Origin of the sequence: Stenotrophomonas sp. GD03680 (assembly GCF_029844625.1) — a bacterium.
GTDB lineage: Bacteria > Pseudomonadota > Gammaproteobacteria > Xanthomonadales > Xanthomonadaceae > Stenotrophomonas > Stenotrophomonas maltophilia_P.
In genome coordinates this window covers 57672-115188 of the sequence record NZ_JAOCKC010000009.1, presented here as the reverse complement: position 1 = coordinate 115188, position 57517 = coordinate 57672, and the positions used below count along the sequence as shown (strand labels likewise).

Sequence of the window (57517 nt, the reverse complement as noted above, 5' to 3'; positions counted from 1 at the left end):
GCATCAAGACGCGCTCGGCGCGATACAGATAGAGTTTCGCGCCTGCAAACCGGTACTGGTCCGTGTACCACATCGGGCCGCTGCGGCAGCTGCTGGTCAACGTGCGCGTGGCGGCATCAACGGTGAGCCCCATCAGGCCGCCGCAGTTGTCACGCCCATGGGTTTCGGCCTGCAGCGCGCGGAAACCACCGCTGGCCGGATCGTAGCGATACACCGCCACCGCTTCATTGACCATGCCGACCGACGCCCGCGCAACCAGCTCCGGGCGCCCATCGAAATCAACATCCTCGGCTGACAACCGCGAATTGCCGTCGACGTCCGGGGCACCCGGCAGGCTCAGCCGCTTGCCAGAGGGCAGCAGCTGCACGGCAATGCTGCCGTCCTCCGCCACCTCAGCCTGCACGCCAATGCCAGGTGCCGCCTCGAAGCGCAGCGGCGCATCGCTGTCAGCAGCGTGCGCCAGCGGTACCAGCAGGCCCGCCAGCAGGCCAATCACGGTGTCCCTGTGTCTCATCGTCGTTGCCTGCGGCCCCAGGGCGGCGCCTCCCGGTCAGAACGATACGTCAACGGCCTGCCGCGACCACAGCACCGACTGGTGCCCGGTCTGCTGCTTCCACGCCAGGCGGATGGCTTCGATGTCGGCACGACGCTGCGGGCTGTCTTCGTGCAGCACCACCAGTACCTTGGTGCGCAGGCGGTTCGGCGCAGCATCACCCCGGAACAGCCACTGGCCGTAGGCATCGAACACGGTCAGGCCATCGGGGAAGCGCGGGGTCACTTCCTTGTCCAGGAACGTCCGCCACTGCGCCTCGCTGATGGTATCGGCCTGCGGTCGGTTGCCGGCGCCCTGCTCCTCGCCCACCCCGAAGTACAGCTCGCTGCGCACCCAGCCCTGGCCAGCGGACGGGCGTGCGGCATCCCCCTTCAGTTCAGCGGTCGTGGCCGTAGCGTAGGCGCTGGGCGCCTGCGAGGAGAGGCTGGCGCAGCCACTGGCGGCAAGCAGAACAGCGAAGGCAAGGCCAAGGTGTTTCATCGGTACAGCTCCGGGGAAGGGGGACAGTGCGAGCCGGCAGCGTACAGCGCCACCGGCCCGGCGTGCTGATGCCAACAGGGCATCAGCTCATGCCGGACCGGCAGGGGCTTGCATCAGCACCGGTCATCACGCGAAGATAATATATCGCTTCATCCGGATGGATGTAAGTGAAACTATCTCCCCCCTTCCCCGTCGTCGTTGTTGCTGGAGCCCCCATGTCCGCCCGCCTGCCCGCGTCGCCGCTCGGCCTCGCCATTGCCCTTGCGCTCTCCCCCATCGCCCCGGCCCTGGCCCAGGACGCCACCAACCTCGACACCGTGATCGTCACCGGCACCCGTGCCGCCGACCGCACGGTGCTCGAATCCACCTCGCCGGTGGATGTGCTTACCGCCGAGGACATCCGCAAGGCCGGCGTGGTCAACGGCGAACTCGGCAGTGCGCTGCAGGCGCTGTTGCCGTCGTTCAACTTCCCGCGCCAGTCCAATTCCGGTGGCGCCGACCACGTCCGCGCCGCGCAGCTGCGCGGCCTGTCGCCGGATCAGGTACTGGTGCTGATCAACGGCAAGCGCCGCCACCACACCGCCCTGGTCAACACCGACAGCAAGATCGGCAAGGGCACCACGCCGGTCGACTTCAATGCCATCCCTGTCAGCGCGATCAAGCGCATCGAAGTGCTTCGGGACGGTGCCGGCGCGCTGTATGGCTCCGACGCCGTGGCAGGTGTCATCAATGTGATCCTCGACAATGGTGGCGACGGCGGCGAGATCGAAGCCAGCTACGGTGCAAATCACACCGATCTGAAGCCGATCGGCCGCACCCTTACCGATGGGCAAGCCGGCAACATCAGCGCCAAAGTGGGCACCTCGCTGGGTGAGGACGGTGGTTTCCTGCGCGTCGGCCTGGAGTACAAGCACCGCAACGGGACCAACCGCGCCGGCTTCGACCAGATTCCACCGTGGGACCAGACCCCGGACAACCTGGCACTGCAGGGCAAGCGCAACTACGTGCTGGGCGATGGTGAGAGCAAGGACATCAACCTGTGGCTCAACACTGAAATCCCGGTCGGCCAGACCTCCACCTTCTACGCGTTCGGTACCTTCAACCAGCGTGACACCGAAGGCGCGAACTATTTCCGCTACCCGGACGGCGAGGCCAACTGGAAGGAGGTCTATCCGAACGGTTACCGGCCGGTCTCCGAAGGCGAGAACCGCGACGTGCAGGCGGTCGCCGGTGTGCGCGGCCAATGGGGTGAGTGGAGCTACGACGGCAGCCTGGACCATGGCCAGAACGATTTCACCTATCGCCTGCGTGATTCGCTCAACGCCTCATTGGGCCCGGCCAGCCCGACACGCTTCAAGACGGCTGATTATGAGTACGCTCAGACCGTCGGCAACCTGGACCTGAGCCGTGTGTTCACCCAGAGCGACAGCATCAGCCATACGCTGGGCCTGGGCGCGGAAGCGCGCCATGAGCGCTACCAGACCCGTCCCGGCGACCCCGCCAGCTATGCGGCCGGCCCGTTTACCGACCGTCCCACCGGCTCGCAGGCCGGCGGCGGCCTCACGCCGCAGGATGCCGCCACCCTGTCGCGCGATGTGGCCAGCGCCTATGCCAGCCTGTCCAGCCAGTTCGGCGATCACTTCTCCAGCGACCTGGCTGCGCGCTACGAGCACAGCGATGATTTCGGCGGCGAACTGACCGGCAAGCTCGGCCTGCGTTACCAGTTCACCCCGGCCTTCGCCCTGCGTGGCGCGATCTCCAACAACTTCCGCGCCCCGTCCCTGGCACAGATCGGCTACGAGTCGACCTCCACTGGCTACAACGCCGGCGGCCAGCTGGTGCAGGGCCGGCTGCTGTCGGTCAACAATCCGATTGCCCGCGGCCTGGGCGCGCAGGACCTCAAGCCCGAAAAGTCGATCAACACGTCGCTGGGCTTCACCAGCCGCATCGGCGAGCACTTCGACCTGTCGCTGGACTTCTTCCAGATCGACATCGATGACCGCATCGCGCTGTCCGAAAGCATCACCGGCGATGCGCTGACCGATTATGTCGCCGCCAACTACGGCGTCAGTGGCCTGCAGAGCGCTAGCTTCTTCGTCAATGCCGCCGATACACGTACCCGTGGCGCCGAACTGGTCAGCAACTGGCGGCAGGCGCTGGGCAACGGCCAGCTGCTGCTGACCGGCACTTACGCCTATACCAAGACCACGCTGAAGAACGTGCTGGCTACCCCTGCACAACTGCAGGCGCTCGATCCGGACTATGTGCTGTTCGGCATCGAAGAGACCAACACGCTGACCGACGCCACCCCGCGCACGCGCGGCAGCGTCTCTGCAGCATGGAGCAATGACCGCTGGTCACTCAGCAGCCGGGTGAACCGCTATGGCAGCGTCACCCGTGTCTTCAACTTCGGTGACGGTTACATTCCGCGCCAGACCTACCAGGCCGAATGGCAGCTGGATGCAGAAGTGGAGTATCGCATCAGCGCCCGATGGAGCGTGGCCATCGGCGGACAGAATCTGACCGACAACTACCCGGATCGATCCAATGAGGACATCCATTACTTCGGCAATTTGCCCTACGACGTGCTTTCGCCGATCGGCAGCAACGGCGCCTACTACTACGGCCGCGTCCGTTACACGTTCTGACCGCGGCTGACGCGTGTTTGCGGTGGTGCGGACCACGGGTCCGCACTGCCCCGCTCCGGTACCGCTCCCTTGTGCCGGCAACCGGCAGACAGCGCCGACGCACCGTCGTCGCCTGCTCTCGACCCCACGTACACGCCCACGCTGGCAGGCTGGGCGTCATGGCTGAACCGCTCCCCCTGTGTCCGCCACCTCCATTGCTGGACGATGCCTGCGCGTTGTTCCTCGATGTCGATGGCACCCTGATTGAATTCGCTGCACGACCGGACGCCGTGCAGCTGCTGCCCGATGTGCGTGAGGCCATCGGTCGTATCAGCGACCGCCTGGAAGGTGCCGTAGCACTGGTCAGTGGCCGTCCTCTGGCACAGCTTGACCAGTTGTTCGCGCCTCTGCAGCTGCCTGCGGCCGGCCTGCACGGCCATGAACTGCGTGGCCAGGACGGACGCGTGCTGCGCGACGAACATGACGATGACACCGCCGAATGGCTGCATGCCCTGCACCAGCAGGCGATGCGTTTTGCCCATGGCCATCCCGGGGTACTGGTAGAAGACAAGGGTGTGGGCCTGGCCCTGCACTGGCGCGAGGCGCCGCACGCTGGAAGCGAGGTGCGGGCGTTCGCCGACCGCCATGTGCGCGGTCGCTCCAGCTACCGCCTGCAACCCGGCGATCACGTGGTCGAGTTCGTGCCCGTCGGCACCGACAAGGGCCGCGCGATCCGGCGGATGATGCAGTACTTGCCGTTCCGGGGCCGCCTGCCCGTGTTCCTCGGCGATGACCTGACGGATGAATTCGGATTCGACGCCGCCAACGGCCAGCATGGCTGGAGCGTGCTGGTCGGCGAGCGTGAACCCAGCGCCGCCGTGTTCGCGCTGCCCGACATACGCAGCGTGCACGCCTGGCTGCGCGAGAATGCCTATTGACCCGGCCACCCCCACGGCCGCAACCGAGATGTACCGCGTGATGACCCAACCCGATCTTGATCTGGGCGTGGTCGGCAACGGCAGCTTCGGCGCCCTGGTCGACAAACATGCCCGTGTCGTCTGGAGCTGCCTGCCCACCTTTGACGGCGACCCCACCTTCTGTGCGCTGCTGGGCCCGAACCAGCAGACAGGCGGCGACTTCGCCGTCGAGCTGGAGGACTTCGCCGACAGCGAGCAGGAATATCTCACCAACACCGCCATCCTGCGCACGGTGCTGCGCGACACGCATGGAGGTGCGCTGGAGATCCTCGATTTCGCGCCACGCTGGCGGCAGAACGACCGCTTCTACCGGCCGGTCAGCCTGATCCGCCAGGTGCGGCCATTGGCCGGCAGCCCACGTATCGTCATCCGCGCACGGCCGCTGGCCGACTGGGGCGCACGTGTTCCCGAATCCACGTGGGGCAGCAACCATGTGCGCTGGATCCTGCCCGACCACGTGCTGCGGCTGACCACCGATGTGCCGGTCCGAATGGTCCGTGATGGCCTGCCGTTCGTCCTCAACCACCCTGTGCACCTGATCCTGGGCGTGGATGAATCGCTCAACCGCTCGATCAGCGGCTATGTGCAGGAAGCGTTCCAGCGCACGCGTGACTACTGGCGCGAATGGGTGCGCTATCTGTCGATCCCGCTGGAATGGCAGGACGCGGTGATCCGCAGCGCGATCACTCTCAAGCTGTGCCAGTACGAGGACAGTGGGGCGATCATCGCGGCGATGACCACCTCGATTCCCGAAGCTCCCGGCAGCGTGCGCAACTGGGACTACCGCTACTGCTGGCTGCGCGATGCTGCGTTCGTGGTGCGTTCGCTGAACCGGCTTGGCGCCACCCGTACGATGGAGCAGTTCCTCGGCTACATCTTCAACCTCGCCACCACCGACGGCACGCTGCAGCCGCTGTACGGCATCGGATTCGAGGCCAAGCTGGACGAGGATGAAGTTCCCAGCCTGTCCGGCTACCGTGGGATGGGCCCGGTGCGCCGCGGCAACCTGGCCTGGGTGCAGCGCCAGCACGACGTGTATGGCAGCGTGGTGCTGGCCTCCACCCAGCTGTTCTTCGATCGTCGCCTGCAGGACCCCGGGGATGCCCATACCTTTGCCCGGCTGGAACCGCTGGGCGAACAGGCCTTTGCCCTGCACGACGTCCCCGACGCAGGCCTGTGGGAGTTCCGCGGCCGCACCGAGGTGCACACCTATACCAGCGCGATGTGCTGGGCCGCCTGCGATCGCCTGTGCAAGATCGCCGTGAGGCTCAAGCGCGATGACCGTGCACGCTACTGGCGCGAGCGCGCCGACATCATCCACGCGCGCATCATGCAGCGGTCCTGGAGCGAATCGCTGGGCCACTTCACCGACACCTTCGACGGCCATCGCCTGGACGCGTCGCTGCTGCTGCTGGCCGACATCGGCTTCATCGATGCACTCGACGCACGTTTCATCGCCACCGTCGAGGCCATCGGCCGCGACCTCAAGCATGGCAATTCGCTGTACCGCTACATCGCACCGGACGATTTCGGCGAGCCGGAAACCAGCTTCACCATCTGCACCTTCTGGTACATCGATGCGCTGGCGGCGATCGGGCGCATGGATGAGGCACGCGAGATGTTCGAGACGCTGTTGAAGCAGCGCAACCATCTTGGCCTGCTGTCGGAGGACCTGGCCTTCGACAGCGGCGAAGCGTGGGGCAACTTCCCGCAGACGTATTCGCATGTGGGTCTGATCACGGCAGCGATGCGCCTGTCGCGTTCGTGGCAGGAGGCATCATGAGTCGTCTGGTGGTGGTCTCCAACCGCGTTGCCGTGCCCGGCGAGAACCGCGCCGGGGGCCTTGCGGTGGGCCTGCTGGCTGCGCTCAAGGAGCGCGGCGGCATGTGGTTCGGCTGGAGTGGCAAGACCGTGCGTGATGGCAGCGGCGCGCTGCATGAACAGCAGGACGGCGACATCCGCTTCGTCACCATGGACCTGAACAAGCGCGAGGTGGACGGCTACTACAACGGCTTCGCCAACCGCACGCTGTGGCCGCTGCTGCATTTCCGCCTGGACCTTGTCGACTATGACCGCGGCACGCGCGAGACATATCACAAGGTCAATGCGATGTTCGCGGACAAGCTCGCGCCGTTGCTGCGCGAGGACGATATCGTCTGGATCCACGACTACCATCTGATCCCGCTGGGTGCCCTGCTGCGCGAGCGCGGCATCGGCTGCCGCATCGGCTTCTTCCTGCACATCCCGATGCCCTCGGCGGACCTGCTGCAGGCCATGCCCGACCACCTGCGGCTTTTCTCCGCGCTGTATGCCTATGACCTGGTGGGATTCCAGACCCAGCGCGATGCCGACCGCTTCCAGACCTACCTGCGGCTGTTCGGCGGCGGTCGCGTGCTCGACAACGGCGAACTGGAGGCCCCGGGGGGGCGCCGCTTCCGCGCTGCCGCCTTCCCGATCGGCATCGACACCGGGCTTATCGCGCGTCAGGCCAGCACCGCAGCGGCCAAGGCCGCCGTGAAGAACCTGCGGGCCAGTCTGCGGGATCGGCAGCTGGCCATCGGCGTGGACCGCCTGGACTATTCCAAGGGGCTGCCCGAACGTTTCCTCGGCTTCGAACGTTACCTGCAGCGCCACCCCGACCAGCGCGGCACCCTGACCTACCTGCAGATCGCGCCGGTCTCGCGCGGTGATGTCACCGAGTACCGGCAACTGCGCAGCCAGCTGGAACAGATCGCCGGGCACATCAACGGTGGCCATGCCGAGCCGGACTGGACGCCGCTTCGCTACGTCAACCAGAACTTCACCCATGCCACCCTCACCGGCTTCTACCGCGCGGCGGCCGTCGGTCTGGTCACCCCGCTGCGCGATGGCATGAACCTGGTCGCCAAGGAGTACGTCGCCTCGCAGGACCCGGAGGATCCGGGCGTGCTGGTGCTGTCCCTTCTGGCCGGCGCCGCCGATGAACTGAAGCAGGCGCTGCTGGTCAACCCGCACGATCTGGACGGCGTGGCCGATGCCATCGCCACGGCCGCCACCATGTCGCTGCGCAAGCGCCAGGAGCGCTGGCACGCCATGATGGAGCACCTGCGCACCTACGACATCAACCATTGGCGGCGCAGCTACCTGGACGCCCTCGAAGGCTGAATCAGGCGCATTCTGTACGCCGAAACTTGACGCTTTTGGCTCGAAAGTAATTGCGCATGCAACCATCCCGCAGCTGTGGCGTGATCTCCACAGCCGCTGTCGCAAGTGGCACTCAGGCAGGCGAACGTCCTGCTGCCCCAAGGCTTCCAGCCAGCTGCGTGGCGTCCTCGCGACGCCATCGCGGAAAACGAAAGAAAATGAACCGGCGATATTTCATTTCGCATTGACGCGACCTCCCCACAGTGGCGCCCCCAGAGCTCCTGCAATCGACAGAAGCCGCACCGTGCACGACTGCGTGCACATCACTCCGGGGATCCACTGCATGCACGCGTACGACCGTTTCATCGAAGAAGCCAGCCACCGCCTGGGACTGGGCCATCGCACCCGTTGGGTGGTTGATGTGATTGCCGGCTGGATAGCCTCCCACCCGCGGGGACTGGACGGACTGGAGCAGACCTTCGAGCAGGCGGGCCTGGGGGTTCACTTCCGATCCTGGCGGCGTCCCGGGCAGCCGCCGCTGCCGGTGCTGGCCAGCGACCTGCAGCGTGCGCTGGGTGATCCGGTCATGGACCGGCTGGCCCGGCGCAGCAGACTGTCATCGGGGGCGTTCCGGGTCGTGGCCTGCGATCTGCTGCCGGGGCTGATCGCATTGACGTCCCAGCCCATCGAGCCGGCCCCTTCGGAGCCGCGCCAGCTGCGCAACCGCCCGCAGCGGCAGCGACCGCAGATGGCCGGCACCCTGCTCACCCCGCGGGTGCAGGGCATGGCCCTGCGCAGCCTGCTGTGGATGATGGCCGCCGTGGTCGTGCTCGGCGCTACCGCATGGCTGCAGCTGAAGGCACGCACGCCGCTGTGGACGCCACAGGCGATCGTCCGCGAGCACGACGCGCGGCTGTTCCTGCACCAGCGCGGCGCGCAGGTCTCGGTCCATGGCAGCCTGCCCAGCGACGCCCTGCGCCGCCGCCTGTGGAGCGCGTTGATTGCGGTGCATGGCGCAGGGCACGTCAGTGGCCGTATCGAGATCGATCCGCAGGCCCGGTCGCCGCGCTGGTTCGAGCGCCTGATCCGCACCCTGCCCTGCCTGCAGGGCAACGGACTGCGCCTGGAGTTCGCCGGCAACCAGCTGGATATCGACTCCACCGCCCTGAGCGAAGAGCGGCGCCTGGCGATCTCGCGGCAGCTCCGCCAGGATTTCCCCGCCCTGCGGATGAGTGGGCTGTGGGGTCCGGGCCGGGCGGCATTGTCGCGGCTGCCGGCCGATGCCGGCGCCGCGCAGCGGATCGCTGCGCTGAACCTGACCCGGCTGGAGTTCCATCCCGGCTCCAGCGAACTGCGCGGCAGCTCCAGCGAAACGCTGCAGGTGGTGGCCGACGCATTGCGCAGCACTGCGCCGGGCACACGGGTGGAAGTGGCCGCGCACACCGACAGCCAGGGCGCGTCCGAGGCCAACCGGCAGCTCAGCCAGCAGCGTGCGGACGTGGTGGTGACGGCGTTGCAGGCGCATGGCGTGCCGGCACCGATGCTGGTCGCGGTGGGGCACGGCGAAGAGCATCCGGTAGCCGACAACCGCAGCGAGGACGGCCGCGCGCGCAACCAGCGCATCGCCTATCGGCTGCTTGCGGCTCCGCACTGACACCGCGCGCGGACCGACCGGCACATCAGTCCAGGAAACGGCCGGCCTGCTGCGTCGTCGGCAGCGTGCAGCGGTCGTGACGACCGAACCAGCGGTATCGGTTGCGGGCCAGCCTGCGATAGGCGGCATCCCGCCAGCTGCGCGGCAACAGGCGCAGCACGCCCGCCAGCCGCCATGCGCCTCCCAGCCCGGTCAGCACGCGCAGGATCGCGTCCGTGTCAGTCCAGGCGCCCTGCTCGTCCAGCAGCAGAAAGGAGCGCGGGTCCTGCGGATCCAGCCCATGGCTGCGCAGCAGCAGGCTGCCATGCGTACCCTGCATCGCTGCGAAGCGATAGCGCCCGTGGCGGTCCACGCGCAGCAGGAAACGCACCCAGCGGCTGCACAGCGCACAGACGCCATCGAACACGATCACTGCGTCAGTGCGGGTCGAGCCAGCCTTCATAACGGATCAGCGCTCCAATCCAGGGCAATGTCACATCAACCAGGAAAGTGTAGCGCTCTGCGGCCCAGGCCTCGCGGCAGCGCACGCCGTCGAACCAGCGCGTCGGCAGCGGCAGCAGGCCGAACACACGGACGCTGCGCACCGACCAGTCGATGCCGCCTTCACGCGCCCGCAGCTCGAATCCGAAGTGCACCACACCGAGCTGCTCATGCAGACCGCCTTCCTGTGCCCACAGCCGCGACACCATCGGCCAGCGCCCGAAACGTCGCGCCCACTGCTCGCCTTGCCCGCAGGCGCTGAACACCACCTCGACCGGCAAGGCGTGCGCCTCCTGCGGCAGCCGCGCCAACGGGGCCAGCATGGGCACCAGCCAATGGCGGCCCCGTGCGATCCGCGCCTGACCGGTACGGCGGCACGGCAGCGGCGCCGCATGCAACGCCTGCACCGGTGCTGCCAGGGTGGCGAAGGCCGGCCCCAGCACCTGCGCGAACAGCGGCACGGTCAGGGAGCGATCCAGGCCAGCGTTGCCATGCGGCCGGTGCGGCGGTCGCGACGGTGCGAATACAGGTCCGGATCGGCAATGGTGGAGATCGTGCCGCCAGACACCTGGGCCGGGTCCACGCCCACGGACTGCAGGCGCTGGCGGGCCAGTGCGAACAGATCGACCTTCCAGTGCCCCGCGCGGGTGGCCACGAAGGCGGCGGCCGCCGCCGGTTCGTGGCCGACGAAGGCCTGATACACCTCTTCGCCGATCTCATAGTCGGCAGGCCCTGCCGCCGGGCCCAGCCAGACCCGCAGCTGCGACGGCGCGGTGCGCATCGCGGCTACCGTGTGTTCCAGCATGCCATCGGCCAGGCCGCGCCAGCCCGCATGGGCCGCGCCCACTTCGCTGCCGTCGGCGGCGGCAAACACCACCGGAAGGCAGTCCGCGGTCAGGATGGCCAGCACCACCCCCGGCACCGACGTCACCGCGGCATCGGCCACCGGCTCGCTGGCCCCGGCCACTGGCGGGCCATCAAAGCGCAGCACGGTGGTGCCATGCACCTGGCGCAGCCAGTGCGGCGCGGAGGGCAGCGCCAGTCCCTGCTGCAGCAGTTGCCGGTTGTGTTCGACGTTGGCCGGCGCATCTCCATCGGCTGCGTGCCGGTTGCCCAGGTTGAACTGGGCAAAGGGTGCCGGCGAAATGCCCGCGCCGTGCCGGCGTGTGGTCAGCGCCCGCACGCCCGGCGGCGCCGGCCAGTCAGCCTGCAGCAGCGGCAGCGCGGTCGCCATCACCAGCGATCCCGCTCGCGCTCGGTAAAGGCCTCGCTGTCTTCGCGCAGCACCTTCATCAGGTGCAGCATGTCGTCCGGTACCGGCGCCGAATTGCGCACCGGCTCGCCGGTGATGGGATGCACGAACTCCAGCGTCTCGGCGTGCAGGGCCTGGCGCTTGAAGCCACGCAGCGCGGCCACCAGTTCGTCGCTGGCGCCCTTAGGCAGCTTCAGCGCACCGCCATACAGCGGGTCGCCGATGATGGGGTGGCGCAGGTGCGCCATATGCACGCGGATCTGGTGGGTGCGGCCGGTTTCCAGCCGGCATTCCAGCGCGGTGTGCGCCCGGAAGCGCTCGCGCAGGCGGTAATGGGTGATCGCGTCCTTGCCGTCTTCGCGCACCGCCATCTTCAGGCGGTCGCGCGGATGACGGTCGATCGGCGCATCGGCGGTGCCGCCGGCCACCAGAGCGCCCATCACGATGGCCAGATACTGGCGGTGCACATCACGCGCGGCCAGCTGTTCGACCAGGGCCGTCTGCGCCTCCAGGGTGCGGGCGACCACCATCACGCCGCTGGTGTCCTTGTCGAGGCGATGCACGATGCCGGCGCGCGGCAGAACCGCCACCGACGGGTCGCGGTACAGCAGCGCATTGACCAGGGTGCCGCTGTGGTTGCCGGCACCCGGGTGGACCACCAGGCCGACCGGCTTGTTGATCACCAGCAGGTGCTCGTCCTCGAACAGCACGTCCAGCGGGATGTCCTCCGGCTGGGCATCGGTCTGGGTCTCCAGCACCACGTTCAGGGTCACCACCTCGCCACCGCGCAGCGGATCGCGCGGCCGCGCCTGGGCGCCATCGAGCAGGACGTCGCCGGCCTTGATCCATTCGGTCAGGCGTGAACGGGAGTACTCGGGGAACAGTTCGGCCACGACGGCGTCGAAACGCCGGCCGGCGGCGGTGTCGGGGACGATGGCCTGGCGGGCCGATTCGGAGGGTTGTTCAGACATGGCAGGGGGGTATCTTTGAAATTTTGGGGTCCCGGCGGTCGGTTTCAGTCGCAGGACAGGACACTAGGCTATCATCGACCCTTCGTATTCCAGACGCGTCCCGCCTTGACCCCATGATCCGACGCTCCGCCATGCTCTCCGCGCCCGTCCGCCTCACCGCCCTGCTGCTGGTGCTGGTCATCGCCGCCACCGGCTGCCATCGCGGCGCCAAGAAGGGTGATCGCCCCGACGAGGGGACGCCGGTCGAACAGCTGTACGAGAAGAGCCACACGCTGATGAAGGGGGGCAACTGGAGCGGCGCCGAAGCCAGCTTCCGTCGCCTGGTGGCCCAGTATCCCTACGGCCCGTACACCGAACAGGCGATGATCGAAACCGCCTACGCGCAGTACAAGGCCGGCAAGCACGACGATGCGGTGTCGAGCATCGACCGCTTCATCCGGACCTATCCGACCCATCGCAACATCGCCTACCTGTATTACCTGCGCGGCTTGGCCAACTCCAACCGCAATACGGTTTTCCTGCGTCGCGTATGGTCCCTGGACCCCAGCCGCCGCGATCTGTCCACGCCGCACCAGGCGTATTCGGACTTCAACATCGTCGTTGACCGCTACCCGAACAGCCGCTATGCCGCCGACGCCCGCCAGCGGATGATCGAGCTGCGTGACGTATTCGCCCAGCACGAGCTGGACAACGCGCTGTACTACATGCGCCGTGGCGCCTGGGTGTCGGCCGCTGGCCGCGCCAACTACCTGCTGGAAACCTATCCGCAGAGCGCCTTCCAGTACGACGCCGTGGCGGTCCTGGCCGACTCCTACACCCACCTGGGCAACAAGACCCTGGCCGATGATGCCCGGCGCGTGCTGGAGCTGAACCAGCCCGATCACCCGTGGCTGGCAGGCAACTGGCCGAAGTACCCCTGGATGATCCGCAAGCTCAACCCGTTCGCAGGCGAGAAGTCCGCCAGTACCGGCCAGCGCAACGCGCGGCTGGAAAAGAAGTAAGAAAAGGGCCCCGCAAGGGGCCCTTTCTTTTTGTGGGGCCCGCCATGACCGGGCCCTGCGGAGGCGCGGGCCTCAGCCCTTGTAGCCGTTGCTGATCGGATAGCGGCGTTCGCGGCCGAAGGCGCGACGGGAGACCTTCGGCCCCGGTGCGGCCTGGTGCCGCTTCCACTCGCTGATGCGCACCAGCCGCAGCACGCGGTCGACCACGGCCGCATCGTAACCGGCTGCAACGATCTCGGCGCGCGACTGCTCCTGGTCGACGTAGCGGTACAGGATGCCGTCCAGCACGTCGTAGGCCGGCAGCGAATCCTGGTCCAGCTGGTTCTCGCGCAGTTCGGCCGACGGCGGGCGGCTGATCACGGCCGGCGGAATCACCGGCGCGCCTCCCACGGTATTGCGCCACTTCGACAGACCGAATACTTCGGTCTTGTACAGATCCTTCAACGGCGCGTAGCCGCCACACATGTCACCGTAGATGGTGGCGTAGCCGACCGCATACTCGCTCTTGTTGCCGGTGGTCAGCAGCAGGCCACCGAACTTGTTGGCCAGCGCCATCAGGATCACGCCGCGGCTGCGCGACTGCAGGTTCTCCTCGGTCACATCCGGGGTTGTGCCCTCGAACAGCGGCGCCAGCGATTCCATCAGGCCCTTGAACGCCGGCTCGATCGACACCGCTTCCAGCTTCACTCCCAACGCTTGGCACTGCTCTGCAGCCAGATCGTTGGACAGGCCTGCGGTATAGCGTGACGGCAGGCGCACGGCAGTCACGTTCTCGGCCCCCATCGCATCCACCGCCAGGGCCAGCACCAGGGCCGAATCGATGCCGCCGGACAGGCCCAGCCACACCTTCGTGAAACCATTCTTGCGGCAGTAATCCTGGATGCCACGGGTCACCGCGCGCCAGGCCAGGGCGTCCATGCTCTCGTCGCCATCGTCCATCCAGACGTGTGGCATGAAGCGACGGCTGGCACCGTCGTACTCCACCACCAGCCACTGGTCGACGAACGCAGCGGCGGCCGGGTGCACCGTACCGTCGCCATCGGCCACCACCGAAGCGCCGTCGAACACCAGTGCGTCCTGGCCACCGACAACATTGAGATACGCGATCGCCGCACCGCTCTCGCGGGTGCGCGCGGCCAGCACGGCATCGCGCTGGGCGTGCTTGCCGCGCTCGTAGGGCGAGGCATTGGGCACCACCACCAGCTGCGCGCCAGCACGCACGGTGTCGGCCAGCGGCTCAGCGAACCACAGGTCCTCGCAGATCAGCAGGCCCACCGGAATGCCGTCGACGTCGAACACGCAGCTGCCGCCATCAGGATCGACGTCGAAGTAGCGGCGCTCGTCGAACACCGCGTAGTTGGGCAGCTCGCGCTTGCGATAGGTCTGTTCGACCCGGCCATCGCGCAGCACGCTGGCGGCGTTGTACACCACCGCGCCCGCCGCCTGCGGCCAGCCGACCACGGCGGTGATGCCGCGGCAGGCAGCTGCAATGCGCGCGATCGCCTGCTCGCATTCGTACAGGAACCCCGGACGCAGCAGCAGGTCTTCCGGCGGATAGCCGCTGACCGCCAGCTCGGGGAACATCACCAGCCCAGCGCCATGCTCATCGCGCGCCTGGCCGATCATCTCGATGATGCGCTCGGTATTGCCGGCGACATCGCCGACCGGAAAATCGAACTGCGCCATCGCGATGCGGATCGAAGCCATGGAAGGTCCAGCCTGTGGTTGCAATGGCCCATTGTAACGCCGCACCGTGTGCCTGCCGGGCGGACCCTGCAGGTAGCGCCGGGCCATCCCCGGCGGATGACTGCGCGACGCCCAGACGCAGAAAAGCCGCCCGAAGGCGGCTTTTCCAAAGCAAGCCGAGCATGGGCTCGGCTCTACAGATCGTGCCGGCCGGAAGCCGGCAACAACCTTACTTCACCAGCTTGGCGATGGCAGCGCCCAGGTCGCCCGGCGAACGCACGGTGACGACGCCAGCCGCTTCCATGGCGGCGAACTTGCCTTCCGCCGTGCCCTTGCCGCCGGAGGCGATCGCACCGGCATGGCCCATGCGCTTGCCGGCCGGAGCCGAGGCACCTGCGATGAAACCGACGACCGGCTTCTTCACGTGGTTCTTGATGTATTCCGCACCGGCTTCCTCGGCGTCGCCACCGATCTCGCCGACCATGATGATGCCTTCGGTCTGCGGGTCTTCGTTGAACAGCTTCAGGCAGTCAACGAAGTTCAGGCCGTTGATCGGGTCGCCGCCGATGCCGATGCAGGTGGACTGGCCCAGGCCGACTTCGGTGGTCTGCTTGACCGCTTCATAGGTCAGCGTGCCCGAACGCGACACGATGCCGATCTTGCCGGGCTTGTGGATGTGACCCGGCATGATGCCGATCTTGCACTCACCCGGGGTGATGACACCCGGGCAGTTCGGGCCGATCAGCACGGTGTCCGGGTAGGAACGGGTCAGCACGTTCTTGACGCGCAGCATGTCCAGCACCGGGATGCCTTCGGTGATGCAGACGATGACCTTGATGCCGGCAGCTGCGGCTTCCAGGATCGCGTCGGCCGCGAACGGCGGCGGCACGTAGATGACCGAAGCATTGGCGCCGGTGCTCTGCACGGCGTCGGCAACGGTGTTGAAGACCGGAAGGTCGATGTGGGTGGTGCCACCCTTGCCCGGGGTCACGCCGCCAACAACCTGGGTGCCGTACTCGATCATCTGAGTCGCGTGGAAGGTGCCCTGCTGGCCGGTGAAGCCCTGCACGATCACCTTGGTGTTCTTGTTAATCAAAACAGACATGGGAATTTCCTTCGGTGTCGTGGATCAGGCGGCGTTCTTGACCGCTTCAACGACTTTCTTGGCGCCGTCGTTGATGTTGTCAGCCGGGATGATGGCCATGCCGCTGTCACGCAGCAGCTGCTTGCCTTCTTCCACGTTGGTGCCTTCCAGGCGCACCACGACCGGCACCTTGACGCCCACTTCCTTCACGGCGGCGATGATGCCCTCGGCGATCATGTCGCAGCGGACGATGCCGCCGAAGATGTTGACGAAGATGCCTTCCACCTTGTCCGAGGACAGGATCAGCTTGAACGCTTCGATGACGCGCTGCTTGTTGGCACCGCCGCCCACGTCCAGGAAGTTCGCCGGCTCGCCGCCGTTGAGCTTGATGACGTCCATGGTCGCCATGGCCAGGCCGGCGCCGTTCACCATGCAGCCGATGTTGCCGTCCATGGTGACGTAGTTGATGTCCAGCTCCGAAGCGGTCACTTCGGTTTCATCTTCCTGGGACTTGTCGCGCATCGCGACCAGTTCCTTGTGGCGGAAGTTGGCGTTGTCGTCGCTGTTGAACTTGCCGTCCAGCGCGTACAGGTTGCCGTCGTCCAGGATCGCCAGCGGGTTGATCTCAACCAGCGCCAGGTCCTTTTCGTTGAAGATGCGGTACAGGTTCACCATGATGTTGGCGAACTGGCCGGCCTGCTTGGCGGTCAGGCCCATCTTGAAGCCGATGTCACGGCCGTGGTAACCCTGCACGCCCTCGACGAAGTCCACATTCAGGGTGTGGATCTTGTCCGGGGTCTCGGCAGCCACCTGCTCGATTTCCATGCCGCCTTCCGAGGAGGCGATGTAGCTGATGGTGCGGGTGCCGCGATCCACCAGGACCGACAGGTACAGTTCCTTGACGATCTCACCGGCGGTGGTCACCAGCACCAGGTTGATCGGCAGCTCGACGCCGGCGGTCTGGTAGGTGGCCATCTTGGTGCCGAGCATCTTGGCCGCTGCGGCCTTCACGTCATCGACGGTCTTGCAGAACTTGACGCCGCCAGCCTTGCCGCGGCCGCCAGCGTGGATCTGCGCCTTGACCATCCAGGGGCCCTGGCCCAGCGACTGGGCGACTTCAACCGCCTCGTCCGGAGTAGCCGCGACCTTGCCGGCCGGGACCGGGATGCCGTATTCGGCAAGCAGTTGTTTTGCCTGGTATTCGTGGAAATTCATGCGTCACCGTGGGAATAGGAACGACCGCACGCAATTCCTCAGGGCCTCCGGGGGAGGCACCGGCACGGACCGCGGCGGGCCCACTATTGTGGCCGAGCCGGCGCCGGGGCGCAAAGAAGTCTGTACGCAGTACCGGATCCGGGCGGATTTCCGCTGTCATTCAGGCAGTTGCGGATCGCCGGCAGCCGCCCGGCCGCCCTCGCCACAGGCCGATTGCGCGACGCGGACCCGCGGCCGGGCATCGCCACGACCGTATACTGGGCATCTGCGTCCGCTCGGGCATGCCCGTCGCACAACCCAGATCCAGGCAGCCAGAAGGGGAGTTCCGGCGTGTCACCCAGTGCTTCATTGATCGACCGCATCGAATCGATTCCGCGGCGCGAGCTGTACTTCTTCGCCCTGTACCGGGTGCTGATCGCAGCCGTCATCGCCGCCCTGCTGTACAGCCCGTTGTCGATGATGGTCGGCGAGGCCCACCACCCGCGGCTGGCCTACACCGTCGGCGCGGCCTACCTGGCGTTGTCGCTGCTGGCCCTGGCGATCGGCCGCAACGAACGCTGGCTGCGGCCGATCGTGGTCACCGGCGTGCTGGTGGACATCATCGCCGCCATCCTGCTGGCCCACGCCCTGCCCGGCGCCAGTGCCGGCATCTCGATGTCGCTGCTGTTCAACATCGCCGCGGCCGCCACCCTGCTGCCGCTGAGCTGGGGCCTTGGGCTGGCCCTGGCGGCGAGCCTGGCAACGGTGGGCGAATACCTGTGGAAGCTGCTGGAGGGCGGCGACCCGACCCGCACCCTGGCCGAGCTGGCGATGTTCACGACCAGTTACCTGGCCCTGGCCTTCATCAGCTACCAGGTCGGCAGCCGCGCCCGCCGCAACCAGCAGCTGGCCAACCAGCGCGGTGACGAGGTGGCCAATCTGTTCCAGATCAACGAACTGATCATCCGCCGCATGCGCACCGGCGTGCTGGTGGTGGATGCCGACAGCCGCATCACGCTGGCCAACGAGGCTGCCTCGATGCTGCTCGGCGACAGCGACGGTGCGGGCGGAACCGGCCGCCTCGATCTGGCCAGCGTCGCACCCGAGCTGGCCCGTCGCCTGCAGCGCTGGCGCAACGGCTGGACCCAGGACGAACTGCCGCTGCAGCTCAATCCGGACCAACCCGAAGTGCAACCGCGCTTCGCGCGCCTGCTGGCCGGCAGCGAACTGGCCCTGGTCTTCCTGGATGATTCCAGCGTGGTGTCGCGGCGCGCCGAGTCGCTCACCCTGTCGGCGATGGGCCGCTTCTCGGCCAGCCTGGCCCATGAGATCCGCAATCCGCTGGCGGCGATCAACTATGCCGTGCAGCTGCTGGAAGAAGGTACCGGCTTCAACGAAAGCGACCGCCGCCTGCTGCAGATCATCCGCCAGCAGTGCCAGCGCACCAACGGCATCGTCGAGAGCGTGCTGGGCCTGGCCCGGCGCGAACGTGCCACGCCGGAGAACGTGGATCTGGTCGCCTTCGTGCGCCGCTTCGTGCTGGAGTACAAGCAGGGCCAGACGCTGGAAACCGACAGCATCGAACCGATCGTCAGCGACACCTCGGTGCCGGCGCAGGTCGACACCCGCCACCTCTACCAGGTGCTGACCGTGCTGGTCCATAACGCCCTGAAGTACGGCCGCATCGGCCAGCAGCCGGCCCGCGTGCGGCTGCGTGTAGCCCGGCACGAACGCAGCGCGGTGATCGACGTGATGGACCGTGGCCCCGGCATTCCCGAAAGCGTGGCGGCGCAGCTGTTCCGGCCGTTCTTCACCACCTCCGAGCACGGCACCGGCCTGGGCTTGTACATTGCCCGCGAATTGTGCAGGGCCAACCAGGCACGGCTGGATTACATCCCGGTGCCGGCCGGCGGCTCGTGTTTCCGCTTGGTCCTGCCAGGTCCGCACACCCTGCTGCCCGATGGATCCTGATTCTGTGCGTCAAACATTTGTCGCTTTCAGCCCCCTCGTTTATCTTTTCCGCCCATGAACGAAACCCGCAGCGCCCTCGTCGTCGACGACGAACGCGACATCCGCGAACTGCTGGTGCTGACGCTCGGCCGCATGGGGCTGCGCATCAGTACTGCAGCCAACCTCGCCGAAGCGCGCGAGCTGCTGGCCAGCAATCCTTATGACCTGTGCATCACCGACATGCGCCTGCCGGATGGCAACGGCATCGAGCTGGTCAGCGAGATCGCCCAGCACTACCCGCGCACACCGGTGGCGATGATCACCGCCTTCGGCAGCATGGATCTGGCAGTGGAAGCCCTGAAGGCGGGCGCCTTCGACTTCGTCAGCAAGCCGGTGGACATCGCCGTGCTGCGCGGACTGGTCAAGCACGCGCTGGAACTGAACAACAGCGAGCGGCCCGTACCGGGCCCCGTCGCCGAACAGGGCGCCCGGCTGCTCGGCAATTCGCCGGCGATGGACGTGTTGCGTGCCACCATCGGCAAAGTGGCGCGCAGCCAGGCCCCGGTCTACATCCTCGGCGAGTCCGGCGTCGGCAAGGAACTGGTCGCGCGGACCATCCACACCCAGGGGGCACGTGCTGCCGGGCCGTTCGTGCCGGTCAACTGCGGCGCGATTCCCGGCGAACTGATGGAGAGCGAGTTCTTCGGCCACCGCAAGGGCAGCTTCAGCGGCGCCCACGCCGACAAGCCCGGCCTGTTCCAGGCCGCCCATGGTGGCACCCTGTTCCTGGATGAGGTCGCCGAGCTGCCGCTGCAGATGCAGGTGAAGCTGTTGCGCGCGATCCAGGAGAAGTCGGTGCGCGCGGTGGGTGCGGCCAGCGAGGAACCGGTCGATGTGCGCATCCTGTCGGCCACCCACAAGGATCTGGCCGAGCTGGTCGAGGACGGCCGCTTCCGCCACGACCTGTACTACCGCATCAATGTGATCGAACTGAAGGTGCCGCCGCTGCGCGAACGCCGCCAGGATCTGCCGGAGCTGGCCGCTGCCGTGCTGGCGCGGCTGGCCCGCAGCCACGGCCGCACCACGCCGCTGCTCGCGCCTTCGGCGCTGGAGGCACTGGCGCAGTACGCCTTCCCCGGCAACGTGCGCGAACTGGAGAACATCCTTGAGCGCGCGCTGGCCCTGGCCGAGGAAGACCGCATCGGTGTCGACGATCTGCGCCTGCCGCAACACGCCCCCCGCATGCCCGGCAACGGCACGGCCGCCGAAGCCGTGGTCGATCTGCAGCCGGGCAGTGCCGCCCTGCCCTCGTACATCGAACAGCTCGAACGCAGCGCCATCCAGCGCGCGCTGGAAGAAAACCGCTGGAACAAGACCCGTACCGCCGCGCAGCTGGGCATCACCTTCCGCGCGCTGCGCTACAAGCTGAAGAAGCTGGGCATGGAGTAAGGGCCGCAAGACCCAGCGGTCGGATCCCTTTCCGCAGGAAAGGGCTCCGACGCCGCCAGCACAACCGCGTCAATCCTTGGTAACGCGATTGATCTCGGCCAGGCTGGTCACGCCCGCCGCGACCTTCCTCAATGCCGACTGCCGCAGGTCATTGACCCCGATCGCCTGCGCGGCTTCGGCAATCTGCAGCGCATTGCCACCGGCCAGCACGATCGTGGCGATCTCGTCGGTCATCGGCATCACCTGGTAGATACCGGTACGGCCCTTGTAACCCTCGGTGCATTCATCACAGCCCACCGCCTCATGCAGCTGGATGCCATCATCCAGCTGGGCCTGGGTGAAGCCCTCGGCCAGCAATGCATGCTCCGGCAGCTGCGCCGGGCGCTTGCAGTTCGGGCACAGCCGTCGCGCCAGACGCTGGGCGATCACCAGGGTCACCGAGCTGGTGATGTTGTACGGCGCGATGCCCATGTTCATCAGGCGCGCGATGGTCTGCGGCGCGTCGTTGGTATGCAGGGTGGACAGCACCATGTGGCCGGTCTGCGCGGCCTTGATGGCGATCTCGGCGGTCTCCAGGTCGCGGATTTCGCCGACCATGATGATGTCCGGATCCTGGCGCAGGAACGAGCGCAACGCAGCGGCGAACGTCATGCCGCGCTTGTTGTTCTGCTGCACCTGGTTGACGCCGGGCAGCCGAATTTCCACCGGGTCTTCCGCCGTGGAGATGTTGCGCGTCTCGTCGTTGAGAATGCCCAGCGCGGTATACAGCGACACCGTCTTGCCCGAACCGGTCGGCCCGGTCACCAGCACCATGCCGTATGGCTTGTGGATCGCATCCAGGAACAGCTTCTGCTGGTCGGGCTCATAGCCGAGCTTGTCGATACCCAGCTTGGCGGCACTGCCGTCGAGGATACGCAGCACGACCTTTTCGCCGAACAGCGTCGGCAACGTGCTCACACGGAAATCGATCTGCTTGGACTTGGACAGGTTGAGCTTGATGCGGCCATCCTGCGGCACGCGCTTCTCGGCGATGTCCAGCTGCGCCATCACCTTCAGGCGCGCGGCGATGCGCTGGTTCAACTTCACCGGCGCGCGCGCGACCATCTTCAACAGCCCATCGATGCGCAGGCGCACGCGGTAATCGTCTTCGTACGGCTCGAAATGGATGTCCGACGCGCCCTTGCGGATCGCATCGACCAGCACCTTGTTGACGAACTTCACCACCGGGGTGTCGTCGCCCTTGGCATCGATGCCGGAGTCGCCGCCCGCGCCATCCTCATCGCCCAGGCCCACGTCGAGGTTGGCCATCCCCTCATCGTCACCGCCCAGCGCGTCACCCAGCGTGTCGTGGCTGGCGTGCCACTGTTCCAGAGTGCGGCGGATCTGGTCCTCGTCGACCAGGATCGGCTCCACCACCAGGTTGGTGTGGAACTTGATCTCGTCCAGTGCGTGGGTCGGGTTGCTGGTGCCGACGAACAGCTTGCCGCCACGCTTGAACAGCGGCAGTACGTTGTGCTTGCGCAGCAGTTCCTCGCTGACCAGGCTCATCGCGTTCTGGCTGGCATCGAAGGTCGAGACGTCGAACAGCGGCATGCCGAACTCGACCGCATTGGCCGCGGCCAGCTGTGCTGCCCCCACCACCTTGTTCTGCGCGAACCACTGCGGCAGCGGCTGCCGCGCGGCGGCGGCCCGGGTCATGGCGTCGCGGGCGGTGGCCTCGTCCAGCGCACCATCCTGGACCAGGCGGCGCGCCAGCCCGGTGATGCCGACAAGGTTGGGGGATGAAACAACGCTCATGGGATTCCTCGTTACTCGTGCCCTGACGGCCGGAATTCAGTTTCAGAAACGGGTTGCCGGCCCATAGCGGCCAGGTAGCTCAGCAAACGCAGCGGTCCGTTTCCTCGCGCATCGGGCGCGAGCGCCTTCCAGTACTGGTCCGTCAGTTGCCGCGACGCCGTGGTATCCCCCAGCTGCCGCGCAGCGTGCTGCATTGCACCGAACAGATAATAGCCGGTGGCCGGGTCGGCCAGCAGCGTCGGCGCATGCTCGCTGCCCAACAATCGCCGGCCTTCCGTGAGTACAGCGTGGTGGTCGTCGGTGGCCGCGGCGGCAACCAGGGCAAGGCTGGCGGACACGACGGGATCTGCCGGGGTGCAGTCCATCCAGTCGCGCTGCGCCCAGAGGGCCGCCCGCTGCGCTGCCGGCAGGAACGGGATCGTTTCTCCGGCCAGCACGAACAGCAGCCGGGTGGTTTCCATCGGAGATCCGTCCAGTTCGCAGCGCGCTGCCAGCCCACGCAGCGCCTGCGCACTCATCCAATCGGCATCCGCCGCATCCGTGGGCACCTCGCCCTGCAGGAAAGCTGCCACGGCCCGTGCGGTCGGACGTTTGTCATCCCGGCTGGACGCCGGTTGCGGCAGACCCGCCGCAGCACCCGTCACCTGCCCCGTTGGCGGCGCACTGACGATCCGCCAGGGGGCCGTCATCACCTGCTGGAAATCACGGGTGAACGCCCCCTGGAAACGTGCTACCGGGGCATTCAACTTCAAGGTCGGGAAGTAATCGGAATTGCGCGCGGCCGGATACAGAGGAACGAAGGCGCGCAGCGCTGCGTCATCCATGGACAGGGCGTTCTCCAGATCGGCCACGGAATGCACGCCGATCCGCGCCAGTTCCCCGCGCAGCTGCGGCTGCTGGAACAGGCTGCCCTTCATCGGCGGCAACGTGCCCTTCGGCGTCGCCACCAGGATCAGGTCGCCACGATTGGCCAGGTAAGCGCGCACATCGGAGAACTGTTCCAGCAGCCCCGCCAGTACCGAGCTGACCAGTTCGGGGGTGATCTCATACAGCTGCAGCCACTGCACGAACACGCCACCTTCGTTGAGCTGCTGTGGCACGAACGCATAGAACTCGTCGCTGAACAGCGCCGCCGTTCCACCCACCCAGGGATTGGACGGCTCGGAAATGATCAGATCGTACTTGCGCGGACTGGCGGCGAAATAGGACTTCGCATCGTCGATCACCACGTGCGAGCGCGGATCGTTGAAGGCGCGCTCGACACGCTCGCCGAACAGACGCGCGCCCTCCACCATGGCCGGCTCGATCTCCACCGTTTCCACGCGCCCGACGCGCTGGTCGCCCAACAGCGTGTGCGTGCTGAGCCCGGATCCGAAACCGATCACACCGACGCGCTGGTAATCATCGCGCAGCGCCAACGGCAGAGCCGCCAGCAGGATCATGGTCGATTCGTCGCTGGTGGGTGCCTGTGCCATCGACACGGCCATGCCTGCATCCACTTTGCCGTTGGTGGCGATGGCACGCATGCGGCCGATCGGCTGGGTGCTTTCATAGACCGCCACGGTGGCCGTCTGCCCATCGCGCGAGAACAGCATCGTGGCGGTATCCGCCAGACGGGCCGTGCCATGGCGGTACACCGACGAATTCAGCACCAGCGGATCGAAGCGGACCAGCAAGACGGCCGCCACTACGCCAGCGACACCCAGCGCGCCAGCCTGCCACAGTGGCGAGCGCAGACGGCCCGGAGCCGCAAGCCGAAGGCGCTGCAGCAGCACCAGGCCCAGCACGATGTCGACCACCGCCGCGACCAGCAGCGCGTACTTCAGCCCCAGCAGCGGCATCAGCAGATGGATGGCCGCCAGCACACCGACGATCGCGCCGAGCGTATTGAACGCATAGGCCTGGCCGATCCCGCGCTCGCCCTGCCCGGCGCGCAGCAGCGCCAGGGTCAGCAGCGGCAGCGTCATGCCGGCGAAGAACGCCGCCGGGAACATCACCAGGCCGGCAATGGCGGCACTGGCCAGGTTGTACAGCACGTAACCATCCGCGCTGCGCACGATGACCCGCATCAGCCAGCCGACCCAATCGAAGGCCTGCGCATAGACGAACATCGAGGCCAGCGCCGCCAGCCCCATCCACACCTGCACCCAGCCTGCCACGCGCAGGGGCGACGGCATCCGGTCGGCGCGGCGGCGCAGCCACAGGCCGCCGAAGGCGATGCCGAGGATGAACGCCGCCAGCATCAGCTCGAACGAATGCAGCGTGGTGCCGAGTGCGAGCGACAGCATGCGCACCCAGGTGATTTCGTAGACGAAGGATGACGCGCCGGTCGCCGCTGCGACCAGCAGCACCAGCCGCACCGGCACTGCAGTCTCCGGTCGTACGCCGCCGGCAGCCGGCGCGGCGGAGGCCACTACCGCAGGCGCGCTGCCGTCGCGGGCCAGTGGATAGACCAGGATGGCCACCACGATGTTGAGCAGGCCGGCACTGAGGACGGTGCCCGGCAGTCCTACCGCCGGCAGCAGCGCGTAGGTCGCCACCAGGGCGCCGGCGGCCGCGCCCAGGCTGTTGGAGAAATAGAGCCCGGCCAGCACCTCACCCTGCGACCCCGGCTGCAGGCGCATGTAACCCGCACTCATCAGCGGGAAGGTCGCGCCCAGCAGGATGCATTGCGGCAGCACCAGGGCCGTGGCCAGCGCCCAGCGCAGCGCCGTGGACGAGGTGCCCTCCATGCCCGGCATGAGGTGGGTGTACGCCCAGCCGGTCACGCCCTGGAACAGCCCGTCGAAACTGATACCCAGCACCCCGATCACCAGCTCGATGACCGCGTAGGCCAGCAGCGGCCTGCGCAGCAGCGCGCTGCGGCGGCTGACCAGCCACGCCCCCAGCGCCATGCCGCCCATGAACAGGATCAGCACCAGCGATTGCGCGTGCGAGGAATGCCCCAGGAACAGCCCCAGGTACTGCGTCCAGATGGACTGGTAGATCAGCCCGGCGAAGCCGGAGAGCACGAAGATCAGAAGCAGCCATGGGCCATGGCTGAATGAAGGACGGCGCATTGCGAACTCCCCAGTCGCACGGTCGATTTCAACAGAAGAACAAACTTCGCGGACTCAATGCAAGCGTGTGGCCAGGTAGGATCCGGTCAACCCGCAGCGCTGAAACGAAAACGGGGAGCCTGGGCTCCCCGTTTCCGTATGCGAGCAGCGAACGCCAATTACTCGGCGGCTGCGGCCTCACCCTGGCACGAACCCGGGCGGTACTTCGAAGCGATGGAACCTTCACAGGTCCACTTCGGGATGACGCCGTTCTCCACGTTGCTGTCGTCGGCCTTCAGCGTGATGGTATCGCCATTGATGTCGTCAGCAATGTTACGCGCGGTCGCGGTGATGGTCTTGGTGGTCGCATCCCATTCCAGCTTGTCCACATACTGGGTCTGCTGGAAATCCGGCTCCCAGGTGGCCGGCGGCAGGGCATTGTTGCTGGCCACGTATTCCGACACGTCGGTACGCAGCGAAGAAGCCGCAAGGATCACTTCCGAGACCTTGGCCTTCTTGGTGTAGTTCGAGTAAGCCGGCAGCGCGATGGCGGCCAGGATGGCGATGATCGCAACGACGATCATCAGTTCGATCAGGGTGAAGCCCTTCTGGTTCTTCATGGTGGTACGTCCCCAAGTAGTGGTGGTTGATTTTCCGGGTGCGGCAACCGGCCGGCCAGATGACCGGATGAGCAGGCTGCCCGTCCCCGCGGGTGGATCAACGCAGGTTGCGTGCCAATCTCCCATGGCCACGCCTCCCCCGATTTCCCCGCGCCAATGATGGCAGCTATTTCGCGGATGGGAACCCCCCTGCTCCGAATCTGCGATGGACGCGGCAATGTGACGCAGCGCGTCACCTTTCGCCTCGACGCGTCGAAAACCCTGCACGTCGTCACGTCGGCAGGCTCCCCGGACGGGTCTGAACCAGCTACCATCGCCGCTCAGGATGCCCGCCTGGGGATGGCGGGCCTGGGGAGCCAACATGTCTGTGAGTCGCAGTGCGATCAAGAAGGAGCCCGTGGCCCGCGCCACGATGGAGCTGCAGCCGTTTGTCTGGGAGGGGACCGACAAGCGGGGCATAAAGATGAAGGGCGAGCAGCTGGCGAAAAACGCCAACCTGCTGCGCGCCGAACTGCGCAGGCAGGGCATCAGCCCGGGCCAGGTCAAACCCAAGCCGAAGCCGCTGTTCGGTGCGGCCGGCAAGCCGGTCTCTCCGAAGGACATCGCGTTCTTCAGCCGGCAGATGGCCACCATGATGAAGTCCGGCGTGCCGATCGTGTCGGCGCTGGAGATCATCGGCAGCGGGCACAAGAACCCGCGCATGAAGAAGATGGTGGACACGATCCGCACCGACATCGAGGGCGGCTCGTCGCTGCACGAGGCCATCAGCAAGCATCCGGTGCAGTTCGATGAGCTCTACCGCAACCTGGTACGGGCCGGCGAAAGCGCCGGTGTGCTGGAGACCGTGCTGGACACCATCGCCTCCTACAAGGAAAACCTGGAGGCGCTGAAGGGCAAGATCAAGAAGGCGCTGTTCTACCCGGCCATGGTGCTGGTGGTGGCGTTCCTGGTCAGCACGATCCTGCTGGTCTGGGTGGTCCCGCAGTTCGAGGAAGTCTTCCAGAGCTTCGGTGCCGACCTGCCGGCATTCACCCAGATGGTGGTGAACCTGTCACGGTTCATGGTGTCGTGGTGGTGGCTGATCGCCATCGTCGCCATCGGCGCGGTGGTGGCGATCGCCATGACCTACCGGCGATCGGAGAAGATGCAGCACACCGTCGACCGGCTGATCCTGAAGGTGCCGGTCATCGGCCAGATCATGCACAACAGTGCGATCGCCCGCTTCTCCCGCACCACAGCGGTGACCTTCAAGGCCGGCGTGCCGCTGGTGGAGGCCCTGGGCATCGTCGCCGGCGCCACCGGCAACAAGGTCTACGGCGAGGCGGTGCTGCGCATGCGCGACGACGTTTCGGTCGGCTATCCGGTCAACATGGCGATGAAGCAGCTGAACCTGTTCCCGCACATGGTGATCCAGATGACCGGCATCGGCGAGGAGGCCGGCGCCCTTGACACCATGCTGTTCAAGGTCGCCGAATACTACGAGCAGGAGGTCAACAACGCCGTGGATGCCTTGAGCAGCCTGCTGGAACCGATGATCATGGTGTTCATTGGTACCATTGTCGGCGGCCTGGTCATTGCGATGTACCTGCCGATCTTCAAACTGGGCGCCGTCGTCGGATAAAAATACATGGCTTTTCTCGACCAGCACCCCGGCCTCGGCTACCCCGCCGCGGCCGGACTGGGACTGCTGCTGGGCAGTTTCCTCAATGTTGTCATCCTGCGCCTGCCCAAGCGGCTGGAATGGCAGTGGAAGCGCGATGCGCGCGAAGTGCTGGAGGAACCGGACTTCTACGAGCCGCCGCCGCCGGGCATCGTGGTCGAGCCGTCGCACTGCCCGCACTGCAAGCACAAGCTGTCCTGGTACGAGAACATCCCGCTGTTCAGCTGGCTGATCCAGGGGGGCAAATGCCGCCACTGCAAGGCGCCGATCTCGCTGCAGTACCCGCTGGTGGAAGCGATGACCGCCCTGCTGGTGCTGGCCTGCGTGTGGCAGTTCGGCTTCGGCTGGCAGGGCTTCGGCGCCATCGTGCTGACCTGTTTCCTGATCGCGCTGTCCGGCATCGACCTGCGCACCCAGCTGCTGCCCGACCAGCTGACCCTGCCCCTGATGTGGCTGGGCCTGATCGGCAGCATCGACAATCTGTACATGCCCGCCAAGCCGGCCCTGGTCGGCGCGGCCGTGGGCTATCTGTCGCTGTGGACGGTCTGGTGGCTGTTCAAGCAGCTGACCGGCAAGGAGGGCATGGGCCATGGTGACTTCAAGCTGCTGGCGGCGCTCGGCGCCTGGTGCGGCCTGAAGGGCATCCTGCCGATCATCCTGCTGTCCTCGGTGATCGGCGCCATCGTCGGTTCGATCTGGCTCTACAGCCGGGGACGCGATCGCGCCACGCCGATTCCGTTCGGCCCGTACCTGGCCATCGCCGGCTGGTTGTTCTTCATGTGGGGCGAACCGCTGGTGGAGCGCTACCTGGCCCTGAGCGGCCTGCGCTGAGGGGGCCGCCGTGAGCCGCTACGTGGTCGGCCTGACCGGCGGCATCGCGGCCGGCAAGAGCGAAGTGACGCGGCGCTTCGAAGCGCTGGGCATCGTGGTGGCCGACGCCGATCTGGCCGCCCGCGCGGTGGTGGCCACCGGCAGCCCGGCGCTGGCCCGCATTGCCGACCGGTTCGGCACGGACATGCTGCTGGCAGATGGCAGCCTGGACCGGGCGCGCCTGCGCACCCATGTCTTCGCTGACCCGGCCGAACGGACGGCACTGGAAGCCATCACCCACCCCGCCATCCGCCTGTTGATGCAGCAGCAGTGCACGCAGGCGCCGAGCCCGTACGCCATTGCTGCGATTCCGCTGCTGACCGAGGTGGGCGGCCGCCACGCCTATCCATGGCTGGACCGGATACTGCTGGTGGATGCACCCGAAGCCGTACAGCACGCCCGGCTGATGCAGCGCGATGGCATCGACGCCGCCCTGGCCGACCAGATGATCGCCGCCCAGGCCAGCCGCGCGCAGCGCCGGGCACTGGCCGATGACGTGGTAGTCAACGATGGGCAGCCGGACGACCTGCAGGCGCAGGTGGAGGCGCTGCACCAGCGCTATCTGGCGCTGGCCGGGAGCTGACCCGCCGGGCACGTGCCCGGCGTTGCAGAATCGTCGTGGCAGTGTCCCCGGCCATCACTGCAATGTGGCTGTCCCCCTGATTCTCTCGGCCTGCAGCTGCTGCTGCACGTGACACGTCAGTTCCCGCGCGGCCAGAATCAGGCCTTCCATCGCGCCCGGTGGCAGCACGTTCTGCTGGCCCCCCCGCGTGCGCGCGATGTGCGCGGCGTACATCACCCGGGTCAGGGTGCCGAGACCTTCGACGGCGCGCCTGAGATCGGCAGGCTGCGCTGCGTCGGCGCTGACGCCGCCGGCGTCGACTGGCGTCTGCTGGGCCGGCATCTGGCCGTCGCAGCGGGACAGTACGTCCTCGACGCGCTGGGCGACGTCCGGAGACAACTGGCTGATCGAATCACCGACCAGTTGATGCAGGTTGGGGTAACGGATGCGATGCGACATGGCGATGCTCCTGGCAGCCGGCAAAGTGCGCGGACTGGCATCTTGGCCATCTGCACGTCCGGCAATCAGGAGGTAAAAGCGTCAACTGCCCTATGACTACCCGGAACCGTGAGATCGGACACGCAGCGGACGCGGCAGAGCGTGCGCGCGCCGGGTGTCTGGCCGTGCAGAACAGATACGTTCATGCCGTTAGCGACAGCGACGCCCTGGAAGAGGCGTCCCTGTAGGGCCGGGCCCTGCTCGGCAGGCAAAGGATCTGCTACAGCGGCCTGGGCGAGAACGTCAGCGTTGCGATCACGCCGCGCTCGCCCCCGGGGCGCACGCTGACCTGCCAGCCGTACAGGTCGCAGAGGCGGCTGACGATCGACAGGCCGATGCCGCCGCCCTGCGAATGGCCCGCGTGCGTACCGCGGTAACCGCGCTGGAACAGCTTGGCCGCATCTTCCTCGCTCAGGCCCGGACCACTGTCGGTGACCGAGACCGAGTTGGCCCCTACGTGCACGCGCACTTCGCCATCCTGCGAGTACTTCACCGCGTTGCCGATGAGGTTGCCCAGCGCCACCGAAAGCGCGGCCTCGGGCGCGTCGATCACCAGGTTGCGCTCGCCCTCCAGTGCCAGTTCCAGCGGCTTGCCACCCAGCTGCGCGCGGTGCGCGTCCAGCAGCTGCTCGGCCACACGGGCAACATTGCTGGTGCCCTGCCCCCGCTCGTTCCGCGACAGCAGCAGCAAAGCGCCGATCAGATCACTGCACTGCTGCTCGGCACGCTGGATGCGCTGCAGGCGCTGCAGCACCTTTTCATCCAGGCCGGGACGGGTCAGCAGCAGCTCGGTGGCGCCGCGGATCACCGCCAGCGGCGTGCGCAGTTCGTGGCTGACGTCCGCATTGAACTCACGGTCGCGCTGCACCACTTCGGTCAATCGCGAGGAGTAGTCGTCCAGCGCCTGGGCCAGCTGGCCCACTTCGTCGTCGGGGAAGCGCGGCGCCAGCGGCTCAGGCTCGCTGGTGCCGCCCCGGTAGGCGCGCAGGCGGGCCGCCAGGTCCGATACCGGCTTCATCACCTTCGAGGCCGACCACCAGCCCAGCACCAGCGACAGCAGGCTGAACACCAGCACCGACAGTACCAGGGCGCGGTTGAGCTGCTTGCTGCCGCGCATGCTGTCGGTCATGTCATAGGCCAGGAAGAACCACGCATCGTCGGCCTTGCGCACGGCAAGCTTGTAGGCGTACGGCTGCCCCTGTTCGTCGGTCCCGCTGAGGTTGTAGTTGCCGGTCTGCAGGTCAGCCCATTGCGGCCAGGACTCACGCGCCTTGTCGAACTTGTCCGCCGAATAGGCATACGCGCGGATCTGCTGTACCGGCACGGCCGGATTGCGTCCGGGGTGCTCGTAGAAGCGACGGGCGTACTCTTCAATGTTGTGGTTGATCACATCCTCGACCAGCTGGTTCTCCACCCGAATCCGGGCCCAGTTGGTGGCGAACGCGAACAGTGTTGTCAGGCAGAAGCCCAACAACACGAATGACACGATGATTCGACTGCGCAGGCGGCGCCGATACGGCGTGCGCCGGCGCTCCCCCTTGGTTGCCACGGGATCAGCTTTCCGGGGTGGCGATGCGGTATCCGATGCCATGGCGGGTCTGGATCAGCGGCACTTCGAACGGCTTGTCAACCACGGCACGCAGACCGTGGATATGGACGCGCAGCGAATCCGAGTCGGGCAGTTCCTCGCCCCACACGCGGGTTTCCAGTTCCTGGCGGGTGACCACGGCCGGCGCCGCTTCCATCAGCGCCTGCAGGATTTTCAGTGCGGTCGGGTTGAGCTGCAGCAGCTTGCCCTGGCGGCGCACTTCCAGCGTGTCCAGGTTGTACTCCAGGTCGCCGGTTTCCAGCACGCGGGTCTGCACCCCCTTGCCACGTCGGGACAGCGCGTTCAAACGCACTTCCACTTCCTGCAGCGCGAACGGCTTGATCAGGTAGTCGTCCGCACCGGAATCAAAACCCGCCAGCTTGTTGTCCAGCGAGTCACGAGCGGTCAGCATCAGCACCGGGGTCTGCTTGCGCGCTTCGTTGCGAAGCTTGCGGCAGACCTCGATTCCGTCCATTCCCGGCAGGTTGAGATCCAGCACGATCGCGTCGAACTCGTGCACTACGGCCAGATGCAGTCCGGTCACGCCATCGGCGGCGAAGTCCACGGTGTGGCCCCGGTCCTCGAGGTAGTCGCCCAGATTGGCCGCAATGTCGCTGTTGTCTTCGATTACCAGGATTCTCACTGTCACCTCTAGTTGACGAATTTTCCGACGCGCTGGGCCTGGCCCATATCACGCTGTGCCTTGTCCTTCTGCCGGGCGCGCTCGGCGACAGTCATGCACTGCGTCGTGTGCCGGTTCGAACCCGTGGCTTTCTCACGTTGGCATATTAGACGACTATCTTCACGTGACTGTGTCAAAACCGTGTTCACGACCTGCTGGTCGTTGATGACATCGGTTCGTACCCGTTCAGGCATCAGATCTCGGTTCGGGTACTGCTCCACGGCAGCGCGCAGGCGCACCAGCGCTTCGCGGACCCGGCTGCGGTCGGCCATCGTCAGCTCGCTGTAGGTCTCGCCGTCGTTGAGTTCGACTTCGATGCGCTCGAGCTGCTGCTGCAGCGGCTTGCCGGAGGCAAAGACCTCGCCGCCCTGCTTGGATGCGGAGGCGGTGGCGGCCAGGGCCAATCCGGAGAACAGGAGCGCAGGCAAAAGGAGGGACTTCATGGCAAACGGATCCTTGTCTGAGTTGAGAGCCGACTGTATTCGCACCACCTTCACGCCAGCAAGTGCCACGCGTGGGGGCGGCGGACGGCCTACCGGTTGCTGGCAGGGTTGAGATTGTTGAACGTGCGCTGGTCATTGATCAGCGCCTTGCCCTTTTCTTCGATGCGGCGACGTTCGGCGACAGTGAGGCAACGGCCCTTGGGCATGTTGCTGCCGGTGGTGCGCTGGTAGGTACAGACCTGGCGGCTGTCGTCGTGCGCGCGGGCGAGCAGCTGGTTGACCCGCTCCTGGTCGTTGAACACCTGCGCCTGTACCTGCGGCGGCAGCTCATCGACCCGCTGCCGGTCCCCCATGCGCTGGGTGATGCGGGCCAGCGCCTGCTGGATCTGGCTGCGGTCATCGGCGCTCAGTTCGGCGTACTCCGGCGCCTGCAGCGCCTTCTCGACCTGTTCGACCTGGCCGGCAACCGGAGCCTGGCGATCCATCTGCAGGGCGCTCTTCTCTGTCTTGGCGACAGCAGCGCCCGACACGCACAGCAACAACGCGATCATCGTGATGCGGTACATCGCCCACCTCCCGGTCCATCGGAACGAAGGCCCAACTCTACGAGCGCCCCTGGGTCGCCACAAGTGGCGCTTGGCCTACGGACGCGCATAAAAAAAGGCCCAGGCGGTGCACCCGCCTGGGCCTGAAGTCGTATCCCGATACCGATCCTGCTGAGAGGCAGAGCTGCGGTTCGCTGAAGCCTACCCCCGCACCGATTAAAGGCATGTTAAAGCAGCGTCTCGCCGCCCAAAGAGAATATCAACTTACTGAAAAATCAGGATTTTTTCAGCTTCTCGACGTGCTCGATGATGCGCATGGCCACGTCCACCCCGCAGGCTGCCTCGATGCCTTCCAGGCCCGGGGTCGAGTTGACCTCCAGCACCAGCGGGCCCCGCTGCGAGCGGATCAGGTCGACGCCGCAGACCGCCAACCCCAGTGCCTTGGCCGAGCGCACCGCGACCTGCTGTTCGGCGCGGCTGGCCTTGGCCGCCACGGCGGTGCCGCCGGCGTGCAGGTTGGAGCGGAAGTCGCCTTCGGGTGCCTGCCGCTGCATCGAGGCCACCACCTGGTCGCCGACCACGAAACAGCGCAGATCGGCCCCCTTGGCTTCTCCGATGAACTCCTGCATGAGGAAGTTGGCATACAGGCCACGCAGCGCCTCGACGATCCCGCGCGAGGCACTGGCCTTTTCGGTCAGGATCACGCCGCGCCCCTGCGTTCCCTCGTTGAGCTTCACCACATGCGGCGGCGGCCCCAGCATCGACAGCAGATCGACGGTGTCATCGGGGTTGTCGCCGAACACCGTGACCGGCATGTCGATGCCTTTGGCCGCCAGCAGCTGATGCGCGCGCAGCTTGTCGCGCGAGCGCAGGATCGCGTCGGACGGATTGGGCGTACGCGCGCCCATCAGCTCGAACTGGCGCAGGACCGCAGTGCCATATCGCGTGATCGACGCACCGATGCGCGGAATGACCATGTCCACACCGGTCATCGGCCGCCCTTTGTAGTGCATCGAGAATCCGTCGGCAGCGATGCGCATGTAGCAGCGCAGCGGATCGAGGATGCGCACCGTGTGGCCGCGCGCACGCCCCGCCTCGACCAGCCGGCGGGTGGAATACAGGGAGCTGTTGCGGGACAGGATGGCGAGCTTCATCGCGGCGGGATCGGTCGGCAGGCGCGCAGCATAGCGCGGCCGTGTGGCGGGCGGATGATGCCGCGCGGTTGCCGGGACAGGGCGCCACGGCCCAGCCAGCAACAGCCCGACACCGATGCCGTCGGGCTGCGGCTGCCGCGTTTTATCGGCCCGTATTGATCCGTGCAACGACCTCCCGCACCCTCTTGGTGTAGGCCGCCAAAAGCTCTCTGGACTGCTCCGGCGTGACCGCCTTGCCGACGTGGCCAGGCTGTGCGGCATAGTCCCGCTGGAAATCGCACATTTCCACGGATACCGCGCTGCTGACGTCGTCCTGCGCAACGGAGGGCGCACCGGTACTGCCATCCGCATTGACGTTGATCATGAACGCGCGGTCGCCCGTGTAGCCGCCGAAGCTGTTCTTCGCGTTGACCATCCCGCAGACAATCGTACCGTCGAACATCGCAAACGCCTGACGGATGACGATCTTTGCCGAGTCAGGATCCTTCAGCGCCCGACGGACCCCCGCCTCCGCTATGGCCCGATCAGCCTCGACCTTCTGCTTTCTTGCATCTTCTTCGGTCGGCGTGCACGCCGCCGCAATACCCATCAACGCAACCGCAAGAATCCGATTCCGCATCCTCCCCCCCTTCCACTGGCTTGAATGTTGCCGCACTTTACCGGCTTATCGCCCCGCCAGACCATCGGCAAGCACCGGAAGCGCCCACGCTTCACCGACTCACAGAGCCGGCAGGCACAGAAAGATGCAAAAGGGGAAACATCCAGGTTCGCGGCCGATCCGGAAAACACACGCATCGTTGCGGAAGATGGAGCGGGCGATGGGAATCGAACCCACGTCAGTAGTCGGGTGGGAAGGTGGCCTCGCGGCCACCCTCCCCCCTCAGAACCGTGCGTGAAAGTTACCCTTCACACGGCTCAAGCAGTCACGAACCCCCTTCTTCTATGGGAGGGGGCGACAGCCGTAGCCTGGCACGGGCGTGAAGCTGCTCGTGACAGGTGGTGTGGAGCAAAACAAGGTTGGAGAGGCGGTCAGACCCCCCGTACACCCTGAAAACCTTGTGGTGGATGTGCCAGCTGGTGCTGGTCAGTTTCCGCCCACAGCAGGCGCACTTGGCCTCTTGCTTTGTCCAAAGCCATAGCAGTTTCCTTTTCCCGGTCAGCGAGCGCTTCATGCGGTACTGCAACCGCTGATTAAAGTAGCTCTCGTCTTTGGGGTCGTAGGGGCTAACGTCAGACCGCACCTTGATGTACTCGCCGACCTTGAGGGACGACAGGCGCATCAGAGTGTGTTTACCAACACCGAAGATCCAGTCGCGGGACTTGTCGCGCCGGAAGTACCGACGTTTGATCCAGCGGAGACCTTTGGTGGGGTGACGGCGTTTGGCCCAACACCAGACCGCGTGGTGGATAAGGTGATCCAATCTTGCGAACGGTTCTGAAGCGTTCACGACTTGGTGATACATGCCCCACCCCCGAATGATCGGGTTAAGGACGTGCAGTACGTCGTCTTGGGTGGATCCCCGCAGTAGCCGGAGCTGGCTGCGGATCTTAGCCATGAAGGCGTTGGTGTTTTGTTTCGACGGCCTTCTAAGGAGGAGATTTCCAAATTTCCGGAAGTTCCATCCCAAGAAGTCGAAGCCTTCGTCCATGTGTGTGATCTTCGTCTTGCTTTCGGAGAGCGTGAGCCCTCTTTCTGCGAGGAACTTGACGACGATCGGCTTGACCTTGCGTTCCAGGATCTCCGCAGAGGCTCCTGTGATGACAAAGTCGTCTGCGTAGCGGACGAAGTTGCACTTGTTGCGGCGTGGGAGCGCATCGATGAGCCGGCCCAATCCGTCAAGGACAATGTTTGCGAGCACGGGGGAAATGATTCCGCCCTGTGGTGTACCCGCGTCCGTCGGAAACAACTTACGGTCTTCCATGAAGCCTGCTTTCAGCCACTGCGACAGCACATGCCGGTCAATTGGTACGTGTTTCATCAGCCAGTCGTGACTGATGTTGTCGAAGCAGCCTTTGATATCCCCTTCCATCACCCAGCGTGAGCTGGTCTTCGTGCTCAGACAGGTCTTCAGGTGGGCGGCAGCGTCAGCTGTCGACCTGAAATTACGGAACCCGTATGAGTGAATGTCCCCATATGCTTCGGCGACGGGGTCGAGCGCAAACAGATACAGCGCCTGCATTGCTCGATCTTTCATCGTCGGTATACCGAGAGGGCGGGTGCCACCTCGGGCCTTGGGGATGTGGATTCGGCGAAGCGGTTTTGCCTTGTATCCCTTGCGTTGCAGGGAGTTGATGGCATTCCACTTTGCCGCAGGTGTCGACCACGTTGCACGGTCTACACCCGGGGTACGACGGCCTTGGTTCTCCGTGACTCGACGTACAGCCGTTGCTTTGGCTGCAGTTGAGCGGACAAGTAGTTTCTGTAGGCGTGTGACCCTACGCCACTGCTTATCCTTAGCTGCCTTCGCTATTCTTGCCTGCATCCTCGACACAGCGCAGCTTGTGGCTTTCCAGTTGATGGAGTGCCAGTTGCTGAGGTGTGAGGAGGCGACATCACCATCGATGATGGCGTCCATATCTACCTCCTGGAGTGGAGCGGGTGAAGGGAATCGAACCCTCGTCAGTTGCTTGGGAAGCAACAGCTCTACCATTGAGCTACACCCGCCCAGAGCCCGTCAGGGGATAGACGCCCCAAAGGGGAGTCGTTCCCCGTTGGGTGTGAGTTTGCGAAGCCTGTCTAGCGACAGACCACCCGGTGGAAGTCAGCACCCTTTCGGGTTGGGGCGATCTTTTCATCCCCTATCCCCTCGATTACAGAGAGGCATTCGCTTACTCCACCATCCTATACCCACTTGGTCATCGTTTCTCCTTGCGGAGAACCTAGTCGCCGAGGCGACAACCAGTTGGGCTTACCACGTTCCGTACATGCAACAGAGTACCTAGGATCTCGCCTTTTCGCCGGAGGTGCAATTGTCAGCGTGTCTCTACCAAGCAGAGAAACATCCGACCTCGTCCCGTTTTGGGTAGGGCCCAGTCGCAGTTGGCCCGTCTAGCTTGACGACGTTTATATGGCGATTCGTTTGTACTGATCCTTGATACTCAGCCTAGCGCCTACTCGGTTACGACTACCGAGGTCACGAGTCCTCCCTCACGGGAGAATCGTATCCGTGAGGATGGCTACATTAACGGAGAGCTTAGCACCGGAGAATTACTTCTCCCGCACCACTCCTTGGCTACCGGTGGCTGAACACCGGGTTGGTTCGACAACCCTTGGCAGGGTGGACGACCAACAATTGCATGCACAGCCTTCGCCGTGCCAGTAGGGATGTACTCCTACCGTTCAACGTATCGTCCACCGTGTTGCTGGGGGACGTTTTGCTGTCAGACCGAGATCTGTACAGCTGTGGCCAGGAAACCGCCTGGTCGGTTGAACGTGCGGCACGGCTCGTGTCGCACGCTTGGGAAGCTACAGCTCTACCATTGAGCTACGCCCGCGTCGCGTGGTGAAAGTCTATGCGGTCGGGCCGGTGTTGCGCAATGGTGGCCACCGCATGCGCCGGGCATGGCCCGACGCTGCCATGCAGCCTTCCCAGGCCCTTGCGGGGCCTGGGAAGGTGCGTTCGTCAGAAACTGCCGCTGAAGCTGGCAAACAGCGTCGCGTCACGTGCACGCTTCTGCGCGGTGGAGGTGCTCAGGCCGATGTTGCTCTGCAGCCCGAACAGCTCCGTGCGGGCGCCCAGCACCACGGTGGCGTAGTCCTTGTCGAACTTCAGGCCCGGCACGCGGTAGCTGCCCAGCTCCGGCAGGGACTGCAGCCAGGCGCTGGCCTGCTTGGTGTCTTCGAACTCGTGGTCGTAGGTGGCCTGCACGTAGGGCTTGAAGGTGCCGCCATCGAAGCGCGCCTGCCAGCCGATGCGACCGACAGTGGAGTCCAGCTCCTGGTTGTTGTAACCCAGCGCAGTGGCCAGCGTGCCGGCGTCGGCGCTCTCGGTATAGCCGTCGATCTTCACCTTCTGCCAGATCACGGCAGCCACCGGACCGTGGCGGAAGCCGCCCTCGGTGCCGAACTCGTACCCCGCATTGATGGCGGCGGTGAGATTGCTGCCATCTGCCGAACCGCCATGCTCACGGGTGGCCGGACCCAGCTGCACCTTGCGGGTCACGTCGTAGTCGAGCCAGCTGTAGCTGACCTGCCCGTTGACCCAGGCACGCTCGCCGTACCAGCCAGCGAACAGGCCCAGCGTGGTGTCGGACTGGGTGAAATCGCCGCGGCTGTTGCCGAAATCGGCATCCATGCGTCCATAGCCACCGAAGCCGCCAAAGACCATGCCGTCACGCGACCAGTCGACACCGAACAGGCCGGCCGGCGCCAGGCCGTCGTAGAGATCGGCGTGGTCATAACGCTGCATGTCGCCGCGCACACCGCCCCACCATGACAGGCCGTCAGCCGGACGACCGCCCAGATGCATGCCGACCTGGTCGGCGCGCGAACGGCCGATGGTCTGCGCCGAATGGCTGAGCACCTGCTGCAGGCGCGGGCCTTCCAGCACGGATACCGCGTACTGGCCCAGCAGTGCATGGCCTGCCGTGGTCGGATGCACGCCGTCGGCGAACAGGTAGGTCTTCGCGGCATCCGGGCTGACGTAGGACGTCGGGTTGCAGCCGATGATGCTCTGCGTCGAATTGGCCGGGTCGATGGTGCAGGCCGTACTGGTGACGTTGGTGAAACCGTACATGGCCGGATTGGCGGCCACTTCACTGAGCACCGTGAAGGTATCCAACGGGATGAATTCGATGCCCGCCTGCTTCAGCCCGCCATACAGGGCGTTGTTGTAGCCGGCCGACAGCGCGGTGGCGGCGGCGGCATTGGGGCCACGGAAGGACGGCGTCAGGCCGACGTTGGGCAGGTTCGGCACCAGCACGTACTGGGCGCCCGCCTGCTTCAGCGCGCCGACCAGGGCGATCTGGTCGGTGACGGCCGCGCCGATGATGGCCTGCGCCTGTGCCGGCGCCGCAGCGGCCGCGAACAGGTCGTTGGCGCCGCCCCAGACGGTGTACAGCGCGTTGGCATCGGCTTTGCCGCCATTTGCGGCCAGGTAGCGGGTGAGTTGCGTCTTCAGCGACGGAATGGGCCCCAGGGCACCAGTGACCTCCACCGACACGCGCGCACCGCCGGCGGCATAGTTGTCGCCGTTCTGGCCGTTGCCGTTGGGCGTTCCGTTCAGGCCGTAGTAGTTGGCGACCTGCTGCGACCAGACCCAGCCCGGATTGGTGGTGAACTGGCCGGTGACCTGCTGTGTTGCCGGGGGCAGCAGCGGCCGGAAATAGCCCGCGTCGGTCAGGCTGTCGCCGAAGAACACCGCGTGCGAGTAAGGGGATTCGCCTGCCATGGCCGGAACCGCGGCCAGTGCGATCGCGGCCGCCATCAGGGAGCGGATCGGGCGTTTGCTGAGCAGCATGTAAAGAACTCCTGTGGGGACGTCATTGAGGATCCGGCGTGCGTACGCCGGCGCACGGTGAATGGTTTCACCGCACCGACGATTGCTCACGCTGCGCCGCCGCATGAATTGCCGCGCAGCCCGCCAATCGCAGGCTGCGCCGATGCGGGCGCCGTGCGGAGGAACGGATGGTTTCCGTCCTGACGGGCCATACGCGACAATGCCGCCATGAACATCCAGCTCAACGGCGAACCCCGCACCCTGCACGCTTCGGCAACCCTCCATGACCTGCTCGAGGCCGAGCAGCTGCTGCAGCGCCGGGTGGCGGTCGAGGTCAATGGCGAGATCGTCAGCCGCAGCCGCCATGGCGAGCATCGCCTTGCCGAAGGTGACGTGGTGGAGATCGTGCACGCCCTGGGTGGGGGTTGAGGCACGACGCCCGCGCTGCGCGCTCGCCGGGAGGCAGGCGCTGCCCCTGCGCCTGCCTCCCGGCGGCATCGAAGTGACGACCCCATCTTCAGGCGGATAAGCGATAATCGCGCCATGAACGTTCATGTCTCCCCCGATTCGCTGGTGATCGCCGGCAAGACCTACGGCTCGCGGCTGCTCACCGGCACCGGCAAGTTCAAGGATCTGGAAGAAACCCGCCTGGCCACCGAGGCCGCTGGCGCCCAGATCGTCACCGTGGCCATCCGCCGCACCAACATCGGGCAGAACCCCGGCGAGCCGAACCTGCTGGACGTGCTGCCGCCGGAGCGCTTCACCATCCTGCCCAACACCGCCGGCTGCTACACCGCCGAAGACGCGGTGCGCACGTGCCGCCTGGCCCGTGAACTGCTGGACGGCCACAACCTGACCAAGCTGGAAGTGCTGGGCGACCAGAAGACCCTGTACCCGGACGTGATGCAGACCCTCAAGGCCGCCGAACAGCTGGTCAAGGATGGCTTCGAGGTCATGGTCTACACCTCCGACGACCCGATCCTGGCCAAGCGCCTGGAAGAGATCGGCTGCGCTGCGGTGATGCCGCTGGCCGCGCCGATCGGTTCGGGCCTGGGCATCCAGAACAAGTACAACCTGCTGCAGATCATCGAAGACGCCCGGGTGCCGATCATCGTCGATGCCGGCGTCGGTACGGCATCGGATGCGGCGATCGCGATGGAGCTGGGCTGCGATGGCGTGCTCATGAACACGGCCATTGCCGGCGCGCGCAGCCCGGTGCTGATGGCCAGCGCGATGCGCAAGGCGGTCGAAGCCGGCCGTGAGGCGTTCCTGGCCGGGCGCATCCCGCGCAAGCGCTACGCCAGCGCGTCGTCGCCGGTGGATGGGTTGATCGGCTGATGACCAATCCTTTCGACAGCGCTGGGTCCAAGGCCCCGCCCAAGCCGTTCACCGTCAGCGAGGGGCGCCGCGAGGTGCGCAGTTTCGTGCTGCGCCAGGGCCGCTTCACGCCTGCCCAGCAGCGCGCGTTCGACGAACGCTGGCCGCGCTTCGGCCTGGATTACAGCGGCCAGCCGCGCGACCTGGACGCCACCTTCGGTCGCCCGGCGCACAAGGTGCTGGAGATCGGCTTCGGCAACGGCGCTGCACTGCGCTTTGCTGCCCAGCATGACCCGTCGCGCGACTACATCGGCATCGAAGTGCACGCGCCCGGTGTCGGCCGCCTGCTGAACGCCCTGGCCGACGACAACGCCGACCACGTGCGCCTGTACCACCATGACGCGGTGGAAGTACTGCAGAACGAGATCGCCGATGGCGCGCTCGATGAAGTGCGCATCTACTTCCCGGACCCGTGGCACAAGAAGCGCCACAACAAGCGCCGCCTGCTGCAGCCGGCCTTCGCAGAGCTGCTGGTGCGCAAGCTGCGTGCGGGCGGCCGCCTGCACTGCGCCACCGACTGGGAAGACTACGCCGAACAGATGTGGGACGTGCTCGATGCGACCGCCGGCCTGGTCAACCGGGCCGGTCCACGGGGCAGCGTGCCGCGCCCGGAATGGCGGCCGCAGACCCACTTCGAGACCCGCGGCCAGAAGCTCGGCCATGGCGTCTGGGACCTGTTGTACGACCGCACCTGACGATCGCCCGAGGACGCCGCGCCCCACATGGATACCGCGCTGACGCTGACCAACGACATGAAGCTCGTACTCGGGCTGGTCGGCTTCACGATGGCGATGTTCCTGTTCGAGCGGATCCGCGCCGACGTCGTCGCGCTGGTGGTGCTGGTGGTACTGGGTGTCACCGGCCTGATCGCCCCGGAGGAAATCTTCGGCGGCTTCTCCGGCAACGCGGTGATGAGCATCATCGCCACCACCATCCTCGGTGCGGGCCTTGACCGCACCGGCGCACTGAACCGGCTCGCGGCCTGGCTGCTGCGACGCGGACATGGCATCGAGCAGCGCCTGCTGATGATGACCACGGCCATCGCCGGCCTGAACTCGTCCTTCATGCAGAACCCGTCGGTGATGGCGCTGTACCTGCCGGTCGCCTCGCGGTTGGCGGCACGCACCGGGCTGACCATGCAGCGGCTGCTGCTGCCGATCTCGGCGGCGATCGTGATGGGCGGTGCGCTGACCATGGTCGGCAACTCGCCGCTGATCCTGCTGAACGACCTGCTGGCCTCGGCCAACAACAACCTGCCCTCCGGCCTGGCCAGCATCGAGCCGCTGCGCATGTTCGCGCCGCTGCCGATCGGCGTGGCGCTGCTGATCGCCTCGCTGCTGTACTTCCGCTATTACGGCGATCGCAAGCTGATCGAGGAAGAGACCCTGGTCAACGATGGGGTCACCCCGGCCCGTACCGAGAGCTACTTCGCCAAGACCTACGGCATCGAAGGCGATGTGTTCGAACTGGTGGTCACCGCCGAAAGCCCGCTGGTCGGCATGACCCTGGGCGAGGCCGAGAGCCTGCATGACGCGCCGCTGCTGCTGGCGCTGAAGACCGGCAACGATACGCGGCTGGCGCCACCTGCGGAAATGCGCATCTGGGTGGGCAGTGTGCTGGGCGCGATGGGTCCGCGCGAGCAGATCGGCGATTTCGCCCAGAACCAGTTCCTGCGCATGTCCTCGCGGCTGAAGCACCTGGGCGACCTGTTCAATCCCAGCCGCGCGGGCATTTCCGAGGCGGTGGTGCCGCCGACCTCGAACGTGATCGGCAAGAGTGCGGCCGACCTGCGCCTGCGCAAGGAGCGCGGCATCAGCCTGCTGGCGATCAACCGCGACAAACAGGTGATCCGCGAGGACGTGCGCGACGTGCAGCTGCGCGCTGGCGACATGCTGGTCTTCCACAGCATCTGGACCGACCTGGCGCAGGCCGCCAAGAGCCGTGACTTCGTGGTGGTCACCGACTACCCGACCGGCGAACAGCGCCCGCACAAGTTCAAGATCGCCATGGCGATCTTCGCGCTGACGATCCTGATCGCGCTGACCAGCAAGCTTCCGGTAGCGCTGACCCTGATGACCGGCGTGGCCGGCATGTTGCTGACGGGCGTGCTGCGGATGGACGAGGCCTATGCCTCGATCAACTGGAAAACCGTGTTCATGATGGCCGGACTGATCCCGCTCGGCTGGGCGATGGACTCCAGCGGCGCGGCGGCCTGGGTCGCCGGCCACACCATTGACAAGCTCCCCACCGGCATACCGGTGTGGGTGCTGGAGCTGGCCCTGGCGCTGCTGACAACGGTGTTCTCGCTGGTGATCAGCCATGTCGGCGCAACCATCGTGATGGTGCCCATCGCGGTGAATCTGGCGCTGGCGGCGGGTGGCAACCCCACCGCGTTCGCACTGATCGTGGCGCTGTCGGCCTCCAACAATCTGATGACGGCGTCCAATCCGGTCATCTCGATGATCACCGGCCCGGCCAACTACACCCCGCGCGAGATGTGGCGGGTCGGCGGACCGTTGTCGCTGATCTACACCTGTGTGGTGGTGCTGATGATCAACCTGATGTTCTGAGGGTCGGGTTCATCGGCAGGGCTGCGCCCTGCACCCCAGTAGTGCCGGCCGCTGGCCGGCAACCTCAACGGCAAAAGCGTGCATTTCGTGGGATGGCGGGGTGGGTCCGACAGATTTCTGCGATCTGCCAGAACGGCGTCGTGCACCGCTTTGGTAGGTGTCGACCTTGGTCGACACGGTAGATCCACGCCATGCGTGGATGCCTTTGCAGAGTCGAGCCCTGCTCGACTGCTCCTGGCTTGGTGGGTCAGAGCCGTTCTCCTACGGAAAACGGAGCCGCCCCCTAGCCGGCCTCAGGCCAGGTAGACCTGCCCATCACGCACGTCCACCGGCACCGCGCGCAGGCGGTCGCCCTTGCAGGGGCCGGCGATGCAGTCACCGCTGTCCAACGCGAACGAGGCGCCGTGGGCGGCGCAGACCAGATGCCCCTCGCGGCTCTTCAGGAACTGCCCCGGCGCCCAGTCCAGGCGACGGCCGGCATGCGGGCAGATGTTCAGGAAGGCGCGCACCTGTGCGCCGTCGCGATACAGCAGCAACGACTCGGCATCGCCCTCGACCACTGCTTCGACCTCGGCAAACGCACCATCGGCAATGGCATCAAGGGCGATCAGGGCAACAGCGGCAGTCATGGCGAAGGCTCGGACAGTAAAGAAGCATTGTCGCACGCCTGCTCAGGTGACTGGCTGCAGGATGAACACAAGTCATTGATTCGTAATAAGCACAGGCTATATTTAACGAGTTTTTCACTCAATGACAGTGCGGGCTCCCGATACTCTGGTTTCGCTGATTTCCCAGCCTATCGAGCCGCCATGTTCAATCGCGATTCCGCCTTCAACCAGTTCCGCACCCTGTTCGCGCCGCGCAAGCCGCGTCACCCGCTGGTGCGCGTTGCCGTGGGCCTGCTCGGCCTGGCGATCCTGGCCGCGATGGTGTTCATCGGCGTGTTCGTCGGTGCGGCGATGATCCTGGTCGGCCTGGCGTGGAAGCTGCTGGCCTCGCGCAAGGCGGGTGCAGCCCGACCGGCCGACCCGACCGTGGTCGAGGGCGAGTACCGGGTGGTGCGCAAGCCGGTGCTGCCGGCCTCGCGCTGAGCCCTGCCGGCCGGCGTGCCCGCTGACGGCGGGCGCCATGCGTTCTAGACTGCGGGCATTCCCTTCCTGGATGCCCGCATGTCCGATGTTTCCGATGTGATCCCTGCACCTGCCACGCCGCGTGTTCCGGTGGTGGGCGGTGGCAGCTTCCCCGTGCACCGCGTCTACTGCGTGGGTCGCAACTTTGCCGACCATGCGCGCGAAATGGGAGCCGCGGTGCCGGCGGCCGACGACCGCGGCCGGCCGATGTTCTTCAGCAAGCCTGCCGATGCGCTGGTGGTCGGCCATGACGATGCCATCCCCTATCCGCCCGCGACGGCCAACCTGCATCACGAAGTGGAGCTGGTGGTGGCCATCGGTCGTGATGCCCCGGCCGGCGAGCTTCCCGTGGCCGATGCCGAAGCACTGGTGTACGGCTATGCCGTCGGCCTGGACCTGACCCGCCGCGATCTGCAGGCGGCCGCCAAGGAGAAGGGCCATCCCTGGGACGCCGCCAAGGGCTTCGATGCCTCCGCACCGATCAGCGAAATCGTGCATGCCGGCGAAGTGGGCGATCTGGCGGCGCTGAACCTGTCGCTGGAAGTCAACGGCGAAGTGCGCCAGCAGGCCCTGCTGGACCAGATGATCTGGAACGTGCCGGAAATCCTGCACGAGTTGTCCAAGCTGTGGCAGCTGCGCGCCGGTGACCTGGTGTTCATGGGCACGCCGTCCGGAGTGGCCGCACTGAAGCCGGGCGACCGTTTCAGCGCGCGCCTGGAAAACGTGGCCGAGCGCCACGGCGTGATCGCCGGCTGACACCACCTGCGCTACTCTGCGCGCTGTCCACATCCCCCACAGGAGAAAACACATGGGAGTGCTCACCGAATTCAAGGAATTCGCGATGCGCGGCAACGTCATCGACCTCGCCGTCGGCGTGGTGATCGGCGCCGCCTTCGGCAAGATCGTCACTGCACTGGTTGAGAAGATCATCATGCCGCCGCTGGGCCTGCTGATCGGCAAGGTGGACTTCTCGCAGCTGGCGTGGACGCTGTCGCCGGCACGCATCGGGCCGGACGGCAAGGAGATTCCGGCGGTGGTGATCGGCTACGGTGACTTCATCAACACCCTGATCCAGTTCGTGATCGTTGCGTTCGCCATTTTCCTGGTGATCAAGGTCATCAACCGTCTGTCGCGCAAGAAGGAAGCCGCTCCCGCCGCCCCGGCCGAGGAAGTGGTGCTGCTGCGCGAGATCCGCGACAGCCTGAAGAAATAAGGCGTAGCGCCGGGCCGTACCCGGCGAGGCTGCCGCATGTGAAAGCCCCGCTCCGGCGGGGCTTTCGCTTTGCCGGACGTGGCGGAAAACAGCGTTCGCTCCGGACATGACCTCCCGCCCATGCGCGCGTCTGAACGACTGTTAAGCTCCAAGGCTTGGTCCCTTCCCGGAGTTGTCCATGCGTCGCCGCGTCCTTGCCATCGCATCCTCCCTTGCCCTGCTGGCCGCCCCGGCCTTCGCGGCACCGCGCGCCACCACCCTGCCCCCGGCGTCGCTGGCCACGGCCGCGCAGCTGCGCGATCAGGCCCTGGCCGATGACACCGGCTGGAAGGTGGTCGAGTCGCTGACCACCGAAATCGGTCCACGCATCGCCGGCAGCGAAGCCGACGCGCGTGCGGTCGCCTGGGCCGAAGCCAAGTTCAAGGCCCTGGGTTTCGACAAGGTCTGGAAAGAACCGGTGACCTTCCCGAAGTGGGAGCGCCGCAGCGAACACGCCGCCGTGACCGGCAGGAACCCGCAGCCGCTGCAGATCACCGCACTGGGTGGCAGCCCGGGCGGTACCGTTGAAGCAGGGGTCGTGCGCTTCGCCGACCTGGCCGCGCTGCAGGCTGCGCCCGCCGGTTCATTGAAGGGCAAGATCGCCTTCGTCGATTACCAGATGCTGCCGTTCCGCGATGGCCGCGACTACGGCCGTGGTGGCGCGATCCGCAGCAAGGGACCGTCCGAAGCGATCCGCAAGGGCGCCGTCGGCTTCCTGATGCGCTCGGCCGGCACCGATTCGCATCGCGTACCGCACACCGGCATCACCCGATTCGATGACGGCCTGACCCCGGTACCGTCCGCGGCCCTGTCGGTGCCCGATGCCGACCAGCTGGCACGCCTGCTGGCACGTGGCAGCACCACGGTGAAGGTCGCGCTGGACTGCGGCTGGGACGGTACGGCGACCTCCTACAACGTGATCGGCGAGATCACTGGCCGCACCCTGCCCAAGGAAGTCGTGGTGATCGGTGGCCATCTGGATTCGTGGGATCTGGGCACCGGTGCCGTCGATGACGGCGCAGGTGTCGGCATCACCATGGCCGCGGGGTATCTGATCGGCCAGCTCAAGCAGGCCCCCAAGCGCACGATCCGGGTGATCGCGTTCGCCAACGAAGAGCAGGGGCTGTACGGCGGCAAGGCTTACGCCGAAGCACATGCAAAGGACGTGGCGCTGCACCAGCTGGCTGCCGAGAGCGATTTCGGTGCCGGCCGCATCTATGCGTTCAATACCGGCTCGCCAAACCCGGAAGGCTCGCGCGAAGCGACCCGGCAGATCGCCGAGGTGATGAAGCCGCTGGGCATCGAGTACGCAGCCGACAAGGGCGGCCCGGGGCCGGATATCGGCCCGCTGGCGGCCAAGGGTGGCGCCTGGGCGTGGCTGGCACAGGATGGTTCGGACTACTTCCACCTGCACCACACCGCCGACGACACGCTGGACAAGATCGACCCGAAGGCGCTGGCGCAGAATGTGGCGGCATACACCGTATTCGCCTACCTGGCCGCAGAAGCCGACGGCAACTTCGGCAGTGAAGCCAAAGCGACCACACCGCCGAACGAGTGAGGGGGCCACGCCGGGCGATGCCCGGCGGGTGCAGCGGGAAAGGAGGTGCGGACCGAGGTCCGCACCCACCAGAGGGGATCGCACCACCAGAGGGGATCGCACCCACCAGGCTGGGTCACCCCATCTGCCCGGACAGTTACCGTTCCCACGCGCAGGTGTTGCGAACACCAAGCCGGTGCGGATCGAACAGGGGATCCGTCCCCAAGCGACGGTGGTGCTCGTAATCGCGCAGCGCAGCCAGCGCCGGCCTCTGCAGCAGCAGGATGGCGAGGATGTTCAACCAGCTCATCAGGCCCACGCCGATATCCCCCAGCGACCAGGCGACCGTGGCACTGTTCAGCGCCGAGTAGCCGGTGGCCAGCAGGAACAGCAGCTGGAACCCGCCCATCACCCACGGCATCGGGCGGTCCCGGCACAGGTAACTGATGTTGGTCTCGGCCATGTAGTACAGCGCCAGGATGGTGGTGAACGCAAAGGGCAGGATGGCCAACGCCACGAATGAACGGCCGAAGCCCGGCAATGCCGACTCCACCGCGTGCTGCACGAAACGCGGTCCGGCCTCGACGCCCGGCAGATTGCCCAGCAGCAGGCGCGCATCATCTGGAATGCCGTTCACCGCCGGGTCGTAGACGTTGTACAGGCCGGTAGACAGAATGAGGAAGGCGGTCGCACTGCACACCACCATCGTGTCGATATAGACCGAGAACGACTGCACCAGGCCCTGCTTGACCGGATGGGAGACCTCCGCTGCGGCCGCCGGGTGCGCACCACTGCCCATGCCGGCTTCGTTGGACAGCACGCCGCGGCGCACGCCCCACTGGATCGCCGTGCCGATCATGGCGCCGAACGCTGCATCCATGCCGAAGGCACTGCGCAGCACCAGCGCTGCGACCTCCGGCACTTTGTCCGCGTTGAGCACCATTACCATCGCGGCCACCAGCAGATAGGCGATGGCCATCAGCGGCACCAGCCACTGGGCGACACCGGCGATGCGGCGTACACCGCCAACAAGGATGGCACCCAGTGCAACCAGCAGTGCGCCGGTGGTGAACACGACCGGTACGTCCCAGGCTTCATTCACCGCGCTGGTGATCGCATTGGACTGCGTACCCGCCAGCATCGCGCCGGCCAGCACGGCGACCAGTGCAAACAGCACCGCATACCAGCGCTGGCCCAGTCCCTTCTCGATGTAGTAGGCCGGGCCACCCCGATACTGGCCACCGGCATCGCGATCCTTGTAGATCTGCGCCAGCGTCGATTCGATGAAGGCGCTGGACGCACCCAGGAAAGCGACAACCCACATCCACAGGATCGCACCGGGACCACCGAAGGCGATGGCCATCGCCACACCGGCGATATTGCCAACGCCCACCCGGCTGGACAGCGACAGGGACAACGCCTGGAACGGGGACACCCCTGCATCGGACCGCTCATGGCGGAACACCAGGCGCAGCATGTCAGGCAGCGCGCGCAGCTGGATGAAGCGGGTGCGCACGCTGAAGTACAGGCCGGCGAGCAGGCACAGCACCACCAGGTAAGGGCTCCACACCACGCCGAGAAGGGCATTGACGATCGATTCGACGTTCATCGCGCCCCCTCAGAAGGACATGCCCAGGGCGACCTGGGGGCTGATGAGGCGGGCGGCATTGCGGCCGGCCACCGTGACCTCCACGCCGGCGATCAGGCCAAGCGAGGGACTGAAGTGGTACTGCAACGCGGGGGCGAAAGTCAGCGTACGGCTGGCCGGGCGCCATTCGTCGACGCGCGCGATGGCGCCTTCTGCGCCGGGAGCGAAACCGCTGAGGCGTTGCCGGGTCTCGCGGCTGGCCGCCACTTCCATCACCGCCACCCAGCGGGGGTTGACGCTGTATTCGGCGCCGATCGACAGGCCCAGTACCGAACCACGCGCGATATGGCCCTGGAAGCCCGCGGCGGTACCGTACACGCTGGCACCGGTGAGGGCCGTGCGGGAAGGCGCCGGACCCGCGCTGAGCTGGGCACGCCAGCGCAGCGGCCGCTCGTTGCCCAACCACACCACCTGCTGCACGCCCAGTGCGGCGACGGTACGCTGCACGCCGTCACCCTGCGCGTCGAGCGGATTGCCGGTGATGCGGTCATGGCTGCCCGTGCTGAAGCGCTGCACGAGCGCCACTGAAACCGCGGGCCGGGTGCCATCCGCATTGGCCGCCTGCAGCAGATACTGCAGGCGCGCAGTGGTGTCACCCGCGCGGAAACCCCGGCTGTGCGCGGCACCGGATTCGGCGCGCGACGCGCTCAGGTTGACCTGGCCGGTGATCCGCTCGCCCAATCCATAGGCGATGGGCACCACCACCGTCCAGCCACCACTGCGCTCGCCACTGCGCTGGCGCTGGCCACGGTCATCGAAGTGATCGCGGCTGTCGACACGTACCAGATAGGGTTCGATGTAGCCGCTCCCCTTCGGCATGCCTGCCGGATTCGGGGTGATCAGCGGACCCGTGAAGTTGACACCTTCCAGACTGCGCGCGCTGGCATGTGCATCAACCGACGCAAGCAGGCTTGACAGCGAGAGGAGCGCACCGAGGGCGCAGCGATGACGACCATGCATGTGAAACACCTTGCCTGACAGGAATGGAACTCCAACCTGCGTCGAGCAAGGGGGCGCAACAATGAGGCAAGTTTCAAAATCACGCTTGATCGAAAAAATCAGGCTGTACGCAACACAAGACGACGTTATCTCCCTTAAGTCATCTTGACGCTGCACGACGTCCGCGGTGGTCCCGCCGGTGCATGGCGCAAAAAAAACCCGGCCACGGGGGCCGGGTCCTGGCAGCCGATGGCGGTGACCTGTCCGTCAGCCGTCGCGACGGCTCGCCCACTGCGCCAGCAGCACTGCGGTGGCCGAGGCCACATTGAGGCTCTCCACCGCGCCACTGCCGGGAATGGAGACCTGCAGGTCACAGTCGCCGGCCAGGTCGCGGTCCATGCCCTCGCCTTCGGCACCCATGACGTAGACCAGACGCGCCGGCAGCGACGTGCGGAACACATCGTCACCCCCATCCACGAGTGTGGCCGCCAGACCGAAGCCAGCATCGCGCAGCTGGGCCATCGCCTGCGGGGTCGCAGGCAGCTGCACCAGCGGCACTGCTTCGGCACCGCCTTCGGCCACGCGGGCAGCCGCACCGGACAGCGCCAGCGTGCTGCCGGCCGGCAACAGCAGCGCCTTCGCGCCGAAGTGCGCCGCCGAACGCAGGATCGCGCCGAGGTTGTGCGGATTGCCTACGCCATCCAGCCACAGCGCCAGTGACGGGCCCTCGCCGATCTGCTGCAACCACTGCGCCAGCGGTACGGTCGGCGCACGCAGCACGTCGGCCACCACACCTTCGTGGTGGGTAGTGCCGGCCAGCTTGTTCAGATCGCCCTCCTCGACCACTCGGTAACCCACGCGGTTGGCCACGCACCACTTCAACAGCGGCTGCAGGCGCGGAATCCGGGCCTCCAGCAGATACAGCTTGCGCAGTGCCTGCGGCCGCGCTGCGAACGCGGCCAGCACGGCGTTCAGGCCGTACAGGCGCAGCTCATCGCTGCCTCCGCGTCCACCGCCACCCGTTGCCGGCAGGTCCGTGCGCGGCAACGGTGTGGCGCGCGGCGGACGAGCGGACGGGCGGCGGTTGTTCCAGGGGTTGTTCACTTACACGTTCTCCTGCTTGCGCTGGCGCCAGAAATCGGCGTTCCGGATGCCCAGTGCATCGGGATCGAACGTCGGATCCAGGCCCAGCTTCTTCTGTCGTTCGTAATCGCGCAGCGCCAGCATCGCGGGCTTCTGGATGATGAAGATGGCGATGATGTTCAACCAGGCCATCAAGCCCACGCCGATGTCACCCAGGCCCCAGGCCAGGGTCGCGTTGTGGAACGCACCGAACACCACCATGGCGATGATGCCCAGGCGCAGACACAACACGGTCAGCGGACGGTGCTTGTTGTGGTTCACATAGCTGAGATTGGTCTCGGCCATGTAGTAGTACGCCATGATGGTGGTGAAGGCGAAGAAGAAGATCGCCAGCGAGACGAACGACGCGCCCCAGCCCGGCAGCACGGCTTCAACGCCGGCCTGCGCATAGCCCGCCCCTTCCGGAATGCCGGCCAGGCCCTGGAACACCGGAGCCGCGCCTTCCACCGGCGAGTACACGTTGTAGGTACCGCTGGCCAGGATCAGGAACGCGGTGGCGGTACACACCATCATGGTGTCGAAGTAGATCGCGAACGCCTGCACGTAGCCCTGCTTGGCCGGATGCGAGACTTCCGAGGCCGCCGCCGCGTGCGGGCCGGAGCCCTGTCCCGCTTCGTTGGCGTAGATGCCGCGCTTGACGCCCCATTCGATCGCCAGGCCCATCATCGCGCCGAACGCCGCATGGGTGCCGAACGCGCTGTTGAAGATGATGCCGAACATCTCCGGCACCTGGTCGGCATTGAGGATCATGATGACGATGGCCATCAGGATGAAGGCCGCCGCCATGAACGGCACCACGATCTCGGCGAATGTGGCGATGCGCTTGACGCCGCCGAAGATCACCACGCCCAGCAGCAGCGCGACCACGATGCCGATGCCGAGCTTGAGCGCGGCAACCGATTCCATGCCGAAGGCCTGGCCATCCAGCGGCCCGCACAGCGCACCGCCACGGCAGGCATTGATGATGCTGTCGGCGATGGCATTGGCCTGCACCCCCGGCATCAGGAAGCCGGCGGCGATGATCGTGGCGATGGCGAAGGCCATGGCATACCACTTCAGGCCCATCGCCTTTTCAATGTAGTAGGCCGGGCCACCACGGTAGCGGCCTTCGGCATCCTTGGTCTTGTAGATCTGCGCCAGGGTGCATTCCACATACGAGGTGGATGCACCGAGGAAGCCCATCACCCACATCCAGAAGATCGCACCGGGGCCACCGAAGGCGATGGCCGTGGCCACGCCGGCGATGTTGCCGATACCCATGCGCCCGGCCATGGACATGGCCAGGGCCTGGAACGAAGAAACGCCGGCGTCGGACTTTTCGCCCTTGACGGTGAGGCGGCACATTTCCACGAAGCCGCGGATCTGCATGAAACGGGTGCGGACGCTGAAGTAAAGGCCGGCCGCCAGGCACACGAAGATCAGTGCCTTGCTCCAGATGATGCTGTTGACGAAATGTACGGTAGCTTCCACGCGCGCTCTCTCCAGTCGGCGGGGTGAATGGACGTCCCGTCGGCTGGAAGGGACCGGTCGATTCTCCCTGATCGAAGGTCGCTGCGATAGCGCCGGAAGGCATCCGCCGGGCATGGCCCGGCGCTACCGGGGTCGGATCCCGCACCGCGGGCTCCGACCCCACGGGGCGACCGTTACAGGGCCACCGTCTCCACCACTTCCAGGCCATAGCCGGCCAGGCCGATCTGCCGGCGCGGCGTGCCCAGCACGCGCAGCTTGCCCAGACCCAGATCGGACAGGATCTGCGCACCGGCGCCATTGCGGCGCCACTGGCCCACATCCTTGTCCTTGCCCGGCACCACCGGTGCGGGCTGCTGGCGCAGGCGCGCGAGCAGCGCCTCGCCATCGCGCGGCGCCGACAGCACCACCATCACGCCGGCACCTTCGGCGGCGATCGCACGCAGCGCGTCGGTGGCGGCCACGCCGAAATCGTCACGACGCCAGTGCAGCAGGTCGGCCAGCGGATTCTCCACCTGCACGCGCACCAGCGTAGGCGTGCCAGCGTCGGGAGTGCCGCGGACCAGGGCGAAGTGCAGGTCGTGGGCGATGCGGTCGCGGTAGGTCACCAGCCTGAACGGGCCGAACTCGGTATCGATGTCGCGCTCATCAACGCGCTCGACCGTCTTCTCGGTGGCCAGGCGGTAGGCGATCAGGTCGGCGATGGAGCCCATCTTCAGGCCGTGCTCGCGGGCGAACACTTCCAGCTCCGGGCGACGCGCCATGCTGCCGTCCGGGTTGAGGATCTCCACCAGCACGCCGGCCGGTTCCAGCCCAGCCAGCATGGCCAGGTCCACGCCCGCCTCGGTGTGGCCGGCGCGGGTCAGCACGCCGCCCGGCTGGGCGATCAGCGGGAAGATGTGGCCGGGCTGGTGCAGGTCCGACGGCCGCGCGTTGGGCTTCACCGCGGTGCGGATGGTATGCGCGCGGTCATGGGCGGAGATGCCGGTGGTCACGCCCTCAGCCGCTTCGATGCTGACGGTGAAATTGGTCTGGAACTGCGCGGTGTTGGCCTGCACCATCGGCGCCAGGCCCAGGTCGGCGGCGCGGGTGCGGGTCAACGGCAGGCACACCAGGCCACGGCCATGGGTAACCATGAAGTTGATGTCGCTGGCCTTGACCAGCTCGGCAGCCATGATCAGGTCGCCTTCGTTCTCGCGGTCCTCGTCATCGACGATGACGACCATGCGGCCCTGGCGGATGTCTTCCAGGATCTCGGGGATCGGCGCGAAGTTCATGCTGCGCCTCCCTGCAGGTGCCCGCCAACAAGACGTTCGACATAACGGGCGACCAGGTCGATTTCCAGGTTCACCGCACTGCCCACGCCGGAGGCGGAGAAGGCGGTGTTGGCCACGGTATGCGGGATCAGCGCGACCTCGAAGCCTTCCTCGTCCACTTCGTTGACGGTGAGGCTGACGCCGTCCACGCAGATCGAGCCTTTCTTGGCGATGTAGCGCAGCAGCGAGGCCGGCGCGGCGAAGCGCCAGCGCTGGGCGCGCGCGTCATCGTGGATGGACAGCACCTGGCCCAGGCCATCAACGTGGCCGCTGACCAGATGCCCACCCAGACGATCGGTCGGGCGCATGGCACGCTCGAGGTTGATGACCGCGCCCTGCTCGAGTTGGCCCAGCGTGGTCAGGCCCAGCGTCTCGGTGGAGGCATCGGCCTGGAAGCTGTTGGCGTCGAATGCGATGACCGTCAGGCAGACACCGTTGATGGCGATGCTTTCGCCCATCTGCACGTGATCGAACGGCAGGTTGCCGACATTGAAGGTGAAGCGGACATCGCCGCCGATGGACTCGCGTGCGGCCAGACGGCCGACGCCTTCGATGATTCCAGTAAACAAGTAACGTTCTCCGCAGGATGTGAGCGAAAAACGCCGCAAGGCAAACAGGCACGCGCAGGGCATGAGCCCTGTGGCACCGTCTTCTTTCATCCGGACTATGACCGTCGGCTCCGGCCTTGAACCGGATCTGCTGACCCCCGGCCGTGGACCGGGGCGCTCGCGGGCTCGTGCTTGCGCACCTACCGCCGGTGGGGAGTTGCACCCCGCCCTGAAGACGTTTGTGTACCGGCGAACCGGCGCAGCAAGTGTACCAGCCCGGGCTGAACGGGGTGGGATGCCCGGCGCCGCAGCCGTTTCCCGGCGGGAAACGGATCTGACCCCAAGCCTGCCCAGCCTGTGACGGCTGTCTCTCGCATTTTGTAAAACTTTCATTAAAATTCGCCGCGGACGACATGAGGTCGCCACGGGCTGCGCCTCCGGCGCGCCCGCCAATGGACTGCAATTCACAGGAATTCCCATGCGCAAGCTCCTGATCATCGCCAGCCTGCTGGCCGTCGCTCCGCTGGCCTCGGCCGCCGAAGGGCTGAGCTACACCTACGTCGAAGGTGGCTGGACCCAGGTCAAGACCGACGACAGCGATTTCAACGACCCGAAGCTTGACGGCGGCTACGTGCGCGGTTCGTTCGCGCTGGCCGAGCAGGTGCACGTGTTCGGCAGCTGGTCGCGTACCAGCAAGAGCTACCACTTCACCGGTGCGTCGGCCAAGTTCGAACTGGACCAGCCTGAGCTGGGCATCGGCTACCACATGCCGTGGACGGACCGCCTGGACTACACCGCCGACATCGCCTGGGTGCGCCAGAACGCCGAGCTGACCGTGAAATCGGATCTGTTCGGCCGCGAACACCTGAAGGATCACACCAACCTGGCCCGCGCCACCATGGGCGTGCGTGGCAAGCCTTCGCCGAAGACCGAAGCGTGGGCCAAGGCCGGCTACATGGATGGCGGCAACGACTTCAAGGGCACCTGGGTCGGCACCGTCGGTGGCCAGATCAATTTCACCCCGACCTGGGGCCTGGTGGGAGAAGTCTCCGGCCAGCGCGATGTCACCCAGTTCTCGGCCGGCGTCCGCGCCAGCTTCTGATTGCCCGATCCTCGTCGTGCGATCGAACGGGCCCCGCAAGGGGCCCGTTTTTTTTTCGGACAGGTTGCATGGATTGCCGGGCCGGCACGCCCGATCCTCTGGGCCCCTCACGCGTTCCTGTCCATGCCGTGCTGAAACCTGTCCTTGCCCTGTTGCTGTCCGTACCGTTTGCCACGCGCGCAGCAGAACCCGCCGCGCTTTCACTGGAAGCAACGTTTGATGCGTATATCGAGGTCATTGCCCACAATGATGGTCGAGCCCGGGACATCCTCAGGCGCAGCCTGGAGACGGCGGACGCTGACCACCACCATCACATCGCATCCAGCACGTACCGGCTGTATGCCTTTGGAGGTCTGGACAAAGTGTTCAGTGCGGCGGCAACCGAGGCAATACATGCACGCATCCAGCGCATCCGTTGCGAGATCACTGGGATCGAGGCCGTGAAACGCGACACATCAGATCATCACGAGGTACGCTATCAATGCCTGCTCCCGGACGTATCGGCGGCCTTTGACGTTTACCGCGAGAACCGCAGGTATTTCCATCCGGACAAGGATGAAGAGCGATTCGCGGCCTTCCTCGATCAGTACGCTGCGATTGTCAGCGACGCACCCGACCGCATCCACCAGGCGGAAGCCGCGTTCTACCGTCTCGGCAGTCCTGGCCCATGGATGGGCGGCACCTTGGACGATCTTGCCCCCGCGCTGTTTGAGCGATTGCTCCCCTTCAAGGAGTGGGACGAACGGATCGATGCTGAGTCCGTCGTTGTATTCTCCGGCATTCCAGCGTGTGATCTCATGCTGGACGCACAGATGAAATTCGCAGCACGCCACTATCCGGACGACCCACGCCAGCGGGGCGCAGCGCTTCATGAAAGCATGGCGGAGCTTCTGAACATGCTGGGTCGGGAATCTTCAATGAGATACTGCAGGGCGATCCATGACGCCTACCGTGATCAGTGGTCAGCCACGTTCGACAACACGCTGCCACGACGATGACCACGTGGTCACCCGCCTGAAGCGCGTTCCCCGATCCTCGTCGTACGATCGGACGCCCCCGCAAGTGGCCCGTTCTTCTGCCTGCGGCAACAGCGGAAAATGCGCTAGGCTTGCCCGCCTATGGACCCGGAATCACTGTCATGAAGACCCCCCTGCGCTCCCTGCTGGCCACTGCACTGTTGTGCGCTCCCCTGTTCGCCAGCGCCGCCTCGACGCAGCTGAGCCCCGAACAGACGTTCGATCTCTATTCCCGGGTACTGCTGGAAGACGACGCGACCGCCACGCGCACGCTCAACGACGCGCTGAAGCCGGCGTTCGAGGGCCAGGACGCCGTGACTCCGAACCCGGGCGCGCTGGCCAAGGCATTGGCCGAACCCTGGCAGACGGTACTGGCCAGCACCGGCGCTTCGATCGACGCTGTGGCCACCGAAGCGCTGTACGCCAAGGCGCTGCGTGATTCGAAGTGCCGCGCAACCCAGAGCCTGATCGAAGACAACGAATACGTTGAAGACCAGAAGCTGGCGCGGATCACCTACACCTGCCAGATGCCCGACCTGGGCAAGGTCCGCCCCCTGTTCGCCGCCAGCCTGGCCGACCATGCCAGCCCGGCCTCGCGCAAGCAGTTCACCGACGCCTACACCCAGGCGCTGCAGAGTGGTGCACGCGTGCCGGTCAGCGGCACCTTCACCCTCTACCCGGCCAAGGACAACGGCTACTGGTACAGCGGCAACTTCGATGATCTGGTGGGCACCGTGGCCGGTGCGCTGGCTCCGTTCGAGGACTGGATGCAGGACGCGCAGGCGGCCAACGCGCCGAAAGTGACCGGCATACCCGGCTGCGACCTGCTGCTGCAGCAGCACCGCAGCTGCGTGGCGAAGATCGCGCCCGACCAGATCAGCGGCGTGGACGCGATGGCCGAAGAGCTGAAGGCCAAAGCGCAGGTGCAGTCGGTCGAGGAGATGACGCAGGAGTGCAAGGCACTGCGCCCGCTGGCCGAGATGATGTGGACCGACGAATGCGCCTGAGCCGCTAAGTGGTAGCGCCGGGCCATGCCCGGCGACACTCGAATGCACCTGATCGCGTGATGATGGCATCGCAGCGGGGACATGCG

The 57517-nt window shown here is 66.1% G+C and carries 50 protein-coding genes, 1 tRNA gene and 1 riboswitch (1 of these 52 running past the window's edge); of the genes, 22 read left to right on the top strand and 29 right to left on the bottom strand.

Annotated features, from left to right (window positions below; genetic code table 11):
* A protein-coding gene (locus tag N5J29_RS12305) for an SH3 domain-containing protein (protein ID WP_164150964.1) crosses the window boundary here: on the bottom strand, positions 1-514 show its 5' portion. 338 nt of this gene lie to the left of the window's left edge; the window shows 514 of its 852 coding nt (coding positions 1-514); the start codon lies at positions 512-514; its stop codon lies beyond the left edge, outside the window.
* Between the two features lie 36 nt (positions 515-550).
* The gene (locus N5J29_RS12300; RefSeq protein ID WP_053517005.1) at positions 551-1033 is read right to left on the bottom strand and encodes a DUF3574 domain-containing protein; all 483 of its coding nucleotides are present in this window, start codon (positions 1031-1033) and stop codon (positions 551-553) included.
* 215 nt (positions 1034-1248) lie between these two features.
* On the opposite strand from N5J29_RS12300, the gene N5J29_RS12295 reads away from it, so the two are divergent.
* The 5 genes from N5J29_RS12295 to N5J29_RS12275 all read left to right on the top strand — a co-directional run bounded on the left by N5J29_RS12295 (position 1249) and on the right by N5J29_RS12275 (position 9414).
* Positions 1249-3681: a TonB-dependent receptor gene (locus N5J29_RS12295; protein WP_164150962.1), complete on the top strand. Its 2433-nt coding sequence runs from the start codon at positions 1249-1251 to the stop codon at positions 3679-3681.
* Positions 3682-3839: 158 nt separating this feature from the next.
* Complete coding sequence (gene otsB, locus N5J29_RS12290) at positions 3840-4598, top strand: trehalose-phosphatase (RefSeq protein WP_164150960.1); 759 nt, start codon at positions 3840-3842, stop codon at positions 4596-4598.
* Positions 4599-4638: 40 nt separating this feature from the next.
* Complete coding sequence (locus tag N5J29_RS12285; RefSeq protein WP_053517094.1) at positions 4639-6420, top strand: glycoside hydrolase family 15 protein; 1782 nt, start codon at positions 4639-4641, stop codon at positions 6418-6420.
* Positions 6417-7781, top strand: coding sequence for an alpha,alpha-trehalose-phosphate synthase (UDP-forming) (gene otsA / locus N5J29_RS12280; RefSeq protein WP_053517011.1), 1365 nt, complete (start codon positions 6417-6419; stop codon positions 7779-7781). Before N5J29_RS12285 ends, otsA begins: the two co-directional genes overlap by 4 nt.
* Before the next feature lie 322 nt (positions 7782-8103).
* Positions 8104-9414, top strand: coding sequence for an OmpA family protein (locus N5J29_RS12275; RefSeq protein WP_164150958.1), 1311 nt, complete (start codon positions 8104-8106; stop codon positions 9412-9414).
* A gap of 25 nt (positions 9415-9439) precedes the next feature.
* Here the strand turns inward: N5J29_RS12275 and N5J29_RS12270 are convergent, their stop codons facing one another.
* The 4 genes from N5J29_RS12270 to rluD are packed head-to-tail and all read right to left on the bottom strand — an operon-like array spanning position 9440 to position 12117.
* The gene (locus N5J29_RS12270; RefSeq protein ID WP_164150956.1) at positions 9440-9856 is read right to left on the bottom strand and encodes a thiol-disulfide oxidoreductase DCC family protein; all 417 of its coding nucleotides are present in this window, start codon (positions 9854-9856) and stop codon (positions 9440-9442) included.
* A complete protein-coding gene (locus N5J29_RS12265; RefSeq protein ID WP_197624277.1) occupies positions 9831-10355 on the bottom strand; it encodes a DUF4166 domain-containing protein in 525 nt (174 codons plus the stop codon). The genes N5J29_RS12270 and N5J29_RS12265 overlap by 26 nt, the downstream gene beginning before the upstream one ends.
* 2 nt (positions 10356-10357) lie before the next feature.
* Positions 10358-11128, bottom strand: coding sequence for a peptidoglycan editing factor PgeF (gene pgeF / locus N5J29_RS12260; protein ID WP_065175783.1), 771 nt, complete (start codon positions 11126-11128; stop codon positions 10358-10360).
* Positions 11128-12117, bottom strand: a complete 990-nt coding sequence (rluD, locus tag N5J29_RS12255) for a 23S rRNA pseudouridine(1911/1915/1917) synthase RluD (protein ID WP_053517019.1) — start codon at positions 12115-12117, stop codon at positions 11128-11130. The genes pgeF and rluD overlap by 1 nt, the downstream gene beginning before the upstream one ends.
* A 113-nt stretch (positions 12118-12230) precedes the next feature.
* On the opposite strand from rluD, the gene N5J29_RS12250 reads away from it, so the two are divergent.
* Positions 12231-13118, top strand: a complete 888-nt coding sequence (locus tag N5J29_RS12250) for an outer membrane protein assembly factor BamD (RefSeq protein ID WP_053517021.1) — start codon at positions 12231-12233, stop codon at positions 13116-13118.
* A 72-nt stretch (positions 13119-13190) separates the two neighbouring features.
* Here N5J29_RS12250 and N5J29_RS12245 read toward each other — a convergent pair whose 3' ends face one another.
* The 3 genes from N5J29_RS12245 to sucC form a co-directional block, all read right to left on the bottom strand.
* On the bottom strand, positions 13191-14825 hold the full coding sequence (locus N5J29_RS12245) for an NAD+ synthase (protein WP_053517022.1): 1635 nt from the start codon (positions 14823-14825) through the stop codon (positions 13191-13193).
* Positions 14826-15033: 208 nt separating this feature from the next.
* A complete protein-coding gene (sucD, locus tag N5J29_RS12240; protein ID WP_005418610.1) occupies positions 15034-15909 on the bottom strand; it encodes a succinate--CoA ligase subunit alpha in 876 nt (291 codons plus the stop codon).
* Between the two features lie 24 nt (positions 15910-15933).
* A complete protein-coding gene (gene sucC, locus N5J29_RS12235) occupies positions 15934-17103 on the bottom strand; it encodes an ADP-forming succinate--CoA ligase subunit beta (protein ID WP_005418614.1) in 1170 nt (389 codons plus the stop codon).
* Between the two features lie 330 nt (positions 17104-17433).
* Between sucC and N5J29_RS12230 the strand changes: the two genes are divergently transcribed.
* Both N5J29_RS12230 and N5J29_RS12225 read left to right on the top strand, forming a co-directional pair.
* Positions 17434-19053 (top strand): ATP-binding protein, encoded by a 1620-nt coding sequence (locus N5J29_RS12230; protein WP_053517024.1) that lies wholly within the window; start codon positions 17434-17436, stop codon positions 19051-19053.
* A 54-nt stretch (positions 19054-19107) separates the two neighbouring features.
* On the top strand, positions 19108-20481 hold the full coding sequence (locus tag N5J29_RS12225) for a sigma-54 dependent transcriptional regulator (protein WP_053517026.1): 1374 nt from the start codon (positions 19108-19110) through the stop codon (positions 20479-20481).
* A gap of 69 nt (positions 20482-20550) precedes the next feature.
* Here N5J29_RS12225 and pilB read toward each other — a convergent pair whose 3' ends face one another.
* From pilB to N5J29_RS12210, 3 genes are all read right to left on the bottom strand, one after another.
* A complete protein-coding gene (pilB, locus tag N5J29_RS12220; protein ID WP_164150954.1) occupies positions 20551-22278 on the bottom strand; it encodes a type IV-A pilus assembly ATPase PilB in 1728 nt (575 codons plus the stop codon).
* A gap of 11 nt (positions 22279-22289) precedes the next feature.
* Positions 22290-25337 (bottom strand): fused MFS/spermidine synthase, encoded by a 3048-nt coding sequence (locus N5J29_RS12215; protein WP_164150952.1) that lies wholly within the window; start codon positions 25335-25337, stop codon positions 22290-22292.
* Positions 25338-25495: 158 nt separating this feature from the next.
* Positions 25496-25936: a pilin gene (locus tag N5J29_RS12210; protein ID WP_164150950.1), complete on the bottom strand. Its 441-nt coding sequence runs from the start codon at positions 25934-25936 to the stop codon at positions 25496-25498.
* 361 nt (positions 25937-26297) lie between these two features.
* On the opposite strand from N5J29_RS12210, the gene N5J29_RS12205 reads away from it, so the two are divergent.
* The 3 genes from N5J29_RS12205 to coaE are packed head-to-tail and all read left to right on the top strand — an operon-like array spanning position 26298 to position 29049.
* Positions 26298-27557, top strand: coding sequence for a type II secretion system F family protein (locus tag N5J29_RS12205; RefSeq protein WP_053517034.1), 1260 nt, complete (start codon positions 26298-26300; stop codon positions 27555-27557).
* 6 nt (positions 27558-27563) lie between these two features.
* Positions 27564-28427, top strand: a complete 864-nt coding sequence (locus tag N5J29_RS12200) for an A24 family peptidase (protein WP_053517036.1) — start codon at positions 27564-27566, stop codon at positions 28425-28427.
* 10 nt (positions 28428-28437) lie between these two features.
* Positions 28438-29049 (top strand): dephospho-CoA kinase, encoded by a 612-nt coding sequence (coaE, locus tag N5J29_RS12195; protein ID WP_164150949.1) that lies wholly within the window; start codon positions 28438-28440, stop codon positions 29047-29049.
* A gap of 54 nt (positions 29050-29103) precedes the next feature.
* Here coaE and N5J29_RS12190 read toward each other — a convergent pair whose 3' ends face one another.
* From N5J29_RS12190 to N5J29_RS12145, 10 genes are all read right to left on the bottom strand, one after another.
* Positions 29104-29487, bottom strand: a complete 384-nt coding sequence (locus tag N5J29_RS12190) for a hypothetical protein (protein WP_065175771.1) — start codon at positions 29485-29487, stop codon at positions 29104-29106.
* Positions 29488-29746: 259 nt separating this feature from the next.
* A complete protein-coding gene (locus N5J29_RS12185) occupies positions 29747-31117 on the bottom strand; it encodes a HAMP domain-containing sensor histidine kinase (protein WP_053517042.1) in 1371 nt (456 codons plus the stop codon).
* Complete coding sequence (locus N5J29_RS12180; RefSeq protein WP_053517044.1) at positions 31080-31757, bottom strand: response regulator transcription factor; 678 nt, start codon at positions 31755-31757, stop codon at positions 31080-31082. Before N5J29_RS12180 ends, N5J29_RS12185 begins: the two co-directional genes overlap by 38 nt.
* An 8-nt stretch (positions 31758-31765) precedes the next feature.
* The gene (locus N5J29_RS12175) at positions 31766-32239 is read right to left on the bottom strand and encodes a hypothetical protein (protein WP_065175768.1); all 474 of its coding nucleotides are present in this window, start codon (positions 32237-32239) and stop codon (positions 31766-31768) included.
* Between the two features lie 89 nt (positions 32240-32328).
* On the bottom strand, positions 32329-32805 hold the full coding sequence (locus N5J29_RS12170; protein WP_164150947.1) for a hypothetical protein: 477 nt from the start codon (positions 32803-32805) through the stop codon (positions 32329-32331).
* Between the two features lie 254 nt (positions 32806-33059).
* The gene (gene rimK / locus N5J29_RS12165) at positions 33060-33938 is read right to left on the bottom strand and encodes a 30S ribosomal protein S6--L-glutamate ligase (RefSeq protein WP_164150945.1); all 879 of its coding nucleotides are present in this window, start codon (positions 33936-33938) and stop codon (positions 33060-33062) included.
* A gap of 142 nt (positions 33939-34080) precedes the next feature.
* Positions 34081-34527, bottom strand: coding sequence for a hypothetical protein (locus N5J29_RS12160; protein ID WP_065181652.1), 447 nt, complete (start codon positions 34525-34527; stop codon positions 34081-34083).
* Between the two features lie 334 nt (positions 34528-34861).
* Positions 34862-36514: a group II intron reverse transcriptase/maturase gene (ltrA, locus tag N5J29_RS12155; RefSeq protein ID WP_164106453.1), complete on the bottom strand. Its 1653-nt coding sequence runs from the start codon at positions 36512-36514 to the stop codon at positions 34862-34864.
* A gap of 15 nt (positions 36515-36529) precedes the next feature.
* Positions 36530-36603, bottom strand: a tRNA-Gly gene (locus N5J29_RS12150).
* Between the two features lie 958 nt (positions 36604-37561).
* Positions 37562-39364: an autotransporter domain-containing protein gene (locus tag N5J29_RS12145; RefSeq protein ID WP_180875532.1), complete on the bottom strand. Its 1803-nt coding sequence runs from the start codon at positions 39362-39364 to the stop codon at positions 37562-37564.
* A 240-nt stretch (positions 39365-39604) separates the two neighbouring features.
* Here N5J29_RS12145 and thiS point away from each other — a divergent pair, with 240 nt between their 5' ends.
* The 4 genes from thiS (at position 39605) to N5J29_RS12125 (ending at position 43323) form a co-directional block, all read left to right on the top strand.
* Positions 39605-39805: a sulfur carrier protein ThiS gene (gene thiS, locus N5J29_RS12140; RefSeq protein WP_053517056.1), complete on the top strand. Its 201-nt coding sequence runs from the start codon at positions 39605-39607 to the stop codon at positions 39803-39805.
* A 114-nt stretch (positions 39806-39919) separates the two neighbouring features.
* Positions 39920-40714, top strand: coding sequence for a thiazole synthase (locus N5J29_RS12135; protein ID WP_053517058.1), 795 nt, complete (start codon positions 39920-39922; stop codon positions 40712-40714).
* Positions 40714-41448: a tRNA (guanosine(46)-N7)-methyltransferase TrmB gene (gene trmB / locus N5J29_RS12130; protein ID WP_053517060.1), complete on the top strand. Its 735-nt coding sequence runs from the start codon at positions 40714-40716 to the stop codon at positions 41446-41448. The genes N5J29_RS12135 and trmB overlap by 1 nt, the downstream gene beginning before the upstream one ends.
* A gap of 27 nt (positions 41449-41475) precedes the next feature.
* Positions 41476-43323, top strand: coding sequence for an SLC13 family permease (locus N5J29_RS12125; protein WP_053517063.1), 1848 nt, complete (start codon positions 41476-41478; stop codon positions 43321-43323).
* Positions 43324-43616: 293 nt separating this feature from the next.
* Here N5J29_RS12125 and N5J29_RS12120 read toward each other — a convergent pair whose 3' ends face one another.
* Complete coding sequence (locus N5J29_RS12120; RefSeq protein ID WP_053517065.1) at positions 43617-43952, bottom strand: Rieske (2Fe-2S) protein; 336 nt, start codon at positions 43950-43952, stop codon at positions 43617-43619.
* 180 nt (positions 43953-44132) lie between these two features.
* Between N5J29_RS12120 and N5J29_RS12115 the strand changes: the two genes are divergently transcribed.
* The 4 genes from N5J29_RS12115 to N5J29_RS12100 all read left to right on the top strand — a co-directional run bounded on the left by N5J29_RS12115 (position 44133) and on the right by N5J29_RS12100 (position 47266).
* Entirely contained in the window at positions 44133-44414 is a 282-nt protein-coding gene (locus tag N5J29_RS12115; protein WP_128988456.1) for a hypothetical protein, read from the top strand.
* Positions 44415-44492: 78 nt separating this feature from the next.
* Positions 44493-45209, top strand: a complete 717-nt coding sequence (locus tag N5J29_RS12110) for a fumarylacetoacetate hydrolase family protein (protein ID WP_065181655.1) — start codon at positions 44493-44495, stop codon at positions 45207-45209.
* Between the two features lie 52 nt (positions 45210-45261).
* On the top strand, positions 45262-45666 hold the full coding sequence (gene mscL / locus N5J29_RS12105) for a large-conductance mechanosensitive channel protein MscL (RefSeq protein WP_053517072.1): 405 nt from the start codon (positions 45262-45264) through the stop codon (positions 45664-45666).
* Between the two features lie 178 nt (positions 45667-45844).
* On the top strand, positions 45845-47266 hold the full coding sequence (locus N5J29_RS12100) for a M28 family peptidase (RefSeq protein WP_164150941.1): 1422 nt from the start codon (positions 45845-45847) through the stop codon (positions 47264-47266).
* A 136-nt stretch (positions 47267-47402) separates the two neighbouring features.
* Here the strand turns inward: N5J29_RS12100 and N5J29_RS12095 are convergent, their stop codons facing one another.
* The 6 genes from N5J29_RS12095 to N5J29_RS12070 form a co-directional block, all read right to left on the bottom strand.
* Positions 47403-48854 carry an amino acid carrier protein gene (locus N5J29_RS12095; protein ID WP_197625475.1) on the bottom strand — a complete coding sequence of 484 codons (1452 nt, stop codon included), beginning with the start codon at positions 48852-48854 and terminating at the stop codon, positions 47403-47405.
* A 9-nt stretch (positions 48855-48863) separates the two neighbouring features.
* Complete coding sequence (locus N5J29_RS12090; protein ID WP_164150937.1) at positions 48864-49853, bottom strand: hypothetical protein; 990 nt, start codon at positions 49851-49853, stop codon at positions 48864-48866.
* A 246-nt stretch (positions 49854-50099) separates the two neighbouring features.
* The gene (locus tag N5J29_RS12085) at positions 50100-50936 is read right to left on the bottom strand and encodes a TrmH family RNA methyltransferase (protein ID WP_164150935.1); all 837 of its coding nucleotides are present in this window, start codon (positions 50934-50936) and stop codon (positions 50100-50102) included.
* Positions 50937-52445 carry an alanine/glycine:cation symporter family protein gene (locus tag N5J29_RS12080; protein ID WP_065175761.1) on the bottom strand — a complete coding sequence of 503 codons (1509 nt, stop codon included), beginning with the start codon at positions 52443-52445 and terminating at the stop codon, positions 50937-50939.
* 173 nt (positions 52446-52618) lie between these two features.
* A complete protein-coding gene (gene ribB, locus N5J29_RS12075) occupies positions 52619-53719 on the bottom strand; it encodes a 3,4-dihydroxy-2-butanone-4-phosphate synthase (RefSeq protein WP_053516472.1) in 1101 nt (366 codons plus the stop codon).
* The gene (locus N5J29_RS12070; RefSeq protein WP_111186317.1) at positions 53716-54327 is read right to left on the bottom strand and encodes a riboflavin synthase; all 612 of its coding nucleotides are present in this window, start codon (positions 54325-54327) and stop codon (positions 53716-53718) included. Before N5J29_RS12070 ends, ribB begins: the two co-directional genes overlap by 4 nt.
* Positions 54328-54401: 74 nt before the next feature.
* Positions 54402-54547: riboswitch (FMN riboswitch) on the bottom strand.
* 237 nt (positions 54548-54784) lie between these two features.
* Between N5J29_RS12070 and N5J29_RS12065 the strand changes: the two genes are divergently transcribed.
* The 3 genes from N5J29_RS12065 (at position 54785) to N5J29_RS12055 (ending at position 57431) form a co-directional block, all read left to right on the top strand.
* On the top strand, positions 54785-55408 hold the full coding sequence (locus N5J29_RS12065; protein ID WP_053518907.1) for a hypothetical protein: 624 nt from the start codon (positions 54785-54787) through the stop codon (positions 55406-55408).
* Positions 55409-55536: 128 nt separating this feature from the next.
* The gene (locus N5J29_RS12060) at positions 55537-56406 is read left to right on the top strand and encodes a hypothetical protein (RefSeq protein ID WP_164151688.1); all 870 of its coding nucleotides are present in this window, start codon (positions 55537-55539) and stop codon (positions 56404-56406) included.
* Positions 56407-56546: 140 nt separating this feature from the next.
* Positions 56547-57431 carry a hypothetical protein gene (locus tag N5J29_RS12055; protein ID WP_164151690.1) on the top strand — a complete coding sequence of 295 codons (885 nt, stop codon included), beginning with the start codon at positions 56547-56549 and terminating at the stop codon, positions 57429-57431.
* The last annotated feature ends 86 nt before the right edge of the window (positions 57432-57517 follow it).

Excerpts from the sequence above, each read along its gene's own strand:
- N5J29_RS12300 (WP_053517005.1), bottom strand. The coding sequence starts at position 1,033 with ATGAAACACCTTGGCCTTGCCTTCGCTGTTCTGCTTGCCGCCAGTGGC.
- N5J29_RS12295 (WP_164150962.1), top strand. The coding sequence starts at position 1,249 with ATGTCCGCCCGCCTGCCCGCGTCGCCGCTCGGCCTCGCCATTGCCCTT.
- otsB (WP_164150960.1), top strand. The coding sequence starts at position 3,840 with ATGGCTGAACCGCTCCCCCTGTGTCCGCCACCTCCATTGCTGGACGAT.
- N5J29_RS12285 (WP_053517094.1), top strand. The coding sequence starts at position 4,639 with ATGACCCAACCCGATCTTGATCTGGGCGTGGTCGGCAACGGCAGCTTC.
- otsA (WP_053517011.1), top strand. The coding sequence starts at position 6,417 with ATGAGTCGTCTGGTGGTGGTCTCCAACCGCGTTGCCGTGCCCGGCGAG.
- N5J29_RS12275 (WP_164150958.1), top strand. The coding sequence starts at position 8,104 with ATGCACGCGTACGACCGTTTCATCGAAGAAGCCAGCCACCGCCTGGGA.
- N5J29_RS12270 (WP_164150956.1), bottom strand. The coding sequence starts at position 9,856 with ATGAAGGCTGGCTCGACCCGCACTGACGCAGTGATCGTGTTCGATGGC.
- pgeF (WP_065175783.1), bottom strand. The coding sequence starts at position 11,128 with ATGGCGACCGCGCTGCCGCTGCTGCAGGCTGACTGGCCGGCGCCGCCG.
- rluD (WP_053517019.1), bottom strand. The coding sequence starts at position 12,117 with ATGTCTGAACAACCCTCCGAATCGGCCCGCCAGGCCATCGTCCCCGAC.
- N5J29_RS12250 (WP_053517021.1), top strand. The coding sequence starts at position 12,231 with ATGATCCGACGCTCCGCCATGCTCTCCGCGCCCGTCCGCCTCACCGCC.
- N5J29_RS12245 (WP_053517022.1), bottom strand. The coding sequence starts at position 14,825 with ATGGCTTCGATCCGCATCGCGATGGCGCAGTTCGATTTTCCGGTCGGC.
- sucD (WP_005418610.1), bottom strand. The coding sequence starts at position 15,909 with ATGTCTGTTTTGATTAACAAGAACACCAAGGTGATCGTGCAGGGCTTC.
- sucC (WP_005418614.1), bottom strand. The coding sequence starts at position 17,103 with ATGAATTTCCACGAATACCAGGCAAAACAACTGCTTGCCGAATACGGC.
- N5J29_RS12225 (WP_053517026.1), top strand. The coding sequence starts at position 19,108 with ATGAACGAAACCCGCAGCGCCCTCGTCGTCGACGACGAACGCGACATC.
- pilB (WP_164150954.1), bottom strand. The coding sequence starts at position 22,278 with ATGAGCGTTGTTTCATCCCCCAACCTTGTCGGCATCACCGGGCTGGCG.
- N5J29_RS12215 (WP_164150952.1), bottom strand. The coding sequence starts at position 25,337 with ATGCGCCGTCCTTCATTCAGCCATGGCCCATGGCTGCTTCTGATCTTC.
- N5J29_RS12210 (WP_164150950.1), bottom strand. The coding sequence starts at position 25,936 with ATGAAGAACCAGAAGGGCTTCACCCTGATCGAACTGATGATCGTCGTT.
- N5J29_RS12205 (WP_053517034.1), top strand. The coding sequence starts at position 26,298 with ATGTCTGTGAGTCGCAGTGCGATCAAGAAGGAGCCCGTGGCCCGCGCC.
- N5J29_RS12200 (WP_053517036.1), top strand. The coding sequence starts at position 27,564 with ATGGCTTTTCTCGACCAGCACCCCGGCCTCGGCTACCCCGCCGCGGCC.
- N5J29_RS12190 (WP_065175771.1), bottom strand. The coding sequence starts at position 29,487 with ATGTCGCATCGCATCCGTTACCCCAACCTGCATCAACTGGTCGGTGAT.
- N5J29_RS12185 (WP_053517042.1), bottom strand. The coding sequence starts at position 31,117 with ATGGCATCGGATACCGCATCGCCACCCCGGAAAGCTGATCCCGTGGCA.
- N5J29_RS12175 (WP_065175768.1), bottom strand. The coding sequence starts at position 32,239 with ATGAAGTCCCTCCTTTTGCCTGCGCTCCTGTTCTCCGGATTGGCCCTG.
- N5J29_RS12170 (WP_164150947.1), bottom strand. The coding sequence starts at position 32,805 with ATGTACCGCATCACGATGATCGCGTTGTTGCTGTGCGTGTCGGGCGCT.
- rimK (WP_164150945.1), bottom strand. The coding sequence starts at position 33,938 with ATGAAGCTCGCCATCCTGTCCCGCAACAGCTCCCTGTATTCCACCCGC.
- N5J29_RS12160 (WP_065181652.1), bottom strand. The coding sequence starts at position 34,527 with ATGGGTATTGCGGCGGCGTGCACGCCGACCGAAGAAGATGCAAGAAAG.
- ltrA (WP_164106453.1), bottom strand. The coding sequence starts at position 36,514 with ATGGACGCCATCATCGATGGTGATGTCGCCTCCTCACACCTCAGCAAC.
- N5J29_RS12145 (WP_180875532.1), bottom strand. The coding sequence starts at position 39,364 with ATGGCGGCCGCGATCGCACTGGCCGCGGTTCCGGCCATGGCAGGCGAA.
- thiS (WP_053517056.1), top strand. The coding sequence starts at position 39,605 with ATGAACATCCAGCTCAACGGCGAACCCCGCACCCTGCACGCTTCGGCA.
- N5J29_RS12135 (WP_053517058.1), top strand. The coding sequence starts at position 39,920 with ATGAACGTTCATGTCTCCCCCGATTCGCTGGTGATCGCCGGCAAGACC.
- trmB (WP_053517060.1), top strand. The coding sequence starts at position 40,714 with ATGACCAATCCTTTCGACAGCGCTGGGTCCAAGGCCCCGCCCAAGCCG.
- N5J29_RS12125 (WP_053517063.1), top strand. The coding sequence starts at position 41,476 with ATGGATACCGCGCTGACGCTGACCAACGACATGAAGCTCGTACTCGGG.
- N5J29_RS12120 (WP_053517065.1), bottom strand. The coding sequence starts at position 43,952 with ATGACTGCCGCTGTTGCCCTGATCGCCCTTGATGCCATTGCCGATGGT.
- N5J29_RS12115 (WP_128988456.1), top strand. The coding sequence starts at position 44,133 with ATGTTCAATCGCGATTCCGCCTTCAACCAGTTCCGCACCCTGTTCGCG.
- N5J29_RS12110 (WP_065181655.1), top strand. The coding sequence starts at position 44,493 with ATGTCCGATGTTTCCGATGTGATCCCTGCACCTGCCACGCCGCGTGTT.
- mscL (WP_053517072.1), top strand. The coding sequence starts at position 45,262 with ATGGGAGTGCTCACCGAATTCAAGGAATTCGCGATGCGCGGCAACGTC.
- N5J29_RS12100 (WP_164150941.1), top strand. The coding sequence starts at position 45,845 with ATGCGTCGCCGCGTCCTTGCCATCGCATCCTCCCTTGCCCTGCTGGCC.
- N5J29_RS12095 (WP_197625475.1), bottom strand. The coding sequence starts at position 48,854 with ATGAACGTCGAATCGATCGTCAATGCCCTTCTCGGCGTGGTGTGGAGC.
- N5J29_RS12090 (WP_164150937.1), bottom strand. The coding sequence starts at position 49,853 with ATGCATGGTCGTCATCGCTGCGCCCTCGGTGCGCTCCTCTCGCTGTCA.
- ribB (WP_053516472.1), bottom strand. The coding sequence starts at position 53,719 with ATGAACTTCGCGCCGATCCCCGAGATCCTGGAAGACATCCGCCAGGGC.
- N5J29_RS12065 (WP_053518907.1), top strand. The coding sequence starts at position 54,785 with ATGCGCAAGCTCCTGATCATCGCCAGCCTGCTGGCCGTCGCTCCGCTG.
- N5J29_RS12055 (WP_164151690.1), top strand. The coding sequence starts at position 56,547 with ATGAAGACCCCCCTGCGCTCCCTGCTGGCCACTGCACTGTTGTGCGCT.